39 protein-coding genes and 8 CRISPR repeat arrays are annotated in these 46,106 nt (G+C 48.0%); of the genes, 28 read left to right on the forward strand and 11 right to left on the reverse strand.

Annotation, left to right across the window (positions count from 1 at the left end; genetic code table 11):
* The first annotated feature begins 619 nt into the window (after positions 1 to 619).
* A CRISPR array of direct repeats spans positions 620 to 916; the repeat unit is 30 nt; unit sequence GTTACCAAGCTACCTATGAGGAATTGAAAC.
* 288 nt (positions 917 to 1,204) lie between these two features.
* From CHM34_RS20370 to CHM34_RS17300, 6 genes are all read left to right on the forward strand, one after another.
* Complete coding sequence (locus CHM34_RS20370) at positions 1,205 to 1,522, forward strand: hypothetical protein (protein WP_439116345.1); 318 nt, start codon at positions 1,205 to 1,207, stop codon at positions 1,520 to 1,522.
* 259 nt (positions 1,523 to 1,781) lie between these two features.
* Positions 1,782 to 2,009 (forward strand): hypothetical protein, encoded by a 228-nt coding sequence (locus tag CHM34_RS17280; protein WP_094265867.1) that lies wholly within the window; start codon positions 1,782 to 1,784, stop codon positions 2,007 to 2,009.
* Between the two features lie 434 nt (positions 2,010 to 2,443).
* Positions 2,444 to 2,959: a CRISPR direct-repeat array (repeat unit 30 nt).
* Positions 2,960 to 3,170: 211 nt separating this feature from the next.
* Entirely contained in the window at positions 3,171 to 3,638 is a 468-nt protein-coding gene (gene lepB / locus CHM34_RS17285; protein WP_169713808.1) for a signal peptidase I, read from the forward strand.
* A gap of 20 nt (positions 3,639 to 3,658) precedes the next feature.
* Positions 3,659 to 4,270: a Yip1 family protein gene (locus CHM34_RS17290; protein ID WP_169713809.1), complete on the forward strand. Its 612-nt coding sequence runs from the start codon at positions 3,659 to 3,661 to the stop codon at positions 4,268 to 4,270.
* Positions 4,271 to 4,306: 36 nt separating this feature from the next.
* Positions 4,307 to 5,386: a DUF4244 domain-containing protein gene (locus tag CHM34_RS17295; protein ID WP_206093836.1), complete on the forward strand. Its 1,080-nt coding sequence runs from the start codon at positions 4,307 to 4,309 to the stop codon at positions 5,384 to 5,386.
* A gap of 23 nt (positions 5,387 to 5,409) precedes the next feature.
* On the forward strand, positions 5,410 to 5,925 hold the full coding sequence (locus CHM34_RS17300) for a hypothetical protein (RefSeq protein ID WP_094265871.1): 516 nt from the start codon (positions 5,410 to 5,412) through the stop codon (positions 5,923 to 5,925).
* 748 nt (positions 5,926 to 6,673) lie between these two features.
* On the opposite strand, the gene CHM34_RS17310 is transcribed toward CHM34_RS17300, so the two are convergent.
* The gene (locus CHM34_RS17310; protein WP_094265873.1) at positions 6,674 to 6,895 is read right to left on the reverse strand and encodes a CDI toxin immunity protein; all 222 of its coding nucleotides are present in this window, start codon (positions 6,893 to 6,895) and stop codon (positions 6,674 to 6,676) included.
* Between the two features lie 14 nt (positions 6,896 to 6,909).
* On the reverse strand, positions 6,910 to 7,050 hold the full coding sequence (locus CHM34_RS20375) for a CDI toxin immunity protein (RefSeq protein ID WP_439116346.1): 141 nt from the start codon (positions 7,048 to 7,050) through the stop codon (positions 6,910 to 6,912).
* Between the two features lie 1,212 nt (positions 7,051 to 8,262).
* Here CHM34_RS20375 and CHM34_RS17335 point away from each other — a divergent pair.
* The 15 genes from CHM34_RS17335 to CHM34_RS17405 all read left to right on the forward strand — a co-directional run bounded on the left by CHM34_RS17335 (position 8,263) and on the right by CHM34_RS17405 (position 28,280).
* A complete protein-coding gene (locus CHM34_RS17335; RefSeq protein WP_094265878.1) occupies positions 8,263 to 8,550 on the forward strand; it encodes a hypothetical protein in 288 nt (95 codons plus the stop codon).
* Complete coding sequence (locus tag CHM34_RS17340) at positions 8,534 to 8,902, forward strand: hypothetical protein (protein WP_094265879.1); 369 nt, start codon at positions 8,534 to 8,536, stop codon at positions 8,900 to 8,902. The genes CHM34_RS17335 and CHM34_RS17340 overlap by 17 nt, the downstream gene beginning before the upstream one ends.
* A gap of 598 nt (positions 8,903 to 9,500) precedes the next feature.
* A complete protein-coding gene (locus CHM34_RS17345) occupies positions 9,501 to 10,079 on the forward strand; it encodes a barstar family protein (RefSeq protein ID WP_094265880.1) in 579 nt (192 codons plus the stop codon).
* Between the two features lie 1,285 nt (positions 10,080 to 11,364).
* A CRISPR array of direct repeats spans positions 11,365 to 11,662; the repeat unit is 30 nt; unit sequence GTTACCGATCTACCTACAAGGAATTGAAAC.
* A 237-nt stretch (positions 11,663 to 11,899) separates the two neighbouring features.
* Positions 11,900 to 12,661 (forward strand): CRISPR-associated endoribonuclease Cas6, encoded by a 762-nt coding sequence (cas6, locus tag CHM34_RS17350; protein WP_094265881.1) that lies wholly within the window; start codon positions 11,900 to 11,902, stop codon positions 12,659 to 12,661.
* Positions 12,658 to 14,424, forward strand: a complete 1,767-nt coding sequence (locus CHM34_RS17355) for a TIGR02556 family CRISPR-associated protein (RefSeq protein ID WP_094265882.1) — start codon at positions 12,658 to 12,660, stop codon at positions 14,422 to 14,424. Before cas6 ends, CHM34_RS17355 begins: the two co-directional genes overlap by 4 nt.
* On the forward strand, positions 14,421 to 15,380 hold the full coding sequence (gene cas7b, locus CHM34_RS17360; RefSeq protein WP_094265883.1) for a type I-B CRISPR-associated protein Cas7/Csh2: 960 nt from the start codon (positions 14,421 to 14,423) through the stop codon (positions 15,378 to 15,380). The genes CHM34_RS17355 and cas7b overlap by 4 nt, the downstream gene beginning before the upstream one ends.
* 11 nt (positions 15,381 to 15,391) lie before the next feature.
* A complete protein-coding gene (cas5b, locus tag CHM34_RS17365; protein ID WP_094265884.1) occupies positions 15,392 to 16,138 on the forward strand; it encodes a type I-B CRISPR-associated protein Cas5b in 747 nt (248 codons plus the stop codon).
* A complete protein-coding gene (locus CHM34_RS17370; RefSeq protein WP_094265885.1) occupies positions 16,135 to 18,495 on the forward strand; it encodes a CRISPR-associated helicase/endonuclease Cas3 in 2,361 nt (786 codons plus the stop codon). Before cas5b ends, CHM34_RS17370 begins: the two co-directional genes overlap by 4 nt.
* The gene (cas4, locus tag CHM34_RS17375; protein ID WP_206093837.1) at positions 18,489 to 18,977 is read left to right on the forward strand and encodes a CRISPR-associated protein Cas4; all 489 of its coding nucleotides are present in this window, start codon (positions 18,489 to 18,491) and stop codon (positions 18,975 to 18,977) included. The genes CHM34_RS17370 and cas4 overlap by 7 nt, the downstream gene beginning before the upstream one ends.
* A gap of 14 nt (positions 18,978 to 18,991) precedes the next feature.
* The gene (cas1b, locus tag CHM34_RS17380) at positions 18,992 to 19,984 is read left to right on the forward strand and encodes a type I-B CRISPR-associated endonuclease Cas1b (RefSeq protein ID WP_094265887.1); all 993 of its coding nucleotides are present in this window, start codon (positions 18,992 to 18,994) and stop codon (positions 19,982 to 19,984) included.
* 12 nt (positions 19,985 to 19,996) lie between these two features.
* A complete protein-coding gene (gene cas2 / locus CHM34_RS17385) occupies positions 19,997 to 20,260 on the forward strand; it encodes a CRISPR-associated endonuclease Cas2 (protein ID WP_094265888.1) in 264 nt (87 codons plus the stop codon).
* Between the two features lie 756 nt (positions 20,261 to 21,016).
* Positions 21,017 to 21,869: a CRISPR direct-repeat array (repeat unit 30 nt; unit sequence GTTACCAAGCTACCTATGAGGAATTGAAAC).
* 312 nt (positions 21,870 to 22,181) lie between these two features.
* Positions 22,182 to 22,955: direct repeats of the CRISPR family, unit length 30 nt.
* A 304-nt stretch (positions 22,956 to 23,259) separates the two neighbouring features.
* Positions 23,260 to 23,624: direct repeats of the CRISPR family, unit length 30 nt.
* Between the two features lie 371 nt (positions 23,625 to 23,995).
* Positions 23,996 to 24,499: direct repeats of the CRISPR family, unit length 30 nt.
* Between the two features lie 317 nt (positions 24,500 to 24,816).
* A CRISPR array of direct repeats spans positions 24,817 to 25,252; the repeat unit is 30 nt; unit sequence GTTACCAAGCTACCTATGAGGAATTGAAAC.
* A 334-nt stretch (positions 25,253 to 25,586) separates the two neighbouring features.
* Positions 25,587 to 25,754, forward strand: a complete 168-nt coding sequence (locus CHM34_RS19430) for a hypothetical protein (protein WP_169713811.1) — start codon at positions 25,587 to 25,589, stop codon at positions 25,752 to 25,754.
* 48 nt (positions 25,755 to 25,802) lie between these two features.
* Positions 25,803 to 26,672: a YxiH-YxzG fusion protein gene (locus tag CHM34_RS17395; RefSeq protein WP_141201756.1), complete on the forward strand. Its 870-nt coding sequence runs from the start codon at positions 25,803 to 25,805 to the stop codon at positions 26,670 to 26,672.
* A 179-nt stretch (positions 26,673 to 26,851) separates the two neighbouring features.
* Positions 26,852 to 27,337: an NUDIX hydrolase gene (locus CHM34_RS17400; RefSeq protein ID WP_169713812.1), complete on the forward strand. Its 486-nt coding sequence runs from the start codon at positions 26,852 to 26,854 to the stop codon at positions 27,335 to 27,337.
* Between the two features lie 52 nt (positions 27,338 to 27,389).
* Positions 27,390 to 28,280 (forward strand): AEC family transporter, encoded by an 891-nt coding sequence (locus CHM34_RS17405; RefSeq protein WP_094265892.1) that lies wholly within the window; start codon positions 27,390 to 27,392, stop codon positions 28,278 to 28,280.
* Between the two features lie 132 nt (positions 28,281 to 28,412).
* Here CHM34_RS17405 and CHM34_RS17410 read toward each other — a convergent pair whose 3' ends face one another.
* Complete coding sequence (locus tag CHM34_RS17410) at positions 28,413 to 29,876, reverse strand: glycoside hydrolase family 1 protein (RefSeq protein ID WP_094265893.1); 1,464 nt, start codon at positions 29,874 to 29,876, stop codon at positions 28,413 to 28,415.
* A gap of 348 nt (positions 29,877 to 30,224) precedes the next feature.
* Between CHM34_RS17410 and CHM34_RS19435 the strand changes: the two genes are divergently transcribed.
* Positions 30,225 to 30,458, forward strand: a complete 234-nt coding sequence (locus tag CHM34_RS19435) for a YqxI family protein (protein ID WP_500690235.1) — start codon at positions 30,225 to 30,227, stop codon at positions 30,456 to 30,458.
* A gap of 29 nt (positions 30,459 to 30,487) precedes the next feature.
* Positions 30,488 to 30,919, forward strand: coding sequence for a hypothetical protein (locus CHM34_RS17415; RefSeq protein WP_094265894.1), 432 nt, complete (start codon positions 30,488 to 30,490; stop codon positions 30,917 to 30,919).
* Positions 30,920 to 31,049: 130 nt separating this feature from the next.
* Here the strand turns inward: CHM34_RS17415 and CHM34_RS17420 are convergent, their stop codons facing one another.
* Entirely contained in the window at positions 31,050 to 31,271 is a 222-nt protein-coding gene (locus tag CHM34_RS17420; RefSeq protein ID WP_094265895.1) for a hypothetical protein, read from the reverse strand.
* 221 nt (positions 31,272 to 31,492) lie between these two features.
* Here CHM34_RS17420 and CHM34_RS17425 point away from each other — a divergent pair, with 221 nt between their 5' ends.
* Entirely contained in the window at positions 31,493 to 32,146 is a 654-nt protein-coding gene (locus CHM34_RS17425) for a sterol desaturase family protein (protein ID WP_094265896.1), read from the forward strand.
* On the opposite strand, the gene CHM34_RS17430 is transcribed toward CHM34_RS17425, so the two are convergent.
* The 5 genes from CHM34_RS17430 to CHM34_RS17450 all read right to left on the reverse strand — a co-directional run bounded on the left by CHM34_RS17430 (position 32,141) and on the right by CHM34_RS17450 (position 39,180).
* Positions 32,141 to 33,472, reverse strand: coding sequence for a YjiH family protein (locus CHM34_RS17430; protein WP_094265897.1), 1,332 nt, complete (start codon positions 33,470 to 33,472; stop codon positions 32,141 to 32,143). The two genes, CHM34_RS17425 and CHM34_RS17430, sit on opposite strands and share 6 nt — an antisense overlap.
* Positions 33,473 to 33,506: 34 nt before the next feature.
* Positions 33,507 to 34,508 (reverse strand): agmatinase family protein, encoded by a 1,002-nt coding sequence (locus tag CHM34_RS17435; protein ID WP_094265898.1) that lies wholly within the window; start codon positions 34,506 to 34,508, stop codon positions 33,507 to 33,509.
* Positions 34,509 to 34,548: 40 nt separating this feature from the next.
* On the reverse strand, positions 34,549 to 35,850 hold the full coding sequence (hutI, locus tag CHM34_RS17440) for an imidazolonepropionase (protein ID WP_240512066.1): 1,302 nt from the start codon (positions 35,848 to 35,850) through the stop codon (positions 34,549 to 34,551).
* A complete protein-coding gene (gene hutU, locus CHM34_RS17445; RefSeq protein WP_094265899.1) occupies positions 35,840 to 37,531 on the reverse strand; it encodes a urocanate hydratase in 1,692 nt (563 codons plus the stop codon). Before hutU ends, hutI begins: the two co-directional genes overlap by 11 nt.
* A 131-nt stretch (positions 37,532 to 37,662) precedes the next feature.
* Entirely contained in the window at positions 37,663 to 39,180 is a 1,518-nt protein-coding gene (locus CHM34_RS17450; protein WP_094265900.1) for a helix-turn-helix domain-containing protein, read from the reverse strand.
* Positions 39,181 to 39,654: 474 nt separating this feature from the next.
* Between CHM34_RS17450 and CHM34_RS17455 the strand changes: the two genes are divergently transcribed.
* Positions 39,655 to 40,248 carry a poly-gamma-glutamate hydrolase family protein gene (locus tag CHM34_RS17455; RefSeq protein ID WP_169713814.1) on the forward strand — a complete coding sequence of 198 codons (594 nt, stop codon included), beginning with the start codon at positions 39,655 to 39,657 and terminating at the stop codon, positions 40,246 to 40,248.
* 67 nt (positions 40,249 to 40,315) lie between these two features.
* Here CHM34_RS17455 and CHM34_RS17460 read toward each other — a convergent pair whose 3' ends face one another.
* Complete coding sequence (locus CHM34_RS17460; RefSeq protein WP_094265902.1) at positions 40,316 to 40,585, reverse strand: hypothetical protein; 270 nt, start codon at positions 40,583 to 40,585, stop codon at positions 40,316 to 40,318.
* Positions 40,586 to 40,890: 305 nt separating this feature from the next.
* On the opposite strand from CHM34_RS17460, the gene CHM34_RS17465 reads away from it, so the two are divergent.
* From CHM34_RS17465 to CHM34_RS17475, 3 genes are all read left to right on the forward strand, one after another.
* A complete protein-coding gene (locus tag CHM34_RS17465; RefSeq protein WP_094265903.1) occupies positions 40,891 to 41,910 on the forward strand; it encodes a M14 family zinc carboxypeptidase in 1,020 nt (339 codons plus the stop codon).
* Between the two features lie 18 nt (positions 41,911 to 41,928).
* Positions 41,929 to 43,686: a glycoside hydrolase family 3 protein gene (locus tag CHM34_RS17470; protein WP_094265904.1), complete on the forward strand. Its 1,758-nt coding sequence runs from the start codon at positions 41,929 to 41,931 to the stop codon at positions 43,684 to 43,686.
* Between the two features lie 132 nt (positions 43,687 to 43,818).
* The gene (locus CHM34_RS17475) at positions 43,819 to 44,166 is read left to right on the forward strand and encodes a hypothetical protein (protein ID WP_141201757.1); all 348 of its coding nucleotides are present in this window, start codon (positions 43,819 to 43,821) and stop codon (positions 44,164 to 44,166) included.
* Between the two features lie 153 nt (positions 44,167 to 44,319).
* On the opposite strand, the gene CHM34_RS17480 is transcribed toward CHM34_RS17475, so the two are convergent.
* Positions 44,320 to 45,645, reverse strand: a complete 1,326-nt coding sequence (locus CHM34_RS17480; protein WP_094265906.1) for a helix-turn-helix domain-containing protein — start codon at positions 45,643 to 45,645, stop codon at positions 44,320 to 44,322.
* Positions 45,646 to 46,106 lie beyond the last annotated feature (461 nt).

Raw genomic sequence — 46,106 nt, forward strand, 5'->3', positions numbered from 1 at the left:
TATTCCCAACCTCCAACGCTTCTTTGGAGACCTGTACTTTAAACTCGTTTGAGTAATTTTGCCGTTTCATCAGAAAAACCCCTTCCAACTTTAGTTTAGAACATCATCTCCAGGATGTCCAAAGTCGGATAGGGGCTTAAGAGACCAAACTACCTATGAGGGATTGAAACTACAACCAATCCATCCACAAATTCCTCGGCATCCTGAGTTACCAAACTACCTATGAGGGATTGAAACTGAACGTGGTGCGGATGATCGGACCGGTGTTGATGCGCGTTACCAAGCTACCTATGAGGAATTGAAACTTGGAAAGCTATTAAAAGAAAAAGGCCTGACCCAGAGTTATCGATCTACCTACGAGAATGCAAACTTTAAACGCGGTTCGATCAGACGGAGGAGTAGAATCAACGAGGTCCCAGTTTAAAGATGGATTTATTTCGTGAATCGAAAATGTCGTCGATGTCCAGTGAGGGAAAAACCCCCCGGGGATCGACGACATTTTTGTATTCAGGGGATTCCTTGATATCACGGGAAAAGCGAAAAAAGGGAGTTGTGGAGAGGCAGATTTTCGTGTACCTTAAGGAGAGAAGAAAATGGCTTGGTTATGGGCTTTTCTGGGGTTACCAAGCTACCTATGAGGAATTGAAACAAACGGTAATTCCCTTGAACCAAGGGGACGGCTTTCGTGTTACCAAGCTACCTATGAGGAATTGAAACCCCAAAAGTATGGTGATATCTAAAATTTCATCACCGTTACCAAGCTACCTATGAGGAATTGAAACCGGTCTATTCGCATCGACGTTGTAATGGCTTCGTAGGTTACCAAGCTACCTATGAGGAATTGAAACACAGGACTGTATCGGCTGATAGCCGATAGCCGTAGATGTTACCAAGCTACCTATGAGGAATTGAAACATCAATTGGTGTCAGAAGAGGTCGGGGGATACGTCGGGTTACCGATCTGCCTACGAGAATGCAAACTTTAAACACGGTTCGATCAGACGGAGGAGTAGAATTAACGAGGTCCCAGTTTAAAGATGGATTTATTTCGTGAATCGAAAATGTCGTCGATGTCCAGTGCGGGAAAAACCCCCGGGGATCGACGACATTTCTATATCCGTCGGATTCCTTGATAGCACAGGCAAAAGCGGGAAAAAGGAGTTGTGGAGAGACGGATTTTCGTTTACTTTAAGGATAGAAGGAAATGGCTTCGTCATGGGCTTTTCTGGGTTACCGATTTACCTACGAGGAATTGAAACCCTGTCACATCCCAGGCACTGATAGACTGAACGTCCGTTACCGATCTACCTACGAGGAATTGAAACTATTTCGTGGCTTGATCAGCTTTTTGCAGAACCGTCGTTACCGATCTACCTACGAGGAATTGAAACACTCCAATGGCGTAAGGGTCCAAAACTCATCCGGTTGTTACCGATCTACCTACGAGGAATTGAAACTGCTTCAGCTAAGCCCGTACAGTCGTCGTATTCCAGTCAGTTACCGATCTACCTACAAGGATTGAAACCTGAAACACGCGTTGCAACCTTTAACAAAGCTCCGCCTTCTTTGTACACTATCTACGAAAATACAATCTTCAAAAGCGGTTCGATCAGATGATGAAGCGTCCCATTTATAAAGATGGATTTATTTCGTGGATCGAAAGTGTCGTCGATGTCCGGTAGAGGAAAAAACCCCGGGGATCGACGACATTTTTGAAATGCCCGGATTCCTTGATACCATGAGAAAAGCGGGAAAAGGGAGTTGTGGAAAGGCGGGTTTTCGTGTACCTTAAGGAGAGAAAGAAATACCTTAGTTGTGGGCTTTTTTGGGGTTACCAAGCTACCTACAAGGAATTGAAACGCCGCCGCGAATGCCGCATCTACCTCATTCCATGGATCGGTTACCAAGCTACCTACAAGGAATTGAAACTGCTTCCTTACACTGTGGTTGTTTGGGTTATTGATCTGATTCAGCCGCGTGCTATCGATGCTGGACCCGGCGAGGGTTGATGCGTCTCCCTGTTTTCCAGGGGTTCTGTTTAGGTTACCGATCTACCTACGAGGGATTGAAACCGCATGCCCATGACGATATTTGCCGGAGTGGAAAGGATGTTGCCAAACTACCTACGAGGGTTAGGGATCGAGTGTGAACGTAACCCTGACCACTCAAGAACGTGCTAAATCAACACCTCTGGCAAACGCGGTTCGATCAGATGGAGAAGTAAAATTAACGGGGTCTCATTTATGAAAAATGGATTTTATTTCGGGAGGCGAAATGGTCGTCGATGTCCGGTAGGGGAAAAATCCCCGGGGATCGACGACATTTTTGTACCCGCTGGATTCCTTGATATCACGGGAAAAACGGAAAAAGGGAGTTGTGGAAAGGCGGGTTTTCGTGTACCTTAAGGAGAGAAAGAAATGCCTTGGTTGTGGGCTTTTTTGGGGTTACCAAGCTACCTACAAGGAATTGAAACAGATGAGGCTCTTTCTGTTCCTGACCGGGATCTTAACCGTTACCAAGCTACCTACAAGGAATTGAAACAACAGCTCCATCTTCTTGACATCCTCGAAGGTCAGCAGGGTTACCAAGCTACCTACAAGGAATTGAAACTAATAGTTTCTATCCTCCCCAGTGGGTTGAGGTTTTGGGAGTTACCAAGCTACCTACAAGGAATTGAAACATATAAAACAAAAATCATCCCGATGATCCCTACATCACTTAGTTACCAAGCTACCTACAAGGAATTGAAACCAACTCCCTTGCCTGTCGGACACAATCCCGCCATTTCTGTGTTACCAAGCTACCTACAAGGAATTGAAACCAAAAATATGGATATGTTGTCCGTATCGCTTATAGAAAAGTTACCAAGCTACCTACAAGGAATTGAAACGACGGATCGACCGGGTGCTGGTGATGCATGAAGGACGGAGTTACCAAGCTACCTACGAGGAATTGAAACATCAATTGGTGTCAGAAGAGGTCGGGGGATACGTCGGGTTACCGATCTACCTACGAGAATGCAAACTTTAAACACTTCGATCAGACAACGAAATAGAATCAATCAACGGTTTTAATTACAAGGATGGATATTTTGTGAATCGAAATTGTCGATGTCTTAGGGGAAAAACTACAAGAGTTCGAAGAGTATTCGTGCAGGTGGGAAATTTATGATGAATATCCAATGGAGAATGTTCATTAAATGGACTTTTATCATACTTCTCTCTTTTGTAGTCTTGGTTATCGTATTTTTCCAGCTTTTCGGATTATACCGTGTGTATGGAGACAGCATGGAGCCGGCATTGAAACATGATGAAATGGTGATGACCTTCAAATGGGGCCGAGATCCTGAGGTAGGGGACATTATCCTTTTTCGACAGGATCAGAACATCTATATCAAACGCGTCGTCGCCCTTTCCGGTTCTACGGTGGAAGCTAAAAACCAGCGACTATCCATCAACGGCAAACCGGCAAAAGAGGAGTATTTGTCAAAAGAACAGCCTTTGCAGGCGTTTGGTCCTGTCAACGTCCCGGAGGAAGCGGTCTTCGTTTTGGGGGACGATCGCGAAAAAAGCTATGACAGCCGCAAAATGGGCCCCATTTCCAAGGAACGAATCAAAGGGATTCTAATCGTTCATTAACTGTATCGGAGGGCAGGATATTGCGATTTTCCAATTGTGAGTATTTGAAAACGATCTGGCTCCAACCGCGAAAGACGATTTCGGAACTTCTCGAAAGCGACAAAAGGGTGTACATCCTGTTTGTATTGTTGGCCGGCATCGGACTCCGCCTGGATCAGTCCTCCAACAATAATCTGGCGGATCAAACCTCCATGGGGTATGTGCTGATATCGGCACTCCTTTTCGGGCCGATCATCGGGTTGATTGCGTGGTTCTTTTACAGTGGACTCACCCATCTGGTTGTTCGTTGGTTCGGAGGATCCGGCACCTGGCGCGAGACGAGACTCGTCTTTGCCTGGAGCACCATCCCTATGATTGCGAAATTGTTGCTTTGGATTCCCCTGTTATTGTTTTTCGGCAGTGATCTATTCACGGCGGTGACCCCCACGATCGATAGCGGGATCGGTCCGTTTAGCCTCTTTATGTTATTCGGCTTATTGGAGTTGATTTTAAGCATCTGGTTTTTCGTCATTCTTTCCCAGGGTCTGAGTGAGGTTCACGGTTTCTCCGCTTGGAAGGGCTTTTGGTCGGTCATTTTTCTTCCGCTGGCTCTGGTGGTTTTGATAGTCCTGGCAGTCATTCTGATTTCTTAAACGATGAGATCCCGAAGTAGAAAGGATTGGAACGGTTTGAGCCAGCTGTTATCCATCTTGCGTCCAGGGTATCGACATCTGAGAAATCAACGCGGTGCGTCTACCGTGGAATATGTGGTCGTATTGACGGCGGCGGTCGCTTTGGCCGCCATATTGTACAATGTATTGGCCAGTGACGAAATCAAGGGGACCCTACAGGCAAAAATCGAAAGCATCCTCACCGGGAACCCCGGCGCTACAGAACCGGCAGGCGGGGATTCCCCGAGCGGGGATACCGGTGGTGATTCGGAATCAGATCCTGCCCAGCCCGTATCCCATCCCACTGATCAACCGGATAATCCGTCATCCCCACCTCCCCAAAAAGAAGAACCGAGTACATGGGATCAAATCGGTAACTATCTGGATCGGAAGTGGAACTATACAAAGAAAAAGGCCGGCGAGTACTGGGATGGATTCTGGGGTGGAATCAAAGAGGAAGGACGTTATGCCATCAGTGACCCGGTGGGTTGGTGGTTTTGGGATGATATGAAATCCTCGATTAACGGTGTCGATGAGCGTACCGGCGAAAAGCTGGGATGGTGGGAACGGGGCGATCGTTTCATCAGCGGCATCCCTGTCGGAATCGGAAAAGGGTGGAAGTGGGGAAAAGCCGGTGGAAAGACAGCTTGGAAAGGGATCAAGGAAGTCGATGATTTTTTCATCGGACTGGCTTGCGCGAAGGAGAAGAAAGGAAAAGGTTGTACTGAAAAGAGAAGTGCACCTAAACATAATGTTGTTAACACGCTAAAGGATTTCAAAAGCTGTAAATATAATATGGGTGGACATGATCTACTTTTAGACAAAAGGGCAATGAAACATATTCTCGAAAGACATCACCCAGATTATTACAATACGGAACTTGCTAAAGGAAAGCAAAAAACAACTTTTTTTGATGAAAGTATGACGGTTGATGACATCATCTCAATTGTTGATAGAGGAATTAAAGACAACAGAGAGAAAATTATCAATAACATAATTCCTAATGGTGGACGTGGTCAAATTACAATTAATGTTGACGGGAAAGAATATATACTGGGCTTTAACAGATACCGAGTAGGTCAACTGTATCCCGAATAAAAACAAATCAGGAGATAAAAAGTATGTTTCTTGTTTGCTCGTTTATTAAAAAAGTTGGTGTAGAAATCAAGTCAAAAGAGGATCTTGAAAGGAATAGCGAAAAATATTTTGTGAACGTGAATCAATATGAGCAACTAAAAGAGATGGACGACAAACTGGATTGGGATTATCTTGATGGTGCCATTGAAATGAAATATTACAATGAAGAGATCCTAGGGTTTCAATATTGGGATTTGGTTGATCAGTGCTGGATGTATCTTTGTGATATGCTTGAAGAGTTAAGAGAGAAAAAGGAGACATCTCGCTTCTTTCCGGATATGCCTGTGAAAATTTCCATGGTAAAGCAGAATCCAGATCACATTCGTTTTTCTCTGGATTCCCGTATTTGGATCCTGCCGATGGAAGCCTTTCAGCAAGCGATTATAAGTGGTGCAGTGGATTTCTATACGAACCTGATGAATTGTTTCGGAAAAAGCCATCCCCGGTACCCTTGGTGGAAAGATGATCTGGAAAGGATTAAAAGGAAATTTAAAGGATAAACATTGGTTTTTTAAACACCACCACGGCCCTATTCCATAAAGCCGTTTAAAATGCGGTCATGGAGGGGAAAAATGATGGAAGTTTCTGGTGATATATCATTATAGAAAAAGAAATCTCTGAAGACAAACTTGTTCGTGCCCTGTCTGAAGTATTTTCCGTTTCGGAACAGGATATCGTTGCAGTCTACGATTATGAGGATTTTTTGGATGCAGATACCACTAAAAAAATAGTAGTCCAACTCACTTCTAAAAAAGGGGCAGTTTCGGTGCATGCTGGGTGTGTATCTACCAAATGAGTCCTTAGCTGGTGAAGCTAATCAACAACATATCAAAAAAATAGCTCAAGTTATGGCTACCCATTGCTTGATCACCGATGATAAGTACTAACAATCCGTATCAAATGGTACTGATTAATCCAGCGGGAAGCGAAGATCCGTTTCCTTAAAGGATATGAACCACGAAGACGTGATTGAGCTCAGTCCATAGATTTTAGACATATAATGAACCACCACGTAAATATTCAGTGGCGCCATCGGTTAAAACCGCCGGTGGCGATTTTCTGGAACTGAATCATATATCGGGTGGCGTTTGCGCTCGGCTCAACTTCTCAAAAACGTCTTCACTCACTCCCTCTATCATTGTACTCAAATCTTGCATTCCGGTAGACTGACCCACCCTGAAAGGCAGTCCCAAAGAGCATCCAGATCCTTTAACATTCGAGTGGTTCCCCGTCCTGTGATGCCCCGCTTCATTGCTTTCCATATATGATCTCCCCTTCATGATAAAATTCAATGACGAAAGAAGAGGCCGGGTTAAACAGCCATGTGTCAAAGCTGACTGCTGTAATATCATCGATCACCTCCATCACATTTTTCATTTTCGATTGAACAACCGGGTAACTTCCGTCACTCCAGATTAAGTATAACGTTTCATCGTGCACGGTATTTGTAAAACCGGAGATTTCCGACAATCTCTTTTTTCACCCTAATTGTCCCAATCAATCCTCCCGTTTATAGCGACAGGAAATAACCGACACATTGCTTCAACCACCTGATTGGACTTTTCTTCAGACAGCACTTCACAATATTCCCCTAAAGCTTCTAAGCATTCTTCGAATAAGGTCATTTTGTTATACTAATCCCCTGTTACACGCACTTTTTGAACCTTATTACCGACTAACTCAGTGGTTAACTTGAATAGTTCCGTTCGATCTCTCTCATCTAAAAAAAGACTCACCTGTTCCAGTTCACTTCTCAATTTGTCGATCTGACTGTTGGCCAATGTTAAGTCCGTTTTGTAATAGTCCTTGATTTTACGCAACATGAGATAACTTCCCCAATCGTTTGTCCTTTTAAATATACCGTAATGCAAATCAGAAGAGATCTCCAACATTTTAATGATCTTGTTCTCATGATCATACAAAAGAACGTCGATTCCCACGTCAGTCAGTACCGATCCATGTTGGCTTTTTACAAATCATGGTATCATGAGTCCAAAGATATGACGCAGGAGTATGTTCAAGAATTAAAACGCTCGATTCAGTATTTTCCGGGCCATGTTCTCAATCACATATCCTTAAGTATCTCCTATAAGGAACACGGTCAAGAAGAAAAGAGTCGGTATCATAGGGTGAAGGGATCGATCATATTGATCCGGAAAGTGACATGGCAGATAGAACGGATGTTCAGTTTTTTATCAGAGAACGTATTAAAAAATATCATGTAACCGGCCATGGCAATAATCATGGCCGGTTACATGATCACTTATTATTCGACATAATAAAGGAAGTTGAATTTATTGGATCAAGATATCCTGGTCTTAAAAAAGAATGCCAGAGGCGAAAAAGGTAGTTTTATTTACTTTTTACACGAAAGAAACCGATTTGATGAAAAATCCTACCGGGAATATTTCAATAGTGTGATTAACATTGTTAATAAAAGGGCGGATAAACCGTTGGATCGGGATATTTCTACGATGTTAGTGAAAAGTTACAGCTATATACTACGTTCATTTATTTTTTTACTTATCTCCCAATGACTTATCCGAAATTAAAAAGTATCCACAAGAATCATCTTTTGACTATATTGAGAACCTGACCATCTTAATCGAAAATTATTTTAGAGGAATAAAGGTGGATAGAAGTATCTTCTAGGATGTATCCGGTCATTCAAGTTGTGCCTTATAAACAGGGAGGGCTGGTATGGTCGAAGGAGATCCTTTGCGTTTTCACAAGAGATCGGAAATGGTCGCACCGGCCCTCTCCTATTGACCGAAACAAACTGAAAAATTACACAAATGCCTGTTATCGAGATCTGTGGCAGAGGAGAAAAATCCTTTTTGAATAATAACGGGAAACGGATCATGATCTATCAAGTCAAATCACTTTTAAACGAAGAATCGGAATGTATTCTTCAAAAGATGGTGTATGAGGATCTTATGAATATAAGAATGGCGACGACTAGTTCTTGGGATAAAGATGAAGACAGTGATCATAATATGGGGTTCCTTGTTGTATTTGACTTTCGGGACACGAGTATTTCTATTTCCAATGATTTTGTTCGTAAGGTGGAGGGTATTGCATTTCCGCAATTAAAAGTAGAAAATCTGCGTGATTACAATGGTTAATTTTAAAGAGGAACTTGAAGAAATCGATATCGCTTTGCGCACGAATTGGAAACCACGGCCCATCCAAAAAGTATCGATTCTTAGAGATCGATTAAAATGGAGTTATCAGGGAGATCAATGGGAATGGACTTTTGATGCAGGAGTAAAAATTTCTGTTGGTGATAACGACCTTTTAGTGGTAGCCAAAGATTCTTCGATTGGCATCATGGAGTTCTGGCTGGGCAGTAATATAGACTGGATCCATGATCGAGACAAGATCGGCGACTTATATTTTTTTGAACCGAACGAATTAAAGGAGATATGGAGAGAAGAGATAGTTCTCAAAACACCTGAATCGTATTGGGTCCGATAAGTCCGGGTTCACTTTCGCCATCGGAAAAGGGTGGAAGTGGGGAAAAGCCGGTGGAAAGACAGCTTGGAAAGGGATCAAGGAAGTCGATGATTTTTTCATCGGGCTGGCTTGCGCGAAGGAGAAAAAAGGCGATGGTTGTGGAGGTAAAAGAAATGAAAAGAATACGTCTTCCAATAAAAATCAAAATAACAGAAAGTCTTTTGGAAAAGGTAGTACAACAAAGTTACCTCCGGAAAATAGCCAGTCATATGATGATATTAAGAGAGTAATTGAATCATTAGAAAATGAAGGGAAATTGCCATCGGATTATTCGAGAAGTGGGAAGGCTGGGATGGCAGGAGGTAGAAAATGGGGGAATCAAGCAAATACCCTACCTCCGGGTAACTACAAAGAGGCCGACGTAGGCGCCAAAAATGCAGATGGTACTAGAGGTAGCGAACGAAAAGTTATTCAGACGACGGAAGGTATTACTATACAAGTGACCATTATGATAGTTTTATTGAAGTAAGTTCTAAGGATTTAAAGTAATACTTCTATCGAACACTTGAGTGCCTCCTTTGAGAGATACTCAAGTGTTATAAAGGAGGTATATTTTATATTGATAAAAAATAATGTATTAAAGAACATCAATCAAATAATAGAAAATAAAAATTTAATATTGGTAGGAAACAAGAGTGTACCACTGAGTTTAATTAAACAATCCTTAGAAGAAGAAATTCAGACGCTTCATGTATACGAATTGTCGGGAAGAAAAATGAAATCCAAAGAGGACTTTTACAATGAGTTTTACACTAAAATACCTTTAATCAATCATCCAGGCAAGAATTTGGATGCTGTAAGGGACTGTTTGCTTACCCTTGAACTTTATAACAAACAAAAACACCTCATATTTTGGAAAGATGCAGACGTTTTGTTGAAAAATAATACAAAGTTTTTTTATGAAGTTGTTGACTTGATTTTAGGGACTCTAAAAGAGTTAACTGTCGGCGATGAAATAGAAAAAGAGAATAGCCCGGAAGAGTTTAAAGACTGGATACCTACTTGGGTCGGTTGTCTTATTACAGGAGATTTAACACTTCTTCAAAACGAGTATGACTATTCCATATTAAAAAGTTTATTTTGGGAAGAAATGTTTTTTGAACTTGATTCTAATACTACTGTATTTTTGACTAAGTAGTTTATCCCTTTATGATGATCAAATTTATTTCGCGAATCGAAAATGTCGTCGATGTCCAGTAGGGGAAAAACCCCCGGGGATCGACGACATTTTTGTATTCGGGGGATTCCTTGATATCACGGGAAAAGCGAAAAAAGGGAGTTGTGAAGAGGCGGATTTTCGTGTACCTTATGGATAGAAGGAAATGGCTTGGTTGTAGGCCTTTCTGGGGTTACCAAGCTACCTATGAGGGATTGAAACCCTCCGGCTGCTCTTGGGGCTGCTTTTGAGGCTCCTTTTGGTTACCAAGCTACCTATGAGGGATTGAAACAAGCAGTACGCCGTTTTGTACGATGAAAATTCGGGCCCGCCGGTTACCAAACTACCTATGAGGGATTGAAACCCTGATGATTGCCATTGTCTTGAACTTCGTGTTCAGTTATCGATCTAACTATGAGGAATTGAAACCGGTCGGGAGCGGATGCGCTTTGTCATGCTGAATATGGTACTAAGCTACCTATAAGGAATTGAAACCCCTGTATATCATATACAGAGCAACTTGTAGAAAGAAAGTTACCAAGCTACCTATAAGGAATTGAAACACTCTCGGAGGAGCGTATAACCGCTGTCTCATAAGGTTATAGATCTACCTATAAGGAATTGAAACAATAAGAGCCGATAAAAGACGTCAAAACCCTTCGTAACAGCGTTACCGATTTACCTATGAGGAATTGAAACTCGGCTCCGGATTTCCCATTCAAATCCTCCTTTTTTATGGTTACCGATCTACCTATCGGATTCCTTGATGCCATGGGAAAAGCGAAAAAAGGGAGTTGTAAAGAGGCGGATTTTCGTATACCTTATGGATAGAAGGAAATGGCTTGGTTGTAGGCCTTTCTGGGGTTACCAAGCTACCTATGGGAATTGAAACTCCTTTCTCTGGAAAAATTTGAGTTTTCAGTCACCGATCTACCTACAAGGGTTGAAACCCGAAACACGCGTTGTACCCTTTAATAAAGCTCCGCCTTCTTTGTACGCCATCTACGAGGATACAACCTTCAAAAGCGGTTCGATCAGACGACGAAATACAATCAACGGGGTCCCATTTATAAAGATGGATTTATTTCGTGGATCGAAAGTGTCGTCGATGTCCGGTAGAGGAAAAAACCCCGGGGATCGACGACATTTTTGAAATGCCCGGATTCCTTGATACCATGGAAAAAGCGGGAAAAGGGAGTTGTGAAGAGGCAGATTTTCGTGTATTTTATGGATAGAAGGAAATGGCTTCGTCGTGGGCTTTTCTGGGGTTACCGATCTACCTACAAGGAATTGAAACCCGGAATACACAGGGCAATTTGATTGAAACAAACAAGGTTACCGATCTACCTACAAGGAATTGAAACTCCCTTGCCGGAATCAAGGCGGACTCAGGGGAAACCGTTACCGATCTACCTACAAGGAATTGAAACAATACAATTAAGGAGATGATCAAGGACTCGGAAGACAACGTTACCGATCTACCTACAAGGAATTGAAACTAACTTAGAAGTCATCGTTTCCCGGTATGGTGTGGAGTTACCGATCTACCTACAAGGAATTGAAACTAAAAACTTACCGTAGGTGTTATCGGACGGGCTTATCAAGTACCTATAAGGAGCTTTCCATACCACCCATTAAAGTGGGTGGTTAACGTTTGTCGTAGAATCGCTTTAAATGTGGACATTTAGTAAAAATACGATTCATATTTTGAGATAAATTTCTGAAGGGTCTTGCAACACAGTAAGGTTTTATAATAAGATTAAGTCGCAGTTATTTATACCCATCATTGGTGGTGACAGGGATTGCGGTTGAGGATACAGTTCGCTTTTCGGGACCCTTTGTTCTTACCCCAGTCTTATCAAAGGGCTTTGCAGGGGATGATTTATTCGGCGATCGATGATGAAAAGGTTCGATTTTTTTTGCATGAGGAAGGATTTTTGTGGAAAAAGCGCCGATTTAAGCCTTTCGTGTTTTCGTGGATGCAAGGTTCCTTTCGGATGAACAGCAAAGGATTTCTTTTTGATTCACCCGTTCATTTATACATCAGTTCCTGCTGGGAGCCTTTCATTCAAGCCCTGTCGCATTCCCTTTTAAACCGTTCCTGCATCGTTTTACACCATCAGCCTGTGACCATCGATGAGGTCGATATGTTGGAAGAACCGGAATTTGGGACGGAAACGGTGGTCAAGACCCTTTCACCGGTGACGATGTACTCCACTTTGCAGACAGCGGAAGGTCGAAAGGTGACCCACTACTACGATGTGCGGGAAAAGGCCTTCTCTGATTTGATTCACAAAAATTTGGTCAAAAAAGCCCAGACCCTTTATAACCTCGACTTGAACCAGTCTTCTTTTTCCATCGAACCCGTCGGCAAGGTAAAGCCGACTCAACAGAAACGGATTTATTACAAAGGATTTTTAATCAAGGCGTGGCATGGGACTTTTCGCATGAGGGGGGATCCAACTTTGCAGAAAGTGGCTTATCAAGTGGGAGCCGGCGGCAAAAACGCCCAGGGATTCGGGATGTTGGATTTTGTGAGCAGCGATGGGGGGACGGGGGAATGATCAGTGCCGTGCGACAACTCGGGGAGTGGAAGCTGAAGCGGGAAGCAAAGGATACGCTGGATGTCTTGATTCAGCCCATCGATGAGAACCGTTACCCGCATATCCTGATGATCCATCTTGACGGGGACCGGTGGACCGTGGAATTGGAGGAATGCCAAACATCAACGTCGGACCGGCTTTTGTATCGACGGGGATCTCCCCGGGGAATCAATTTCTCTCCGACAGCCATGGTGACAGATGCCACTACAACCTTTGACATCAAACTGCTGGCCTGGTTTAAAAAAGTGATCAAGGAACAAAAAAAGTATGAACCGACAGATATCGAGTGCATGGAAAAGGCTTACCGGATCATCGATGGGGATCAAGAGGCGATCATGGAACGGATTCAGGAAAAAATGAAGGGACTGAAAGGAGGGGTGGTGCTTTCGATCAAGATCGATGGAAGCTACCTGAAGGAGATTCCTGCTTTTGTGACGATTTTTTCAGCGATGGTGAATGAGAAGGACCTGAAAAACTTTGCTGAGAATCAGGTGTGTTCCGTATGTGGAAAAGAGCATTCCGTGGTATTGGCCGGTTCCAGCGCATTTAAATTTTACACCGATGACAAACCGGGATTTATCACCGGCCATTTCGATAAGAAGCGTTCCTGGCGAAACTACCCCGTCTGTATGGAGTGCAATCTGATGCTGCAGGAGGGGAAGCGTTTGGTCGAGGAGAGATTGAGGTTTCGGTTTTACGGATTATCTTATACGTTGATTCCGCAATTCTTATTCGGCGAAACGGAACTGCAGGAGGAGATTCTCGACATACTGATCAGCGGTGGGAAAAATCGTTCTTTGCAGGACCAATCAGTTAAGGACTACTTGGGGGAAGAAGACGAAATTCTTGAGGAATTGACCGATGCTTCCGATTCCTTGGTTTTAAATCTGTTGTTTATGCAAAAGATCCAATCCGCTGAGCGGATTCTGATGTTGGTGGAAGATGTGGTCCCCTCCCGTTTGAACACCATTTTTGAAGCGAAAAAATCGGTGGAGAGGAAATTCCCTTTCCGGGATGACCCGGATCGGTACAGACCCTATCATTTCGGGCGCCTGCGAACCTTTTTCCGAAAATCGGATGAAAACAAAAGGGATAACGACCTGGACAAGTATTTTCTGGAGATTACCGCTTCTGTTTTTCGGGGGCAAGAGTTGAATGTCCGTTTTTTGAGTACTTTTATGATGAAGGAAATCCGTAAAGGGTTTGTCCGGGAAGAGGGGATGGATCGTCTGGTTCGGGATGCGGTGATGAATCTTCTGTTTTTGGAAGCGTTGAAGATTTTGAGCAAAGGAGAGTCGGTATGGATGAAAGAGAGCCGGTTTGAAACGGTATTCCAACAGTATGGCCCTCATTTGAACCGTCCCGAAAAACGGGGGCTGTTTCTGTTGGGAGTCATGACGCAACTGTTGTTGCGGGTGCAGTATCGGGAGCGGCATGCCCATCCGTTTCAGAAACAATTGAAGGGGTTGAAGATGCATGAAAAAGATTTTTTAGGATTATTGCCGAAAGTACAGGAGAAGTTGCAGCAGTATGAAAGCTATGATCGCGGAAAACAGTTGTTGTCCCGGGAGATTTCCGATTTGCTGTTATCCTCCCGACCCGGGTGGAAGATGTCCGTGGATGAAATGAATTTTTATTTCGCCAGTGGGATGAATCTGTACGATCAAGTGACTCCGATCCTCTATCCGGAAAAAGAGTTATCCAAGGAGGCAGAAAAAGTATGAATCATCGATCCGAAGTCTTGTTCCTGTACGATGTTTCCTGGACCAATCCCAACGGGGATCCCGTGGATGAAAACAAACCCCGTATCGACGAAGAGACCGGTCGTAATATCGTAACGGATGTGCGTCTGAAACGAACTGCTCGCGATTATCTACACGATTTCAGAGGGTATGAAATATTTGTCCGGGAGATCGCCGATGAACAGGGGGCGATCCAGGATGCCAAACACCGCGCCGAGGATTTTTTGATCAAAGATGGGGAAAAAGTGTCCAAATCCGCTGTATCCTTACCGGAGATGAAACAGATCATCTGTGAAAACATGCTGAAGGAATGTATCGATGTCCGTCTGTTCGGAGGGACCATCCCGATTGAAAAATCCAATAAGGAAAAAAGTTCGATTACATTGACGGGCCCGGTGCAGTTTCAGATAGGCACCTCGATGCATCAGGTAAAATTGGAGTATCTCAAAGGGACCGGGGCGTTTGCCTCCGGTGAAGGGCAGACGCGAAAAACCTTCCGGGAAGAATATGTTCTCCCATATTCCCTGATCTCCTTTTACGGAGTGGTCAATGAAAAAGCGGCACAACACACGAAGATGTCCGAGGAAGATGTCTCCGCTTTGATGGAAGGGCTGTGGAACGGGACGAAAAATTTGATTTCCCGGAGCAAAGTGGGGCAACAACCGCGGATTCTGCTTCGCATCGTCTACCGGGAGGATTGTTTTCACATCGGTGAACTACATAAATTGGTCACCTTCCGGAGCGAAAAGTCGGATGAAGAGATCCGTCATGTGAACGACGGGGTCCTGAACGGCGACCGATTGGTGGCCAAGATGGAAAAGGAAAAAGAAAAAATCCTCCGGGTGGAATATCAGGTGGACGAGCAAGTTTCCGCCTCTCACCAACTGGATGAAGTGTGCCGGCGATTGGGGATTGAGTACAGAGAATTGGGTTTTTAGGGGAGGATCCCATGAGAACGCTGATTTTTGATCTGTGGGGAGAGTGGGGGCACTTCCGGAAATATTACTCCACTTCCTCTCCCCTGACTTTTTCGGTGATCCCGCCGACGGCGGTATTTGGCGTGGTCGGTGCGATTCTCGGGTTGGAAAAGGAAGGGGACCAATATCTGAAGATCCTCCGTCAGGCAGATACCCTGGTCGGTGTGGGTTTGCGCAAACCGGTGAAAAAAAGCACCCTCGGACTCAACTTGATTAACACCAAGGGAAATGTTTGGGTTCCCAAACGCCGTAAGGAAGGGGCCCGGACGCAAATCCGAACGGAGTTTTTACGGGAACCCGGCTTTCGCCTTTTTGTTTCCATGAAGGATCCCGATCTATACGGAGAGCTAGTGGAACGCGTCCAAGGGCATCGCCCTTTTTATACCCTTTCTCTGGGTTTGAGTGAGCTGTTGGCGAACTTTGTTTACGTGGGCGAAGCGGATGTTTTTAAAGGATCCGCCGCTGGTGAACCGGTTGAGATGGATTCGATCATTCCGATGGGGCTGATCCGGCAAAAGGGGATTCCCTTTACAGAGGGAAAGCGTTACAAAAAGGAGCGAATGCCGCTGGCAATAGATGACAATCGCGTGGTCACTTCTTATGCGGAGTGCTTGTTTGAGACACAGGGATCGGGGATTCAGGCGGAGGTGGATCATTTCTGGGAGGGAGAAGGAACCCGGTTTGTCTTTTTAAACGAAAAGGAGTGGACGGACGGATGAGTATGCTTTGGTCCCATCCGGATCAAACCTTAAAGAACCACTTGAGCGGGGTTTTGGATGTCGCCCTTTCCTGTGTCGAGAGCCGTTCCTTTTCCGGGTGGAATCCCGACCGTTTAAAAGATCTGACCGCTGTGGCGGCGGTGTTTCATGATTTTGCAAAGGCGACTTCCTATTTTCAATCGTATATTTTGTCGGAGGAGAAAAAGAAGACCCGACTCCGTACCCATTCCGCTCTTTCCGCCGTTGTCAGTTATTATGTGGGGAAACACGTTCTTGAAGGGAACGGGGAGAATCCTTTCCCCGCTTCCTTCTTTTTATTCATGGCCGTGCGTCGACACCACGGGAATATACAAAACTTGATGTCGGAGATCAACGCTTTTCGCGATCAAGATGAGATTTTGCTGAAACAGGCGAAAGCGATCGATTATGATGGGTGGAACCAAGTGATGGAGGAGTTGCTTCCCCGGTTGCCCCGTCGAGTGGCTGATTTGTTGCCCTTTGACGAACCGAGGATCCGTTCTTGGATACTGGATTTTCAACACGAGCGGAGACGCTTGCGTAAATGGGTGAGAAAACGGTATGAAAGAGATGATTTTCGTAAGGTTACGGATTACTTTCAATATAGTGTTCTTTATTCCATTTTATTGGATGCGGATAAAAATCAGGCGGCTTTAAGAGAGCATATCCGGTTGGGGCGCAGGGAGATCGATCCAAGTATCGTGGATCGATTCAAATCGGAACAATCTTGGCCATCCTCCGGCTTAAACCAGTTACGGGAGCAGGCGTATCAGGAAGTGGCCGGGAATGTGGATTGCGCGGAAGGCCGTTTATTTTCTATTCAACTGCCGACGGGAATGGGAAAAACGTTAGTCGCTTTGAACGCGGCATTGAAACTACGCGAAAAAAGGAAGAGGGAAACCGGAACTCCACCGCGCATCCTTTACGCTCTTCCGTTTTTGAGTGTCATCGACCAGAACCACCGGGTTTTCGAGCAAGTTCTCAGCACCGGCCGAAATCCGGTGGATCACTCGCTGATGATTAAGCACCATTCCCTGATGGCCCCCGAATACCGTCATCCTGAAGAGGAGGATTTCGTTTACGATTCGGATGCCGCGCAGATGTTGTTGGAAGGCTGGAATTCGGAGATCGTGTGCACCACCTTTGTACAACTGTTTCAATCCCTGTTAAACAATCGAAACCGTACCCTGCGTAGATTCCACCGCTTTTCCCATGCGATTCTCCTCATCGATGAAGTGCAAAGTATCCCTGTGAAATATTGGTCTCTCATGCGAGAGATGCTGCTGGAAATTTCAGAGGGAATGAACAGTGATGTGATCCTGTTGACGGCGACAGAGCCGAAAATCTTCGAGCCTTCGGATCCGATCACTTCCCTTTGTGAACGACGCCGATACTTTGAATCCCTTCATCGAATCACGATTCATCCGCGGTTATCGGAAAAACAGACCCTTGAAGAAATGGTGGAGTCCATTCCCATCCGAAAGGATCAGACCCATCTTTTCATTATGAATACGATTTCATCGGCGAAAGAGCTTTATTCCTTGCTGACGGAGCGGATTCAGGAACCGGTCGGCTTTTTGTCGACTCACCTGCCGCCCAAGGAAAGGCTGAGAAGGATCCAGGACATAAAGGCCGGCGATTATCGTTGGGTGGTCAGTACCCAGCTGGTGGAAGCCGGAGTGGATATCGATTTTGATGTGGTTTACCGGGATTTGGCCCCCCTGGACTCGATCAATCAATCAGCGGGCCGGTGTAATCGAAACGGTAACCGATCGGGTCAGCTGCATGTGGTTCATCTGTGGAATGGGACAACCCCTTATGGAAGCTATATCTATGAACCGGTCAAGTTGGACGTGACCCGCTCCTTGCTTCAGGATTACGACGCTGTCAGCGAACCGATGCTGTTGCCCTTGATCGACTCCTACTTTGAAAAAACCAAGCAAGTGTCCAACCGAAGTGAATCGGATCGGATTTTAAAAGGGGTCCAAAGTTTATATTTCGCCGGTGAAGAATCCCCCGACAGACGACCGGTGAATCAATTCCGCCTGATTGAAGAGGATCAGCAAAAGATGGATGTATTTATCGAGTTGGATGACGAGGCCGCTGGTGTATGGGCGGAATTTGAAAGGATTGTGGAGATGGAGCATTCATTGGATCGTTACCGTCAGTTTTCTACCATTAAAAAGCGTTTTCGGGAGTATGTCATTTCTATTCCGACCCAAGTCGACCATCGACCTCCGCTGGTCCACGGGATCGGTTATGTAGGGCAAGCTACTCTCAACGACTATTACGATTGTCAAACCGGCTTTATTCCCCAGGGGGTGACCTCCATTTGGTAAACGGTACACTCGTCTGGTACTACTTGATCTGCCGGCGGGAAGCTTGGTTAATGGCGCACAATTTGGAACCGGAACAGGAGAACGAATCGATCGAGATGGGTCGTTTTTTGCATGATACGGCTTATCCGAAGGAGCGAAAAGAAATCCTGTTCGGTCATATGAAGGTGGATGTATTGCGTCGTGAAGGAGACAAATGGGTCATCGGAGAGGTGAAGAAGAGCTCCCGGTTTCAACAGAGCGCGACGATGCAACTTTTGTTTTACATCCGGGAACTGCGAAAAGCGGGAATCGATGCTGAAGGGGAGTTACAGTTTCCTGAAGAAAAAAGGAAGGTCTCCGTTCAACTGACCCCCCGGGCTGAAGAAGAGTTGGAGAACGTCATCCGTGAAATTGAAAAAATCATCGAGTCAAAGACTCCTCCATCCGCTGAGTGGTGCCGGTATTGTCAAACTTGCGCCTACAGCGACTTTTGCTGGGCCTGACGGAGAGGAAGCAAATGAAAAAATCCATTTATGTGTTTACAAACGGGGAAATGCGTCGAAAGGATCAAACATTATACTTTGAGGGGGAAGAGGGCAGAAAATATATCCCCGTCGAAGATACCAAGGAAATCCATATCTTTGGAGAAGTGAACGTCAGCAAAAAATTTCTGGAGTTTTGTTCCCAAAAAGAGATTATTCTGCACTACTACAACTACCACGGCTATTACAGCGGCTCTTTTTATCCGAGAGAGCATCTGAATTCGGGTTATATGACGGTGGAACAGGTTCGTCATTATCTGGATGAAGACAAGCGGTATCGGCTGGCCCGCTTGTTTGTCGACGGCGCCGGAGACAACATGCTGAAAGTGTTGCGGTATTATCAAAATCGGGGGAAAGAAGTGGGAGCGGTGGCCGATCGAGTGGAGTCCGCCCTGAAGGATGCGGAAAAAACACAAGATCGACCGATGCTGATGGCGGCGGAAGGACATATGCGCGAAGCCTATTATTCAGCCTTTGATCCGATTTTACAAAATAAGAACTTCCGCTTTGAAAAACGGTCCAAACGCCCTCCGCTGAATCGCTTAAACGCTTTGATCAGTTTTGGTAACTCCATTTTGTACACGATCCTTTTAAGCGAAATCTATAAAACCCATTTGGACCCGCGGATCGGATTTTTACACACGTCCAATTTTCGCCGCTTTTCTTTACAGTTGGATGTGGCCGAGATTTTTAAACCGATCATTGTCGACCGTTTGATTTTAAAAATGGTCGGAAAACAGATGCTCACAAAGAAAGATTTCGATCAAAAACTAAACGGCATTCTATTATCGGAAAACGGAAGAAAGAAGTTTGTTGCGGAAATGGATGAACGGATGAAGGCGACAGTCAAGCATCGAACCTTAAACCGAAAGGTATCGTATCGCCGTTTGCTTCGGATGGAGCTGTATAAGCTGCAAAAACACATCATGGGTGAAGAAACCTATAAACCCTTTGTATCCCCTTGGTAGGAGAGAAGACGAATGTTTGTGATTTTGGTATACGATGTCAACCAAAAGCGCGTGGGGAAAGTGTTGAAAAAATGTCGTCAGTTCTTGAATTGGGTACAGAATTCGGTCTTTGAAGGCGAGATCAGCCGTTCCAATTACTATCGCTTAAAGCGGGAACTGCTTGCACTCATTCACGAGGAAGAGGATTCCGTTATTTTTTACACCTTCCGCTCTTTGTCGTACTCCAAAAGGGAAATCATCGGATTGGAAAAAGGCGGAGAAACCAACTTCCTATAAAAACATGAAGGCGTCGTCGATCCCCAGTAAGGCAAACCCCCCCCCCGGGGATCGACGACATTTTTGTAATTGATGGATTCCTTGATATTGCGGGGAAAAACGGAAAAGGGAGTTGAGAAGAGGCGGATTTTCGTGTACCTTATGAAGAGAAGGAAATGGCTCGGTTGTGGGCTTTTCTGGGGTTGCCAAGCTACCTATGAGGAATTGAAACACGGATCTTGCTTCGATGGATCCTCCTGCGCCGGTTCATGTTATTGATCTACCTATGAGGAATTGAAACTTCCCTGGCATCCTTCTCCTCCGCCATTTGATCCATCACTGATCGGTATTCCTCTACGACTTGTTCATTCGTCACGCCATGGACCTCCCGACAATGGCGGGCGAAGTGAGTTATTGATCTACCTATAATGAATAAATAATGTGTTACCAAACTATCTACAAGGGTTAGGGATCGAGTGTGAATGTAACCCTGACCCACCCAAGAACGTGCTAAATCAACGCCTCTGGCAAACGCGGTTCGATCAGACGGAGAAGTAAAATTAACGGGGTCTCATTTATGAAAAATGGATTTTATTTCGGAAGGCGAAATGGTCGTCGATGTCCAATAGGGGAAAAACTCCCGGGGATCGACGACATTTTTGTACCCGCTGGATTCCTTGATATCATGGGAAAAACGGAAAAAGGGAGTTGTGGAAAGGAGGGTTTTCGTGTACCTTAAGGAGAGAAAGAAATGCCTTGGTTGTGGGCTTTTCTGGGGTTACCAAGCTACCTATGAGGAATTGAAACCCGTAATTTCTCTATTGATCGTTGCTATTTTGTTGTGTTACCGTTACCAAGCTACCTATGAGGAATTGAAACCGTGCTTGATGTGACGAAATCGTACTGGTAATATATAGTTACCAAGCTACCTATGAGGAATTGAAACACAAATTTCTGAATAAAGGAGTCGCGAAGAGAGTCGAAGGTTACCAAGCTACCTATGAGGAATTGAAACACGGGAGACGGGGATACAGCGGATATTAGAGCGGATATGCGTTACCAAGCTACCTATGAGGAATTGAAACAACGACAGACAACGGGACATGATAGAGCGGTACTTCGGTTACCAAGCTACCTATGAGGAATTGAAACTCAAAATACCCAAGGTTTACTTCACGTTCACCATCCGTTACCAAGCTACCTATGAGGAATTGAAACCAACGACACAAAGTACTATCTTGTCGAGAAGTGTTCTCTTGTTACCAAGCTACCTATGAGGAATTGAAACATCTTAAACCGCTTGGTTTTCCCCGTCTTTTGTTCCTTGAGTTACCAAGCTACCTATGAGGAATTGAAACCCTTTTCGGGCTTCAAGCCTCCTACACGCATCCCTTGTTACCAAGCTACCTATGAGGAATTAAAACCTGTGTCCTCTTTCACCGTGTCCTCTTTTGCCATATCCTCGTTACCGATCTACCTATGAGGAATTGAAACCGCCTTGTAACCATCCGATGGGATCGCCACGGCCCAGTTATTGATCTACCTATGAGGAATTGAAACTGGTGGCATGGAAAGTGATCCCGCCCGCTATGAAGGGCGGTTACCAAGCTACCTATAAAGAATCGAAAATCCGAAACACGCGTTGTAATCTTCAAATGCCGTTCTCTTGTATGCGATCGACGAGGATTCAGGGTTCAACAACGGTTCGATCAGATGGAGAAGTAAATTAACGGGGTCTCATTTATGAAAAATGGATTTATTTCGGAAGGCGAAATGGTCGTCGATGTCCGGTAGGGGAAAAATCCCCAGGGATCGACGACATTTTTGTACCTACTGAATTCCTTGATAGGACGGGAAAAACGGAAAAAGGGAGTTGTGGAAAGGCGGGTTTTCGTGTACCTTAAGGAGAGAAAGAAATGGCTTCGTCATGGGGTTTTCTGGGGTTACCGATCTACCTACAAGGAATTGAAACGTTCTCAAGTTGATAAGCCCGAATCGGAGCGCGTTGAGTTACCGATCTACCTACAAGGAATTGAAACAACAATCAGATGAAAAAGAAAAATAGGATTTCCACCAGTTACCGATCTACCTACAAGGAATTGAAACGCGAGGTTTTGTCAGGTGACTGAGTCAATTAATTGGTTACCGATCTACCTACAAGGAATTGAAACAATCTGGGACGGGTAGATCGAGACATCGAGGAACAGTTACCGATCTACCTACAAGGAATTGAAACCGAGTGTCGGCCTGTACAGCGGGTCGAAAAACCTTGTTACCGATCTACCTACAAGGAATTGAAACACGCCCTCAAACTCCACCCAAGCGACGGCTTCAGCCATCACGTTACCGATCTACCTACAAGGAATTGAAACTTCGATATTCTTCCGTACGTCTTTCTGTTAGGGGAACAGGTTACCGATCTACCTACAAGGAATTGAAACCTCGGAGGGAGAGCAGATCCCCGACTCGGAGCCCAACTCGTTATCGATCTACCTACAAGGAATTGAAACCCGGGTATTGAAACCGGGCGGTCATTTGCTTTGCTTTGGGTTATCGATCTACCTACAAGGAATTGAAACCGGAAATATCCAATGCATCAGTGATCGTTTTCTTCTTTTGGTTACCCATCTACCTATAAGGGATTGAAACGTGACTTCACGATGAAAATGTTCGGCGTTGATCGCGGTTACCGATCTACCTATGAGGAATTAAAACCCGCAACACGCGGTGTAACCTTCAAATCTTTGTATACCTCCTACAGGAATTCAGCCTTCAAAAGCAGTCTGATCAGAAGAAGTAAAATTAACGGGGTCTCATTTATGAAAAATGAATTTTATTTCGGAAGGCGAAATGGTCGTCGATGTCCGGTAGGGGAAAAATCCCCAGGGATCGACGACATTTTTGTACCTACTGAATTCCTTGATAGGACGGGGGAAAGCGGGAAAAGGGAGTTGTGGAGAGGCGGATTTTCGTGTACCTTAAGGAGAGAAAGAATTGGCTTCGTCATGGGGTTTTCTGGGGTTATTGATCTACCTATAAGGAATTGAAACTTGGTTTAGGCGGATCTTTTTCTATAGGTTTTCTGCGTTATTGATCTACCTATAAGGAATTGAAACTTCCCCCTGTTCGCCCAGGCGGGCGTTCATAATCTCGTTACCGATCTACCTATAAGGAATTGAAACTGGCACTCTGGTGATCATCGACCATGGCGGCGGGATTCAGTTATTGATCTACCTACAAGGAATTGAAACATCGTCGCTGAGGGCATTCTGGCTAATCAATATATGAGTTATTGATCTACCTACAAGGAATTGAAACGTTTTTTTCTGCGGTGTTCTTTCGTGTTGTTAATTAGTTATCGATCTACCTACGAGGGATTGAAACCGCATGCCCATGACGATATTTGCCGGAGTGGAAAGGATGTTGCCAAACTACCTACGAGGGTTAGGGATCGAGTGTGAACGTAACCCTAACCGACCCAAGAACGTGCTAAATCACAACGCTTCTGGCAAACGCGGTTCGATCAGATGGAGAAGTAAAATTAACGAGGTCCTATTCATAAAGATGGATTTATTTCGTGAATCGAAAATGTCGTCGATGTCCGGTAGGGGAAAAATCCCCGGGGATCGACGACATTTTTGTACCCGCTGGATTCCTTGATATCATGGGAAAAACGGAAAAAAGGAGTTGTGGAAAGGCGGGTTTTCGTGTACCTTAAGGAGAGAAAGAAATGCCTTGGTTGTGGGCTTTTTTGGGGTTACCAAGCTGCCTACAAGGAATTGAAACGGTCTTCTTTCGTCTCCAAACTATTTCTGCTAACGTAGTGTTACCAAGCTGCCTACAAGGAATTGAAACCTGAACCCATTTTCGGTGTTCTCCCTTCTGGTCACCGAGTTACCAAGCTGCCTACAAGGAATTGAAACGTCGAAAAGGGTCAGACGACCCGTATCGGTGAGAAAGAAGGTTACCAAGCTGCCTACAAGGAATTGAAACTCTGTGGCTTTGTGTTGGAATTCATATGGGATTTTGAGTTACCAAGCTGCCTACAAGGAATTGAAACATTTCTATCAGATCGTGAAAAGGCCACTCGGACCCGTTACCAAGCTACCTACAAGGAATTGAAACCTTCGCATCTTCGTAGGTGAATTTCATCTTAGTTCTCGTTACCAAGCTACTTACAAGGAATTGAAACTCCAGGCTAACGAACCAGCAACGGAACCAACAACCAGGTTACCAAGTTGCCTACAAGGAATCGAAACCCAGATAGTAGGTGGGTGTATCCTTTAACAATACCGCGTTCGTCTTTTGCTACCAAGGATCAAACTTCAAAAGAGGCCCGTCCAAAACGGCAATGTAGAATCGTTAGGTCCTCCTTTATCATGACGGGAATTTATTTCGGGAGGCGAAATGGTCGTCGATGTCCGGTAGGGGAAAAATCCCCGGGGATCGACGACATTTTTGTACCTACTGAATTCCTTGATAGGACGGGGGAAAGCGGGAAAAGGGAGTTGTGGAGAGGCGGATTTTCGTGTACCTTAAGGAGAGAAGGAAATGGCTTGGTTGTGGGCTTTTCTGGGGTTACCAATCTACCTATGAGGAATTGAAACGTAACGGCTACTCGCTTTCCGTTGCGCCACTTCTCCACTTGTTACCAATCTACCTATGAGGAATTGAAACAATGCCTGGGTAATCAGCAACGCCGGAATAAGGTTAGTTACCAAGCTACCTATGAGGAATTGAAACTCCTGGCCGTCGCTGTTGGATCGGTTGGCGTCCTCCGTTACCAATCTACCTATGAGGAATTGAAACAAAGTATCCGATCTGTTTCCCGTCGGCTTGACACGCGTTATTGATCTACCTATGAGGAATTGAAACTCGTCCCACTCGCTGATCTTGTCGATTCGACATCCTGATTCGGTTATTGATCTATCTATGAGGAATTGAAACCCATAAACCACCCCCTTGTGGACGGTGGCTTTTTCTGTTACCGATCTACCTATAAGGAATTGAAACCCCGGAAGACGAAACCCCCGCCAACTTCCCGGCGCGATCTACCTATCAGGAATTGAAACAATTCCGTCTCTCTTCTTGCAATTCGTCAATTCCGGTTACTGATCTACCTTACCCATCCCGCATCCCCCTCATAAAAGCCTTTCATCTGTTGCCTAACCCATATAACGCACCTCAATACCGCTCCTTGAGCGGTTTTTTGTGGCCGGATTTCTAACTTCCGGTACTCTTATCTTATCGGAAGTTAGAAGGGCGGGAGGATTTTTTCTAAAGTAGAGGGGGGTTAGTCGTTAAACCGGGGATGGGGGACGATGCTGTTCTGTGAGGGGTGGGAGTGGTGTTTCGCTTCTTTGAACTTCCCGTTGAAACGGGTGAAGCGGCAACGGATGATATGGATCGGGTGAGAATCTTCATTCAGGAATATGTAGTCCTGGTCATGGGTGGTGTTGGTTGCCTGACTGGCGTTGATTTGGTAAAGTTGTCCGCAGGTCTTGATGGATCGTAAAAAGGATATTTTTTGGTTCGGCTTAAGGAAGGGCCTCAGGAGGATGACATGGATCATATCACCATGACGAAAGCGGTACGGTTGGAGGAATTGGGCGGGGATGTGAAGCTTCTCCCCAGGGTCGGTGTTACCGGTTCTCGGCTGATGGTTTTTTCCCAGGCGGAGGCACCGGTGTTAACTGAGATTTCTCTGGTGGATGGATCGATCCAAAGGCGCTTGTTGGAAGATCCGGGAGTGGAAATCCACTTCGTGCAGGCGCTTGCCCCAAACCGAAGGTTGCTTGTCTCCGCTTTTTCTGAAGGCGGGGAGAAAAATGCCTTTGTATATGATGGCTCGGGAAAGCGGTTGTTCTCTTTCCGAGCGGGGGATGCAGTGGAAGAAGTTCAGGTGATGGACGATACCATTTGGATCGGATATATGGAAGACGGGATCCTGAAAGAGGATTCCTTCAGCAAACATGGGGCTCTTGCCCTGGATCCCGAGGGAAATATTTTGTTCAGCTATCGGGAAACCGCCGGACGGCAGGGATTGCCTGGAGTCCGGGACTGTTACGGGCTGAATGCGACGGAGGACGGGGAAGTGTGGCTCTATTATTCCATAGACCATCTGATGGCTCGGATTACTAGGGGCCGGGTGAAGCAGTTTTGGAAAGGGGGACCGGTGCTCAGCTGGCACTCCCCTCTTGTCCAAGCGAGGGGATTTGCTCTTTGGAACCGGCAGCTCCTTTTTGCAACTCCGGCACGGGAACTTTATTGGGCCTCCTTGAGGCACGGGATCTTGGAACGGGTGAAGCCCGTTGATGTCGAAGGGCGGGAAATTGCCTTCAGCCGTTACTGGACGCGCGATTTCCGCCTGTTCCTGCTGGAAGGTTCCGATGTTTATCTGTATGATATGAAACAGCATGGAATGAAGATGTAAGAATGGGCTTTCCGGTTGGGGGCTTGTATTGCTCTACTGTTGTTTTTTTGTCCATCTTTTTTCTGTATGGGGTCGGTTTCTCGGAGACCGGCTTGGTTTGTTATGGTATCCTTTAGGATATCTGAGAGAGCGAAAGTAAAAAAGTCATGCGGATTGAAAAAGGGAAAGGAGTAGGGCGCATGCTTACCTTTGAAACGGAGAAGGGCCGGTTTAATTTTCGGGTGGCGGGGATCGCCATCCGGGAGGATAAGGTGCTCCTGCACCGCTTGGAAGGGGAAGATTTCTGGTCCTTGCCCGGCGGGCGGGGAGAGTTTCTGGAAAACACCCGGGACACCTTGGAACGGGAGTTCCGGGAAGAAGTCGGGGTCGTTCCGGAGGTGGACCGCCTCCTATGGGTGGTGGAAAACTTCTATTACTATGACGACCGGGATGTTCACGAACTGGCTTTCTACTATGCGATCACCCTTCCGGAAAAGTCTTTGGTCCGAGGGATGAAACCTTTCCGGGTCAGAGAAGGGGATGGCCAAGTCCTTCTTTTTCAATGGCACCGGCTTAAGGATATGGAAAAAGTGACACTCTATCCCGCTTTTCTCGGAACAGCGCTGAAAGAAGGTCGCTTCCCTCTGTCTCCCTGTCACAAAGTGCATACCGATCAAGCGCACTAGGCAATCCCGAACCTATTATCCATTTTCATATGAAACAGGAGAGCGGAACGGTATGGTTTTCATTCAAGTGATCCTGCCGGTTTTCTTTATTTTGGGAATCGGTTTCATCGGACAGAAAGTGCTTCAATTGAATATCCGATCTCTTTCCACTGCTGGTCTTTACCTGATGTCCCCGTGGCTGGCTTTTCGCACTTTTTATACCAATGAGGTAGGGCTTCAGCAAGTATCGATACTGGTCTACTCTGTCGCTCTTTCTCTTCTCTTAATCGGTGTGGTCAAAGGAGCGGCCAGGTTGGCCGGATGGTCCGCTTCTGAAGAAAGCGGGTTGATTCTGGCCTCTGCTTTTATGAACAACGGCAACATGGGTGTTCCGGTGATTTTATTCGCTTTTGGTTCGGAGGCGTTCGATTATGCGGTGATGATCATGGTGATCCATACCTTCTTGATGGGTACCATCGGGATCTATGTGGCGGCCCGGGGTTCGATGCCGGCTGGTGAAGCCTTGAAACCGATGATCCGCATGCCGATCGCCTATGCCGCCGTCCTGGGCCTTCTCTGGCAACGTTTCGACTGGCCGATGCCGGAGGAGATGTTCAAAGCGGTCGATCTTTTGGCTGACGCTGCGATCCCCACCATTATGTTGGCATTGGGGATGCAGCTATCTACTATCCGGCTTCATGCTGCCGATTTAGGGAAAATATCTTTTTCTCTGGCAGCCCGATTGCTTCTTTCTCCCTTGATCGCCTGGGGACTCGCCGTCCTTCTCGGAGTGGAGCCGTTGCTTTTGAAGGTGATGGTCATCGCCGCCGCCATGCCCACTGCGGCCATCACAACCATGTACTCCTTGCAGTTTGATAGCCAACCCGAGCTGGTCTCCAGTGTCACATTGACCAGCACTCTCCTCAGTGCATTCACGTTATCCGGGTTGTTGTGGTTGTTGTGACTGGTACGATCCCCTCATGATAGGATCGATCCATCCGACAAGGTGGATAAAGCACGGATCGATGGAGGGGATTTGGAAAAGGCGGGAAGTCCCGCCTTTTTCTTGTGGGCTATATGGATGCGCGAATTCTTTTTATAGTTCTTCTCCGTTGGTGGCGATCACTTTTTGGTACCAGTGGAAGCTATCCTTTTTGGAACGGGCCCGGGTGCCATGGCCATAGTCGTCCTGATCCACATAGACGAAACCGTATCGCTTGGACATCTCAGAGGTGGAGAAGCTGACGAGGTCGATCGGACCCCAGGAGGTGTAGCCGATCAAGTTGACCCCGTCCCCGACGGCTTCTTTCATCTGTTGGATGTGGCTTTTCAGATAGGTGATGCGGTAAGGGTCGTGGACACTGCCGTCCTCCTCCACCTCGTCGAAGGCGCCGAGGCCGTTTTCGACAACGAAGAGGGGTTTTTGGTAGCGTTCATCAAACATGTTCAACAAGGTGCGAAGGCCCATCGGGTCGATCTGCCAGCCCCAGTCCGAAGCTTCCAGATAAGGGTTTTTCAGGCCGGAGATCAGGTTGCCGGCCGTCTCTTCTCCGTGGACCTCCGGACGGGCCGAGACGGCGGACATGTAGTAACTGAAGGAGATGAAGTCGACGATGTGTTCCTTCAGGAAGGCGTCGTCTCCCGGTTCTTTTTGAAGCCGGATATCGTGTTCGGCGAAGAATCGGTCGGTGTAGGAGGGGTATTCCCCACGGGCCTGTACGTCAGTGAAAAAGAAGGTGTTGCGCTGGTCTTTCAAGGCGGCGAAAACGTCTTCCGGATGGCAGCTGTTCGGGTAGTTGATGATGCCGATCACCATACAGCCGATCTTGGCGTCGGGGCTGATCCGGTGGCAAGCTTCCACAGCTTTGGCACTGGCGAGGAACTGATGATGGGCCCCTTGGAATTTGGCTTGCAGCAGATTTTCCTCTGCCACCTGATCCCGCAGGATGCCCAGGCTGATATAGGGAGCCATCAGCAGGGAGTTGATCTCGTTGAAAGTGATCCAGTATTTCACCTTGTCCTTGTAACGGCGGATCACCGTCTCTGCATACCGGGCGAAAAGGTCGACGGTTTTGCGGTTCAGCCACCCTTGATACTCCATGGAAAGATAGAGCGGCATTTCATAATGGGATAGCGTCACTACCGGTTCAATACCGTGTTTGCGCATCTCGTCAAACACCCGGTCGTAGAAGGCGAGCCCTTCCTCGTTGGGTTCCGTCTCGTCCCCCTTGGGAAAGATACGCGTCCACGCGATCGAAATTCGGAACGCCTTGAAACCCAGCTCTTTCAGGAGGGCGATGTCTTCTTTGTACCGGTGGTAAAAGTCAATGCCGAACCGCTTGGGAAACACTTTTTGATCTTCGTTTTTCAGCGTTTCTTCAATCTCGGCAGAGCTGGGAAAGGGCAGCTTCATGCGCTTTCGGTCTTCCGGTTCCACAAATTCCACTACGTCTGCGATCGAGAGACCTTTGCCCCCTTCGTTGTAGGCGCCTTCCGTTTGGTTGGCGGAAATCGCCCCGCCCCACAGGAACCCTTCCGGGAATTTTGGTTGAAAGTTCATGCCAATCTTCTCCCTTCATGGTTTATGAGATAATGAGCTTTGATATTTCCATTTGCATCGCCCTTGTAACCGGACTTTTCTTCAAGAATACAAAAACCTAATTTATGGTGCGGGAATAGTAAGAAAACGACCGCCCAAAATTAGGTTTTGCCTGTCGAACAGTAACAATCCCAATATGATGCATATGGTTGAAAACGCTTACCGTATTTATAGCACGGGTCGAAAACCCTGTCAACGACAAGTAAGAGTGTGAAGGCGAAAACGTTTTCGGCTGACAGATGGGCGACGGGTGAAATGTCGTATGAGTTAGCTTGGAACAGCAAGTATGTTCCTTTACGCTAAAAAGCTTTGAAATACATAGGATGGGCGTGTAGAGCTGGTGGAAAAGCGCTTTCTCTAGTGGTCAAACCTTTGAGTTCCAAAAATGAAAAACTCATTCGTGTTCATTCAGCTAAGATTGGAAAAGCTTTAGGATGGTTGGATTCGGCAACAAAATCTGCAATTATAAAAGCATTAAGAAAGGCGGGGATTCCTAAAGGGGACACTAATAAGATTGCAGAATTGCTCTTGTGGTTGGCTTAAGGGAAGAAAATCCTGGAGGGCATTAAACTGTGGCTAAGATTGGATGGGCTAGTCGCGTTATCTCTATGAGTTTATTTATACTTCTTACGATCGCTATTTTTTCCGTAGTAGTTGTTGCAAACCTCGGGATATTAACCCTTTTGGAAATGGTTGATTTCTTGGGGATCCATTTCAAAAACACAGCAAGCCTGATCTTGTTCTCGATAGGCTTATTTCTTTATCTGATCCCCGCCTTCCTGGTCGGCCTATTTATTGAACTGATTTGGGTGCACCTTCGTGGAGCGAATACGTACGGCAAGGAAGTAGTGGATGCTTTACTCGGTTTTTTTCTTATGGGGAGTTATATTTATTTCCTGGAAAAGCTGCTTGAAGGGGTATTCATTTCTTTTTATGGTTTACTGGCGATCACCTTTATTGATTCAATCGGATTAAGTGCCATTGAATATCTAAAGGCCCCCTAAGGCGGGGGAGTCCCCGTCTTTTTTCTTGCCTCTATGATTCGATCGGGTGCGAAAATACGTGGAAGCCTGCCGCGATCGCAAACGGGTACGGGAAGTGGGCGTCGATTGGTGAGCGGCCGAGGGGTTTGTTTTATCGGTCGATAAAGTGAGTCCGTGAACCGTTCGGAAATGAATTGTAAACAGAAAATGAGCTGTTCAATCCCGGTTTGTGCCACTTCCGTTGATTTTTTCTTTTTGTCGAAGAAGCCGGACGGTATCGGGGCAGTTCCCGTTGCTCTTTGATGAACCGAAGAGTGAAATAGACGACATTGAAGGCGACAAATCCGATCACGATCGTTTCCAGAAGGTTCAAGGTGACCCACGCCTTTCATCCTTTTGACCTAATGGTAGCACATGCTTTTGCCGTATATATTGAGGGGATGTAAAGAGGAGCTTTCATCCTTGTTAATTGATCTTGGTGCGGCATGGCCCGTATTGGAAAACCCCACGATTGGCATCGTGGGGTTTTCTTGCCTGAAAGGCGAATACACCCTTTTTCCTCGAATAAGGTCCATGTGAGAGGAGGGTGTGCATATGAAACGGATCCATATCCAAGAGTTTTTCACCCACTTTGATATTGTTGCGACAGGGTTGGTGTTTTTGGCGGCGTTCGGATGGTCCCTTCCCCATATGGGGGCGTTGTCCACATGGGCGGCGATCGGGGCGGGGATGCTGGCTTACGCCACAAGTGAGTATGTAATCCACCGGTTTTTGTTTCACTTAAAACCGCCGAGGCAACCGTGGCTTTTGAAATTGCTTAAACGCCTTCACTATGATCACCATGCCGATCCTGACAATCTGAAGTTGTTGTTTTTGCCGATTTGGTACAGCTTTCCCTTGATCGGGCTGGTCGGTGGGGCGGCTTATCTTTTGACGGCGGATGGGGTGTTGACGGTTGCCTTTGTTACAGGGGTTGTCGGTTATCTTCTCTATTACGAATGGATGCACTATATCGCCCATCGGCCGGTGAAACCTCTCACCCCCTGGGGCCGGTGGATGAAACGTATGCACCTTTGGCATCACTTCAAAAATGAACGGTACTGGTTTGGCGTGACCCATCCGCTGCTGGATTGGTCCTTGGGGACGTGGAAAGATGAAAAGAGCACCGAGCGAAGCGCTACGGTGCGGAATTTGGAAAGAAGGGGATTTTCCTCCGTTTCGGAATCGATGGAGGAGGATCGGCTATAACAGGAGGAAAGCAACCGGTGTGACAAAGATCAGAGTCAGGAGCGTCCGCTCCACCCAAATGATCAGGATCTCACCGATCCGGACCGGGATTTCCGTGGACAGGATACAGGGAATAGAGGCGGAGAAGAAAAGGATGGAAGAGACGGAAACGACGCCAATGATGAACTGGGTGATCAGGGGTGCTTCCGTTACCAACAGAGCAGGCAGGAACATCTCCGCAATTTCCACAGAAGCCGCCTTGGCCGCCAACATCGGTTCGGGGATCTGCAACAGCCAGGTCAGCGGATAAAAAAGGAAGCCGACCCCATCGAAGAAAGGGGTGAATTGGGCCAACAGCAAACCGATCAGTCCGACGGACAGGATGGAAGGAAGGATCGCCATCGTCATCACGAACCCGTCCCGCAGGTGACTCCAAAGATTTCGGGCCAAAGGCGGAGATTGGGCGGCGGTTTGCATCGCTTCCCGCCAAGCGTGTTGCCACCGGTTTTTTTGGATCAATGCTTCCGGACGACCTTCACCGGTATAGTAGGTATCCCTTTTCTGATTCAAGGGCCACAATCGGACGGTTACCGCCGTCACCGAGAAAGTGGTTAGGAGCGCGACCCAGAAAAACAGATTCCAGATTTCCATCAGGTGCAGGGTTTTGGCGACGACGATCATGAAAGTCGCTGATACGGTGGAGAAGCCGGTAGCGATAATAGCGGCTTCCTTTGCGGTGTACCTTCCTTCTTTGTACATGCGGTTCGTGATCAGCAAGCCGATGGAATAGCTCCCGACAAAGGATGCCACCGCGTCGATCGCCGATCGGCCCGGGGTTTTCCAAATGGCACGCATGATCGGGCGCATCCATGTCCCGATAAACTCCAACAGGCCGTATCCCGCCAGAAGAGCGAGAAAGGCGGAACCGATCGGGACCAGCAGGCCGACGGGGATCACCAGCTTTTCAAAGAGAAACGGGCCGATATCCGGGATGAACAGCCAGGAAGGCCCTGTTTGGAAGACAAGCATGATTGCAACAACAAATCCGAATCCTTTCAGGATGGAAAAAACAGTATCCACGCCGCTCCGGTTCCAGGTCCGGTTCACAAAGGGATGGAGAGCGCCGAGACCGATAACGGTCAAAACGTAATAGGAGACAGCGGAAGGAAAAGTTTGTTCCAAGAACGTTACCAGATGGTCCAGGGGGATGGAGGACCGGTCGTTGACGGTGACAGGGACGAAAAACATGAACAGGCCGATTATACTGAATAAAAAGAATTTTACCACCGGTTTGCCGGATCTTGGCTGATGAAAGGTTTTCACAGGATCCGTACTCGGTTGATTCATGATCTCCCTCCTTTGGTATGGAGGAAGGCAGGTTTTAAACCTGCCTTCGTTGCATGAATCCCGTCAGAAAAGAGAGCATGACATGGGTTCCCGCTTTGACGGTGGCTCCGGAGACATCCCGGGCGGGATCGAGACAGACGAGATCCATGCTTCCAACTTTGGAACAAGTCCCCGCCAAACGGACCGCCTCGAACAGTTCGTCGGTGCGCATGCCACCGGGGGTAGCCGCAGGGGCTCCCGGTCCCTGGGTAATGTCCAGTACATCCATGTCTACAGTCAGATAGATGGTGTCCACCTTTTGCGATAAGCGGTCGAGGCTCTCCCGGATCACGGTGTCGATGCCCTGTCGGCGCGCTTGTTTCAGAGTGACGTAGTGGATACCGGCTTCATCGGCGAAGTCTTTTAATGAACGGGCATTGAAAAAGCCGTGCAGACCGATATTGTACACGTCTTCTCCCCGGACATCGCCGCTCTCGACCAAGTTGCGAATCGGGGTCCCGTTGGCCGGGCCGAACTCCTCCAGACTCCGAAGATCAAAGTGGGTGTCCAGTTGTAGAATGCCGAGGCGCTTGTCCGGATGGGCCTCTTTCCACCCCTTGACCAGCATTGCTGTGATCGAGTGGTCACCGCCGATCACCAGCGGAAAGGTATGGGGGTGGTGTCGGCGCATTCCCTTCATTGCTTCCCGGATGTTCCGGTGACAGGCCGCGATATCGGTCACATGCTGAGGAACATCCCCCAGATCGACCACCCGCAGAGGGGTCAGGTCGACATCTTCCTCCAAATTGTAGGGGGTGAAGGATTTCCATGCCCGTCGGATCGCATCGGGGTTTTCACTGGCCGCTGAGGCGCTGATGGATGAACGGGAAAGGGGAACGCCCAATAAGGTAACATCCACCGAGGACCAGTCCGTTTCGTCCGCGGTCCGAGGATTCAGCGTTTCGATCCATTGGTGAACTTTGGGCTCCGAGACATCCCCCGCCGTGTTCCAACGGAACGGAGGCGGCTGTAACAAAGGATAAGGATAGGTTTTCATGTTTTTGCGGTTTCCGAAACCGTTCCTCCTTTCTGTAGGATTAATACGAAGCGGAAGTGACGGCGGGAGACGGCTCTCCGTTCCGTACGACGACCTGTCCGTTTTTGATCACGGTATTCACGTGATGGGATCCGTATCGGTATTGTAGGCTCATATAGTTGGAGACGTCGAAGATGGTCAGATCCGCTTTTTTGCCGGGTTCGACGCTCCCGATTTCATGGCCGCGCCGGATGGCGTGAGCCGCGTTAATCGTGGACGCGGTCAGCACTTCGGCCGGGGTCATGCCCATCTTCAGACATCCCAGATTCATCATCAGAGGGAGGGAGACGGTGGGGGAGGAGCCCGGGTTGCAATCCGTGGACAGGGCGACAGGGACTCCGGCGTCGACCATTTTGCGTCCGTCGGCTGACTCCGCCATCAGGAAAAAGGCGGTTCCCGGGAGGAGGACGGCGACAACACCCTTTTCAGCCATTCTCTGGATCCCTTCCTCTGACGCTTGGAGCAGGTGATCCGCCGAGACGGCGCCGAGTTCGGCGGCCAGTTCGGCTCCGCCGCAGGGCTCGATTTCATCGGCGTGGATTTTGGGGAGTAATCCGTGCTTTCGTCCGGCCTCCAAAATGCGCCGGGATTGTTCTGGAGTAAAGACGCCCCGTTCACAGAATACGTCGTTGAATTCCGCTATTTTCCGTCGGGCGACTTCCGGGATCATTTCCTCGATCACCTGGTCGACAAAGTCGTCGGGACGGTCCTTATAGGCGGCGGGGACGGCGTGAGCACCCATAAAAGTGGAAATGACGTCGACGGGATGATCCCGGTCCAGCTCTTTGGCCACTTCTAACTGTTTTAATTCGTGTTCCAGCGTGAGACCGTAACCGGATTTTGCTTCCACTGTCGTTACTCCGTGGGTTACAAACTGGTTTAACCGCTTCCGGCTCTCCCGAAAGATCTGATCCCGATCGGCTTTTTGTGTGGCTGAGGTGGTGGCATGGATCCCTCCGCCGGCGTTCATGATTTCCATATAAGTGGAACCTTTGAGACGCATTTCAAACTCGTTTTCCCGGCTTCCGGCGAAAACCAGATGGGTATGGGGATCCACCAATCCGGGAGTCACGAGGCAACCCGTGGCATCGATGACCTCGGCTTCACGAACCCGGTCTCCGACTTGGCGCAAGACAGCCTCATCTTGATCCGCCAGCCGGATGATACCCTCTTCGATCCAGACACTTCCGTCTTCCACGATTTGCAGCGCTTCCATGTCCTTTCCCCGCAGAGGAGCGTCAGAGCTTCCTTTCAGTGTCACCAGTTGTCGGGCCTGTCGAATCAACAGCGGTTTAGAGTTCAAGGGAATCTCTCCTTTTCTGTAGCATCGGGATGCGTATGCCTTTCTCCCGGGCGGTTTGAATGGCCTGATCATAGCCGGCATCGGCATGGCGGGCGATTCCCATCCCCGGGTCGGTGGTGAGGACGCGCTCCAGACGGACCTGTGCCGCCCGGCTCCCGTCAGCGACGATCACCATGCCGGCGTGCAGGGAGTAACCCATCCCCACCCCGCCTCCGTGGTGGACCGATACCCAGCTTGCGCCTCCGACGGCGTTGATCAGAGCGTTTAGGATGGGCCAGTCAGCAACCGCGTCGGTACCGTCCTTCATCCCTTCCGTTTCCCGGTTGGGAGAAGCGACAGAACCGGAATCCAGATGATCACGACCGATGACGATCGGGGCTTTCAGTTCCCCCTTGGCCACCATGTCATTGATGATCTTCCCAAAACGGGCTCGTTCTCCGTAGCCCAGCCAGCAGATGCGGGCGGGAAGTCCTTGGAAGGCGATTTTTTCCCGAGCCATCCGGATCCAGCGGCACAGGTGTTTGTTTTCGCTGAATTCCCGCAAGATCACTTCATCGGTTTTGTAGATGTCTTCCGGGTCGCCGGACAGGGCCACCCAGCGGAAGGGGCCTTTTCCCTCGCAAAATTGCGGGCGGATGTAGGCAGGGACGAATCCGGGGAAATCAAAGGCGTTCTGGACCCCCTGATCCTTGGCTGCTTGGCGGATATTATTGCCGTAATCAAAAGCGATCGCCCCTTTGTGTTGCATGGACAGCATGGCCCGGACATGGACAGCCATGCTTTCCTTGGCCTTTTTCTCCAGTGCTTGGGGGTTTTCCCGGCGCAGTCGGTCCGCTTCCTCCAGGCTGGTTCCTAGGGGGAGGTATCCGTTGAGCGGATCGTGAGCGGATGTCTGATCGGTGACGATATCGGGAATCCATTCCTTTTCCACCATCCGGGGGAGAATCTCCGCCGCGTTGCCCAGAAGGCCGATGGAAAGAGGGATTCCCTCCTTTTTGGCATTTTCGGCCATCTCGATCGCTTCGTCCAGGCTTTCGGTCATCCGGTCCAGATACCGGGTGTCCAAACGGCGCTGGATGCGGGACCGGTCCGCTTCGACGGCGATGACCACCCCGTCGTTCAGCGTGACGGCCAGGGGCTGTGCACCCCCCATCCCTCCCAGACCGGCGGTTACTGTCACCGTCGATTTCAGACTGCCGCCGAAGTGCTGGCGAGCGCACTCCCCGAAGGTTTCGTACGTTCCCTGAACGATGCCTTGGCTGCCGATATAGATCCAACTTCCCGCCGTCATCTGACCGAACATGGTTAGCCCTTTTCGATCCAACTCGTGAAAATGATCCCAGTTGGCCCATACGGGTACCAGGTTGGAATTGGCGATCAGGACCCGGGGAGCGTCGCTGTGGGTGCGAAATACGGCGACGGGCTTTCCCGACTGGACCAGCATGGTTTCATCCTCTTCCAACCGGGAAAGGGTGTCGACGATGGACTCATAGGCCTCCCAGTTCCGCGCCGCCTTCCCGATACCGCCGTAGACCACCAGATGTTCCGGCTTTTCGGCGACCTCCGGATCCAGATTATTCATCAGCATCCGCAGTGCGGCTTCCTGGACCCACCCCTTAGCGTGCAATTCCGTCCCCCGGCGGGCACGGATGGCTTGCGGGGGAGACAGATGCCGTCCCATGAAATACCACCTCGCAATGATTGGGATGTATCGTGAGTATATCTCCTTTTCCGAAAAATAAATACCGACCGGGAATTCGAAAAAGGAACACGGTTTTTGAATCTGAAAGGGATCTTGTAAGCGTTTTCCTTTTAATGTGTCTGTTGTTTTAGGTTCTGGTTTTTTCTTTGGTTCCGATAAGCCCGCGGGGACAAACCGACATTCTTTTTAAACACACGACTAAAATAGTTTGTATTTTTAAATCCCACTCGGTCGGCGATTTCCTGAATCGGCCGATGGGTCTCTTCCAATTGTCGTTTAGCGTGATTCAGACGGATACCGGTCATGATTTGCCGGAAAGTCGTCTTTTTTTTGTGGGAAAGAAGGTGACTGAAATAGGTGGCGTTGCGTCCCACATGCCGGGCGACTTCACGCAGGGTCAGGTCGGATCGGTGATAATGGTTTTCCATATAGCGGATTCCCGTTTCGACTACATCGATGGCGGCTTTTTTTCGGTTTTGCTCCGCCCCTTCCAAGATGTCGTAGATAAACAGGAGCAGATCTTGAACGATCCGATACAAGATCGGGCGGTACAAAATCGTGGAAAACACCTGGTGATATTCGTTTTCAAAAGAAGGATCCCGGTGAAGGGCATGGGTCTGCATAAATCGCCTCAACTGGGCCAAGATGCTGGTCAGACGGATCCGCAACAGTCCGGGCTCCGGAAAGGGAGGTGACAACTGGAGGAATTGGTCGTACAACCACTTTTTCAGACCTTCCCGGTCGCCCTGTTCCAGCATGTTCATCCAGGTTCGCTGTTCATCGGGAGTGAGGAAGGGATCGATGGAAATCCAGTTGACAGGTTCATCGGCTGTTAACACCTGATGATATCCTTTGAAAAAACGCAACTCCAGTGCTTGTTTTGCAAACAGGTACCGTTGGCGAAGGGAGATCGAGGGATCGCGTGTCCAGTGAAGTGCGAGGGACAAGGGTTCTTCCAGCCGGCTGGACCAATCGCTCAACAGACGGTGTCCTTCCCGATGGAAGTGTTTTTTTTCATCGGATCGAGTCGGCGGAAATACGCATACAACGGTATCGCTCAGAGGAAATAGAAGCGGCCGAGTATGAAAGGGGTATTCTTCTAAATAATCGAGCAGGACCGGTACTCGGTCCGAATGTTCCGGTTGAATCATCCACAGGCAACCCGGCTTCCCCGTCTGCTCTCGGTCCAGGAAGAGAGAGCGGTAGGACAAGGGCGGAACGGACGCCGGAACGGAAGGGTCAGGGGAGGATTCCTTTTCCGCCGTTTGTCGGTAAATACGATGAAGCGATCGTTTAATCCGGTCAGGGGAAATGGGCTTCACCCATAAATCTTCCGCCTGAAGCTCGATGGCCTGTATCGCCCGCTCGAAGGTGGCTTCCGCCGTTACTCCGATCACGGCTTGCACATGGCGGGACACTCCTTTTTTAAATGTTTCCCACCGATCCCGGGGAACCATATCCAGCTCGAGGCACAAGACTTGGGGAGCTTCCTGTTCCATCGATTCTTCCGCTTCACCGGCATCTTCGGCGAGCAGTACCGGATCGAAGGGGACCGGGTAAGAACGGACGAGCCATTCCAATCCGTAGCGCTCCTTAGGATCGCGGTCAGCGATCAGCAATTTTACCATGCAAAACACCTCTGCCTTCTATCTCAATCAGGAGCGAGATCATAAAAACCTGTCTTGAATAGGTTCCATACGGTTTTCCTCCTTCCTCTTTCCTACCGATAGCAATTCCGGCCACCGTCGGAAGGTATACCCGATGAAGCGGTGAAGTATGATTCAGTAAATCGTGTGTTAGAAGGGCGTCGTATTCTGACATAGCGACCTTTGCCATCCTACTTAGCGGAGAAGCTGGAGGGAGGGCGCTTAGAGGGAAGATTCTCCCTTGTAACACTTCCGAACGGCTTTGCCCCTGCCCGACTGGAAGATTCGGAGCGGACAAACTTCACTTCCTTGTTGTATGGCATAGCGCGACCGGGAAGCGACCCTAGGCGCGACTTGTGCCCTTTGGGTGCAACAGGAGCGTGTCAAAATACGATCGCCCTGGATCATCAACACACCTGGTTCGATGGAAATGATCAAGAAGGGAGAGGAGCATGGGTGGCGGGCAAATATTTCAATTATGCAGAACTGGAAAGCCAGGAACGGGAAGGAAAGGACTACCGGATTTATGCCAGGGATCGCGGGACCTTGATCCTGGCGATTCACGGCGGGGGGATCGAGCCGGGAACCCAGGAAACAGCGATTGGTATCGCGGGAGAAGAATACAATCTCTATGTGTTTGCTTCGCTGAAGCCGCCAGGGGAAAACGCTGATTTACATATCACATCAACCCGTTTTGATGAACCGCAGGCGCTGCATCTGGTTTCCAAAGCGGTCCGGGTGGTTTCCGTCCACGGTGTGAGCGGAACAGAGGGGACTTGCTATATGGGCGGTCGGGATCGGTATTTAAAAAACCGAATCCGTGAAAAATTGCATAAGGCCGGTTTTGACACCCGAGAGGCCCCGGATGAAATCGGGGGGGATGATCCGGAAAATATCTGTAATCGGGGGATGACGGGCCGAGGGGTACAACTGGAACTGGACCGAGCATTGAGGGATTCTTTTTTTGAAGAAAACAAACGGGAAGGGAGAAAAAAGAAAACGAAGATTTACTGGAAATTCGTGCAGGCGGTGAGAGAGGCACTATCTTGATGTTTTTTTGTCGGTCGTTGGCCGAATCTCGAAATCCTCCCCAAAGACGGGGAGGATTTTTATTGAATCAGCCTCCCTTTTGTAAATCAACCAATCGCAGTTCCCGCAGTTCCCGGTTCATCCGTTTCGCTTTCTTGACGACCTGTTCCGTGAAGTTGGGGTTGATTTTCAGCGCTTTCCAGTGGTTCGTGCCCCAGGGCCCCGAAATCTGTTGTAAAATCCAAATGCCCTTTTGAACGGTGGCGAAGTATTCCGCATCCTTCAGGTATCCGAAGATCTGCGATGTTGAAGTGTCCGCGTATTCCATCCATTGGACATGTGTATCGTGGATAAACATCGGATCTCCTCCTGTAGGTCTTTGTTCCTATGTATCTTATTCGAAAGACCAACCTTTTTTTATGTCCATTTTGGAGAAAAAATAACGAGGTTGAGATGAAACGGATCTCCACTGACCGATTTTCCTTCCCATATGGGGTTTTTCATTTTTAGGGTCGGAAAGACGGTCGACGGTTGATGAGAACCAGCCAAGGACGGCCATTCTTCATCCTTTTTATCTTTTATTTTTAATTTTTAGAAGGTATGGACGATAGGGGTGGATAAATCAATAGAGGGATCAGAAATCTCAAGAGGAGGTCTCTGATAATGAGAAAAAGATGTGCTCTGTTGTTTGCCCTTCTTCTGTTTGTCAGTGTCCCGGCTTATGCCGATCCGGGCTCGGTTCCCAACGGACCTTGGCTGAAGGATGCTCAGAAGATGAAGCTAAAACGGCTCCATGACTACGAAGAGTTGGTCAAGGCCCTTCACCGGTTGGAGAGGGTAACCGATGGAAACGTTCAGCTGGAAGTGATCGGTCAATCCAATGAAAACCGAGATATCTACATGGCAAAGGTCGGGAACGGTCCGAAAAAGATGATGTTTGTCACTCAACAACACGGCGATGAGGTCATGACGACGGAAGCGGCATTGAACATGTTGAACACACTGGGAACCAGCAACCATCCCGCAATCCGAAACATGCGAGAGGAAGTCTCCCTCTATGTGGTGGTTCGGGCCAATCCCGACGGGTCGGAGCGTTACTGGCGCTATAATTATGATCCGGATGCCGCCCCGGAATACGGTTCTGAAGGAAAGGGTTACGATATCAACCGTTATCATGCTCCGGATTTAACCCCCGATCAAAATCCAGTACCCGAAGCGGCGGCGATCCGAAAGGCCTATGAAACGTATCAACCGCATTGGGTGATCGATTTTCATCATCAAGGAACTTACAAAAACGAGGACGGCCGCATGATTACCACCTCGGTTTACTGGCCCAGCCATCCCGATGTCCAGGATCCGGTTCGCCGTATTTCCAAACAAGCCAGCATGGTGATATACGATACGTTGAGCCATTACGGGTTTGCCGAAGTGAGTCAATATCCGGGAGGCAATTATCAAGGAATTGCCCGCAATGCTTACGGACTTTTGGGCAGTGGAAGCGTCTTGGTGGAGTTCCGGGGCGGTATCGGCCAGAAGAGCGGCGGAAAGATTATCCGGACCGCCTATGCCTCCATGTTTTCGATGGTGGAATCAGTCTCGGAGGATACCATCTCTGAATATGACCCGGACCAAGCCGAAGAAACCATCCCGACGCGGGGTGCCCCGGTGGACGGGGGAGAATAAACAACAGGGAGTGTCTGCATGAAAGGGACGATGCTCGCCGTCACGATATTGGTTTTTGTTTCACTGGTCTTTTCTCCCTGGGGCCGGCCCGGTCTATCTGCCGCTTCCCCGGACTCAGCCCATGGTAAAAAAGGCTGTCACCTTTCGGTGGACCGAATGGTGACTGAAATGACAGATGAGGAAAAGGTGGGTCAGTTGATCATGGCGGCGACCCAAACCGGTAAGGACGGGATGCCGTCGGAACAGACCCGACGGATGATCCGAGAGTATCACATCGGATCGGTGATCGTTTACGACCAGCGGAAACCGGCCGCGATGGCCCGTTATAACAATCGGCTCCAGCAGTGGGCGGAAGAGACGCGGTTCAGTCTTCCCCTGCTGATATCGGCGGATCTGGAGTACGGAGCGGCCCAGCGCATGCCGAAGGAGGCCGCCACCTTTCCGCGGCAGATGGGGCTGGGGGCGGCCGGAAGCGAACATTTGGCTGAAAAGACGGCCCGGATTACGGCTCGGGAAGCGAGAGCTGTCGGGTTTAACTGGAATTACTCTCCGGTGGCGGATGTAAACACCAATCCGAACAACCCTGTCATCGGTGTGCGCGCTTTCGGGGAAAAGACGAATCTGGTTTCCGAATTGACTGCGGCTCAGATTCGGGCTTACCAACGACAGGGAGTGATCGCTTCTGCAAAACATTTTCCGGGGCATGGGGATACGGAAGTGGATTCCCACCTGGGCTTACCCGCCGTCACCTATGACCGGGAAACGCTGGAGAAGGTTCACCTCCCTCCCTTCCAGGTGGCCATCGATGCCGGGGCCGATTCGATCATGACCGCTCATGTGGTGATCCAGGCGATCGATCCTGATCTTCCTGCCACCTTGTCCCCTAAGGTGTTGGACGGGCTGTTGCGAAAAGAGATGGGATACGACGGGATCATCGTCACTGATGCCATGACGATGCACGCGATCTCGGAGAATTGGGGTTCCGGAGAAGCGGCTGTTATGGCGATTCAGGCGGGGGCTGATGTTGTCATGTCCACTGGAAGTTTCAAAGATCATGTGGAAGCGGTCCAATCCTTGCTTCAAGCAATACAATCCGGCGAACTGTCCGAAAAGAGGGTGGATGAGTCGGTGAAACGGGTGCTCAAAGCCAAATGTGAATACCGGTTGGACTCCCGGCGGTACGTCGATCCGGATAAGGCGGAACGGATCGTGGGTCACTCTCGGCACCGGAAGGTGGCGGATGAGGCCGGACGCCAGGCGGTCACATTGGTGAAAAATGAAGAGGGACTTCTTCCACTGGATCGAGGTGCGGAGGAGACGATGGTCGCCGGTGTGGAAGGCGTTCGAACCCTGGCGGATGCGGTTCGTCGGGAAAGTGGATCCCGGGTGAGTGCTTGGCAATCCGACGGGCAAGATCCGACGGATGCGGAAATGATGGAAGCGGTCCGACAAGCGGAAACGGCGGATCGTGTCATCGTGGCCACCTATTCCCAAAGTCGTTTGCCGGAAGGACAGGTAAAACTGGTAAAAGCACTTCATCAGACGGGGAAACCGGTAGTAACGGTTTCGATCGGTTTGCCCTATGATATTGCCCAATATTCCGAGGTAAACGCCTATCTGGCCACCTATGCCGTCGATCGGTGGCAAACACCCAACCCGACCATGCTCGAAGCGGCCATTCGTGTGATCTACGGAGAGCAACCCGGCGGCAAGCTGCCGGTGCACATCGATGATCGGTATCCCTTCGGTTCCGGTTTGCGCTATGATAACCGATAAAAAACAATGGAGATCCTGATCAGCCCAAAACACGGCTTTTTTTACGATCCTCCTTTTGTCCGCGGAGGTCATGACCGGGCTTCTCGCGCATAAAATCAGGAAGAATACTGCCAGCCGAAAAGGGGGAAGGGAATGACTCGCATGACGGAGAGCCTGTTGGGCCTGTTAGGAGGGATGTTAGCCTTCGTGGGAATCGGAATCCGTGCGATGATTCTCTATTTCCATCAGGAAACCTGGTCGGACCTTTTATGGGTGTTTCTTCATTTCATCGTTTTCTTTTTTTTGTTGGGAGTCACGTTTTTCGCAACTCCTCACAAATTGGAAGAAGACCCTCAATACAGCGGGAAATGGATGTTAGCCGGCGGCATCCTCGCTCTTCCTTTTTCATGGTTTACGGCAATTGCCGGTACGTTATTGATCGCGGGAGGATGGCAATCGCTTCGGAAAAAAGAAAAACCCGCGAAGGGTAAAAGTGTCTAACCCAGGGGCCCATCCTGGGTCTTTTGTTGATTAAGGGAAAACCCGGGGTTCAATGAAGTGTTTGTTGAGTCATTTGTACTCCTCGAATATTCCTTTATGCTTCCTCAAATGCAAAATTTGCGAAAATTAATCCATCTCCGTCCTTGTTACACCCTAAACAATCTCGTCAAAAACGTCCATCTCCTTTTCTTTTTGGAGCATTCTCACTTTGTTCATATTACGAAAATGTTTTTTGAATTCATCTTTGTCCGCGTCTTCCCAAAGGTTGGCCAAGCGGAGATACAACTTTGATTTGAGGGTGGGATGAAACGAACCCATCTTTTTAAGAGCTCTTTCGTAGTAATAAATCGCTTCTTGTGGTTGGTTTTGTTTATGATAAAAATCCCCCATAAACATCAGAGCGTAAGACAACCTGGGGAGATCATCGCCGGCAATCTTGATCGCCTCTTTAAGAAGTCGTTTCGCCTCGTCCCAATTTTCCTCATTCATCTGAATCACACCGAGGCGAGTGTACGGCGTAGCAAGTGCTGTTACATCCTTTAATTGATGACGGGTTTCAATAGCGATGGTAAAGCAGTCTTTAGCCTTGTCCCATTGGACTAATTTCGCATAGATACTGCCAAGCGTCATAAGGAAATCCATAATAAACTTGCAATACTCATTGCGGCGGGAGATTTCTAATCCCTGGTTAGCATACTTTAAGGCCTCATCATTCATACCCGTCTTCCGCAAGAATTCAGCTTTCAGCCAATACAGGAGGGTAACATGTTTGGATTCGTGGCCTGGGTCAATCGATCCCCATACTTCCTGGATGGTTTGCATTCCTTCATTGATTCGACCCAGCTTATCCAAATAAACCGCTTTATTGGATCGGAGACCGTATCTCAGATAGGGTAGATCTCCATTTTCTTTGTAGGCATCAATTCCGGTGTTCGCAAAATCGAGGGCTTTTTCCAGGTCATTTTGATAGTAGTAGGTCATTCCCAGTTCATGAAAGCACTGAGCTTCCAAGTTGGAATTCTCATAAAATGGATGTTCATTTACGATTTTAATGGCTTGATAGTATTCTCTTTCTGCTCTTTTCCATTGCTTCTTCGAAAAAAAGCAAAGTCCCTTGATAAAATAAAGTCTTGCGGCTAAAGGATTTCCGTCTTTTATGTTTATTTGATTGACTTTGTTTAACGCAGCATCACCCTTATTCAGGGACCAGAGAAGATAAGCGGAGTCTAGTTGAAACTCAAGATTCTTCAATCGTTTGGACTCCTCTGCTAACCTGGCTGGAATTTCACTCATCTCCAAACCTAATTTATCAAGAAGATACCGAACTTTTTCTGGATTGACATGGGGAATGCCTCGTTCAATGTTGCTGATGGTAGCGGGTGATATGTTTTCATCAGCAACATCTTCCAGTCGAAACCCTTTTTCCTTTCTAACCTTTCGGATAATTTCTCCGATTGCATGCAAATGGGGGATTGACATCTTGAACCACCTTCCCTACGGAATATTCATTGTAAGCAATTACATTTTATATGAAAGTTCCTCGGTTGAAAATAGAAAAGTTCAGATTTTAACTCAAATTTTTCCGATGATGTTGACTTTTAAAATGAAAAGGTCGGGTTTAGCAATACCCGGCCTTTTCGTTCATAAAATCAACGAATAATTACATATCTTTTTCGATCCCTGGTCGGGGTAGGAGAGGATGTTAGATACCATTCGGCTTGAATTTGTAGTAGTAGAGGAGGTTTTCATCCGGATTGATCCGGCGTTACTTCGGTTTACGATTTTGTAACTGCTAGACTCTTAAGCCCCTATTCGACTTTGGACATCCTGGAGATGATGTTCTAAACTAAAGTTGGAAGGGGTTTTTCTGATGAAACGGCAAAATTACTCAAACGAGTTTAAAGTACAGGTCTCCAAAGAAGCGTTGGAGGTTGGGAATA

Source organism: Paludifilum halophilum (assembly GCF_002245355.1).
Classification (GTDB): domain Bacteria; phylum Bacillota; class Bacilli; order Thermoactinomycetales; family DSM-45169; genus Paludifilum; species Paludifilum halophilum.

Excerpts from the sequence above, each read along its gene's own strand:
- hutU (WP_094265899.1), bottom strand. The coding sequence starts at position 37,531 with ATGGGACGGCATCTGTCTCCCCCGCAAGCCATCCGTGCCCGCCGGGGG.
- CHM34_RS17400 (WP_169713812.1), top strand. The coding sequence starts at position 26,852 with ATGCTTACCTTTGAAACGGAGAAGGGCCGGTTTAATTTTCGGGTGGCG.
- CHM34_RS17465 (WP_094265903.1), top strand. The coding sequence starts at position 40,891 with ATGAGAAAAAGATGTGCTCTGTTGTTTGCCCTTCTTCTGTTTGTCAGT.
- cas5b (WP_094265884.1), top strand. The coding sequence starts at position 15,392 with ATGAGAACGCTGATTTTTGATCTGTGGGGAGAGTGGGGGCACTTCCGG.
- CHM34_RS17405 (WP_094265892.1), top strand. The coding sequence starts at position 27,390 with ATGGTTTTCATTCAAGTGATCCTGCCGGTTTTCTTTATTTTGGGAATC.
- CHM34_RS20375 (WP_439116346.1), bottom strand. The coding sequence starts at position 7,050 with ATGACCTTATTCGAAGAATGCTTAGAAGCTTTAGGGGAATATTGTGAA.
- cas7b (WP_094265883.1), top strand. The coding sequence starts at position 14,421 with ATGAATCATCGATCCGAAGTCTTGTTCCTGTACGATGTTTCCTGGACC.
- CHM34_RS17410 (WP_094265893.1), bottom strand. The coding sequence starts at position 29,876 with ATGAACTTTCAACCAAAATTCCCGGAAGGGTTCCTGTGGGGCGGGGCG.
- CHM34_RS17355 (WP_094265882.1), top strand. The coding sequence starts at position 12,658 with ATGATCAGTGCCGTGCGACAACTCGGGGAGTGGAAGCTGAAGCGGGAA.
- CHM34_RS17475 (WP_141201757.1), top strand. The coding sequence starts at position 43,819 with ATGACTCGCATGACGGAGAGCCTGTTGGGCCTGTTAGGAGGGATGTTA.
- cas2 (WP_094265888.1), top strand. The coding sequence starts at position 19,997 with ATGTTTGTGATTTTGGTATACGATGTCAACCAAAAGCGCGTGGGGAAA.
- CHM34_RS17425 (WP_094265896.1), top strand. The coding sequence starts at position 31,493 with ATGAAACGGATCCATATCCAAGAGTTTTTCACCCACTTTGATATTGTT.
- cas1b (WP_094265887.1), top strand. The coding sequence starts at position 18,992 with ATGAAAAAATCCATTTATGTGTTTACAAACGGGGAAATGCGTCGAAAG.
- CHM34_RS17430 (WP_094265897.1), bottom strand. The coding sequence starts at position 33,472 with ATGAATCAACCGAGTACGGATCCTGTGAAAACCTTTCATCAGCCAAGA.
- CHM34_RS17450 (WP_094265900.1), bottom strand. The coding sequence starts at position 39,180 with ATGGTAAAATTGCTGATCGCTGACCGCGATCCTAAGGAGCGCTACGGA.
- CHM34_RS17435 (WP_094265898.1), bottom strand. The coding sequence starts at position 34,508 with ATGAAAACCTATCCTTATCCTTTGTTACAGCCGCCTCCGTTCCGTTGG.
- CHM34_RS17395 (WP_141201756.1), top strand. The coding sequence starts at position 25,803 with ATGGATCATATCACCATGACGAAAGCGGTACGGTTGGAGGAATTGGGC.
- CHM34_RS17300 (WP_094265871.1), top strand. The coding sequence starts at position 5,410 with ATGTTTCTTGTTTGCTCGTTTATTAAAAAAGTTGGTGTAGAAATCAAG.
- CHM34_RS17480 (WP_094265906.1), bottom strand. The coding sequence starts at position 45,645 with ATGTCAATCCCCCATTTGCATGCAATCGGAGAAATTATCCGAAAGGTT.
- CHM34_RS17370 (WP_094265885.1), top strand. The coding sequence starts at position 16,135 with ATGAGTATGCTTTGGTCCCATCCGGATCAAACCTTAAAGAACCACTTG.
- CHM34_RS17470 (WP_094265904.1), top strand. The coding sequence starts at position 41,929 with ATGAAAGGGACGATGCTCGCCGTCACGATATTGGTTTTTGTTTCACTG.
- CHM34_RS17460 (WP_094265902.1), bottom strand. The coding sequence starts at position 40,585 with ATGTTTATCCACGATACACATGTCCAATGGATGGAATACGCGGACACT.
- lepB (WP_169713808.1), top strand. The coding sequence starts at position 3,171 with ATGAATATCCAATGGAGAATGTTCATTAAATGGACTTTTATCATACTT.
- CHM34_RS20370 (WP_439116345.1), top strand. The coding sequence starts at position 1,205 with ATGGCTTCGTCATGGGCTTTTCTGGGTTACCGATTTACCTACGAGGAA.